The organism is Brevibacillus sp. FW306-2-1A-C05A, assembly GCF_058781555.1.
The window spans coordinates 56160-113830 of sequence record NZ_JBYSWV010000006.1; the positions used below are offsets into that span (position 1 = coordinate 56160).

At 57.3% G+C, this 57671-nt stretch carries 49 protein-coding genes and 3 pseudogenes (1 of these 52 only partly in view); 39 read left to right on the forward strand and 13 right to left on the reverse strand.

What is annotated here, in order from left to right:
• The 17 genes from AC3WJN_RS06945 to AC3WJN_RS07025 all read left to right on the forward strand — a co-directional run.
• Window positions 1–809, forward strand: partial view of a nucleotide sugar dehydrogenase gene (locus tag AC3WJN_RS06945; protein ID WP_005828416.1) — the 3' portion only. 472 nt of this gene lie to the left of the window's left edge; only the last 809 of its 1281 coding nucleotides appear in the window; its start codon lies beyond the left edge, outside the window; its stop codon occupies window positions 807–809.
• Window positions 810–853: 44 nt separating this feature from the next.
• Window positions 854–2752 (forward strand): polysaccharide biosynthesis protein, encoded by a 1899-nt coding sequence (locus AC3WJN_RS06950; RefSeq protein ID WP_007783081.1) that lies wholly within the window; start codon window positions 854–856, stop codon window positions 2750–2752.
• Window positions 2753–2757: 5 nt separating this feature from the next.
• A complete protein-coding gene (locus tag AC3WJN_RS06955; RefSeq protein ID WP_005828420.1) occupies window positions 2758–3828 on the forward strand; it encodes an LCP family glycopolymer transferase in 1071 nt (356 codons plus the stop codon).
• Complete coding sequence (locus AC3WJN_RS06960) at window positions 3821–4573, forward strand: YveK family protein (protein WP_005828422.1); 753 nt, start codon at window positions 3821–3823, stop codon at window positions 4571–4573. Before AC3WJN_RS06955 ends, AC3WJN_RS06960 begins: the two co-directional genes overlap by 8 nt.
• Window positions 4554–5243, forward strand: coding sequence for a CpsD/CapB family tyrosine-protein kinase (locus AC3WJN_RS06965; RefSeq protein WP_005828424.1), 690 nt, complete (start codon window positions 4554–4556; stop codon window positions 5241–5243). Before AC3WJN_RS06960 ends, AC3WJN_RS06965 begins: the two co-directional genes overlap by 20 nt.
• 30 nt (window positions 5244–5273) lie before the next feature.
• Window positions 5274–6695 (forward strand): flippase, encoded by a 1422-nt coding sequence (locus AC3WJN_RS06970; RefSeq protein WP_005828426.1) that lies wholly within the window; start codon window positions 5274–5276, stop codon window positions 6693–6695.
• On the forward strand, window positions 6692–7468 hold the full coding sequence (locus AC3WJN_RS06975; protein WP_007783085.1) for a CDP-alcohol phosphatidyltransferase family protein: 777 nt from the start codon (window positions 6692–6694) through the stop codon (window positions 7466–7468). Before AC3WJN_RS06970 ends, AC3WJN_RS06975 begins: the two co-directional genes overlap by 4 nt.
• Window positions 7465–8181, forward strand: a complete 717-nt coding sequence (locus AC3WJN_RS06980; protein ID WP_007783087.1) for a phosphocholine cytidylyltransferase family protein — start codon at window positions 7465–7467, stop codon at window positions 8179–8181. Before AC3WJN_RS06975 ends, AC3WJN_RS06980 begins: the two co-directional genes overlap by 4 nt.
• 2 nt (window positions 8182–8183) lie before the next feature.
• Complete coding sequence (locus AC3WJN_RS06985) at window positions 8184–9383, forward strand: O-antigen ligase family protein (protein WP_492329233.1); 1200 nt, start codon at window positions 8184–8186, stop codon at window positions 9381–9383.
• Entirely contained in the window at window positions 9352–10578 is a 1227-nt protein-coding gene (locus AC3WJN_RS06990; protein WP_197186935.1) for a glycosyltransferase family 4 protein, read from the forward strand. Before AC3WJN_RS06985 ends, AC3WJN_RS06990 begins: the two co-directional genes overlap by 32 nt.
• Entirely contained in the window at window positions 10544–11557 is a 1014-nt protein-coding gene (locus AC3WJN_RS06995; RefSeq protein WP_197186934.1) for a polysaccharide deacetylase family protein, read from the forward strand. The genes AC3WJN_RS06990 and AC3WJN_RS06995 overlap by 35 nt, the downstream gene beginning before the upstream one ends.
• A complete protein-coding gene (locus AC3WJN_RS07000) occupies window positions 11541–12188 on the forward strand; it encodes a sugar transferase (RefSeq protein WP_005828437.1) in 648 nt (215 codons plus the stop codon). Before AC3WJN_RS06995 ends, AC3WJN_RS07000 begins: the two co-directional genes overlap by 17 nt.
• Window positions 12157–13185 (forward strand): GNAT family N-acetyltransferase, encoded by a 1029-nt coding sequence (locus tag AC3WJN_RS07005; RefSeq protein ID WP_007783095.1) that lies wholly within the window; start codon window positions 12157–12159, stop codon window positions 13183–13185. Before AC3WJN_RS07000 ends, AC3WJN_RS07005 begins: the two co-directional genes overlap by 32 nt.
• Before the next feature lie 2 nt (window positions 13186–13187).
• Entirely contained in the window at window positions 13188–14372 is a 1185-nt protein-coding gene (locus AC3WJN_RS07010) for a DegT/DnrJ/EryC1/StrS family aminotransferase (protein ID WP_197186933.1), read from the forward strand.
• Entirely contained in the window at window positions 14359–15639 is a 1281-nt protein-coding gene (locus AC3WJN_RS07015) for a type III PLP-dependent enzyme domain-containing protein (RefSeq protein WP_007783097.1), read from the forward strand. The genes AC3WJN_RS07010 and AC3WJN_RS07015 overlap by 14 nt, the downstream gene beginning before the upstream one ends.
• Window positions 15636–16619, forward strand: coding sequence for an ATP-grasp domain-containing protein (locus tag AC3WJN_RS07020; RefSeq protein WP_005828445.1), 984 nt, complete (start codon window positions 15636–15638; stop codon window positions 16617–16619). The genes AC3WJN_RS07015 and AC3WJN_RS07020 overlap by 4 nt, the downstream gene beginning before the upstream one ends.
• A 241-nt stretch (window positions 16620–16860) precedes the next feature.
• Window positions 16861–17751, forward strand: coding sequence for a putative RNA methyltransferase (locus AC3WJN_RS07025; protein ID WP_035317235.1), 891 nt, complete (start codon window positions 16861–16863; stop codon window positions 17749–17751).
• A 31-nt stretch (window positions 17752–17782) separates the two neighbouring features.
• Here AC3WJN_RS07025 and AC3WJN_RS07030 read toward each other — a convergent pair whose 3' ends face one another.
• Window positions 17783–18076: a hypothetical protein gene (locus AC3WJN_RS07030; RefSeq protein ID WP_162129877.1), complete on the reverse strand. Its 294-nt coding sequence runs from the start codon at window positions 18074–18076 to the stop codon at window positions 17783–17785.
• On the opposite strand from AC3WJN_RS07030, the gene AC3WJN_RS07035 reads away from it, so the two are divergent.
• From AC3WJN_RS07035 to AC3WJN_RS07095, 13 genes are all read left to right on the forward strand, one after another.
• Window positions 18014–18718 (forward strand): sigma 54-interacting transcriptional regulator, encoded by a 705-nt coding sequence (locus tag AC3WJN_RS07035; RefSeq protein ID WP_007783101.1) that lies wholly within the window; start codon window positions 18014–18016, stop codon window positions 18716–18718. The genes AC3WJN_RS07030 and AC3WJN_RS07035 overlap by 63 nt on opposite strands.
• A 146-nt stretch (window positions 18719–18864) precedes the next feature.
• A complete protein-coding gene (gene lepB / locus AC3WJN_RS07040) occupies window positions 18865–19428 on the forward strand; it encodes a signal peptidase I (RefSeq protein WP_007783103.1) in 564 nt (187 codons plus the stop codon).
• Between the two features lie 94 nt (window positions 19429–19522).
• A complete protein-coding gene (locus tag AC3WJN_RS07045) occupies window positions 19523–21019 on the forward strand; it encodes a helix-turn-helix domain-containing protein (protein WP_007783105.1) in 1497 nt (498 codons plus the stop codon).
• A 164-nt stretch (window positions 21020–21183) separates the two neighbouring features.
• A complete protein-coding gene (gene hutU / locus AC3WJN_RS07050) occupies window positions 21184–22854 on the forward strand; it encodes a urocanate hydratase (protein ID WP_007783107.1) in 1671 nt (556 codons plus the stop codon).
• Between the two features lie 6 nt (window positions 22855–22860).
• Window positions 22861–24135: an imidazolonepropionase gene (gene hutI, locus AC3WJN_RS07055; protein ID WP_007783109.1), complete on the forward strand. Its 1275-nt coding sequence runs from the start codon at window positions 22861–22863 to the stop codon at window positions 24133–24135.
• Window positions 24132–25133: an agmatinase family protein gene (locus AC3WJN_RS07060; protein WP_007783111.1), complete on the forward strand. Its 1002-nt coding sequence runs from the start codon at window positions 24132–24134 to the stop codon at window positions 25131–25133. Before hutI ends, AC3WJN_RS07060 begins: the two co-directional genes overlap by 4 nt.
• Window positions 25134–25404: 271 nt before the next feature.
• Window positions 25405–30375, forward strand: coding sequence for an Ig-like domain-containing protein (locus AC3WJN_RS07065; RefSeq protein ID WP_007783115.1), 4971 nt, complete (start codon window positions 25405–25407; stop codon window positions 30373–30375).
• Between the two features lie 139 nt (window positions 30376–30514).
• Window positions 30515–31027 carry a phage tail protein gene (locus AC3WJN_RS07070; protein WP_005828462.1) on the forward strand — a complete coding sequence of 171 codons (513 nt, stop codon included), beginning with the start codon at window positions 30515–30517 and terminating at the stop codon, window positions 31025–31027.
• A gap of 32 nt (window positions 31028–31059) precedes the next feature.
• Entirely contained in the window at window positions 31060–31557 is a 498-nt protein-coding gene (locus AC3WJN_RS07075) for a phage tail protein (protein WP_005828464.1), read from the forward strand.
• A gap of 21 nt (window positions 31558–31578) precedes the next feature.
• Window positions 31579–32109, forward strand: a complete 531-nt coding sequence (locus AC3WJN_RS07080) for a phage tail protein (protein WP_005828466.1) — start codon at window positions 31579–31581, stop codon at window positions 32107–32109.
• Window positions 32110–32223: 114 nt separating this feature from the next.
• Entirely contained in the window at window positions 32224–33162 is a 939-nt protein-coding gene (locus AC3WJN_RS07085) for a GntR family transcriptional regulator (protein ID WP_492329231.1), read from the forward strand.
• A 91-nt stretch (window positions 33163–33253) separates the two neighbouring features.
• Complete coding sequence (locus AC3WJN_RS07090) at window positions 33254–33892, forward strand: pyridoxamine 5'-phosphate oxidase family protein (protein WP_005828469.1); 639 nt, start codon at window positions 33254–33256, stop codon at window positions 33890–33892.
• A 140-nt stretch (window positions 33893–34032) separates the two neighbouring features.
• Window positions 34033–34857 (forward strand): aldo/keto reductase, encoded by an 825-nt coding sequence (locus AC3WJN_RS07095; RefSeq protein ID WP_005828471.1) that lies wholly within the window; start codon window positions 34033–34035, stop codon window positions 34855–34857.
• A gap of 151 nt (window positions 34858–35008) precedes the next feature.
• Here AC3WJN_RS07095 and AC3WJN_RS07100 read toward each other — a convergent pair.
• Window positions 35009–35733 (reverse strand): annotated as a pseudogene (locus AC3WJN_RS07100) (YheC/YheD family protein).
• A gap of 223 nt (window positions 35734–35956) precedes the next feature.
• Between AC3WJN_RS07100 and AC3WJN_RS07105 the strand changes: the two are divergent.
• On the forward strand, window positions 35957–36700 hold the full coding sequence (locus AC3WJN_RS07105) for an IclR family transcriptional regulator (protein ID WP_005828478.1): 744 nt from the start codon (window positions 35957–35959) through the stop codon (window positions 36698–36700).
• A gap of 45 nt (window positions 36701–36745) precedes the next feature.
• On the opposite strand, the gene AC3WJN_RS07110 is transcribed toward AC3WJN_RS07105, so the two are convergent.
• Window positions 36746–37873 (reverse strand): glycosyltransferase family protein, encoded by a 1128-nt coding sequence (locus AC3WJN_RS07110; protein ID WP_005828480.1) that lies wholly within the window; start codon window positions 37871–37873, stop codon window positions 36746–36748.
• Between the two features lie 178 nt (window positions 37874–38051).
• Here AC3WJN_RS07110 and AC3WJN_RS07115 point away from each other — a divergent pair, with 178 nt between their 5' ends.
• Together AC3WJN_RS07115 and AC3WJN_RS07120 are read left to right on the forward strand one after the other, a co-directional pair.
• The gene (locus tag AC3WJN_RS07115) at window positions 38052–38684 is read left to right on the forward strand and encodes a TetR/AcrR family transcriptional regulator (RefSeq protein ID WP_007783130.1); all 633 of its coding nucleotides are present in this window, start codon (window positions 38052–38054) and stop codon (window positions 38682–38684) included.
• Between the two features lie 9 nt (window positions 38685–38693).
• Entirely contained in the window at window positions 38694–39167 is a 474-nt protein-coding gene (locus AC3WJN_RS07120; RefSeq protein WP_005828484.1) for a DUF4188 domain-containing protein, read from the forward strand.
• Between the two features lie 12 nt (window positions 39168–39179).
• On the opposite strand, the gene AC3WJN_RS07125 is transcribed toward AC3WJN_RS07120, so the two are convergent.
• From AC3WJN_RS07125 to AC3WJN_RS07140, 4 genes and pseudogenes are all read right to left on the reverse strand, one after another.
• On the reverse strand, window positions 39180–40781 hold the full coding sequence (locus AC3WJN_RS07125) for an alkaline phosphatase family protein (protein WP_005828486.1): 1602 nt from the start codon (window positions 40779–40781) through the stop codon (window positions 39180–39182).
• Window positions 40782–40917: 136 nt separating this feature from the next.
• A pseudogene (locus AC3WJN_RS07130) lies at window positions 40918–41076 on the reverse strand (alanine racemase C-terminal domain-containing protein); the annotation flags it as partial.
• 9 nt (window positions 41077–41085) lie between these two features.
• A pseudogene (locus tag AC3WJN_RS07135) lies at window positions 41086–41172 on the reverse strand (alanine racemase C-terminal domain-containing protein); the annotation flags it as partial.
• Between the two features lie 211 nt (window positions 41173–41383).
• Window positions 41384–41713: a DUF3892 domain-containing protein gene (locus AC3WJN_RS07140; RefSeq protein ID WP_007783134.1), complete on the reverse strand. Its 330-nt coding sequence runs from the start codon at window positions 41711–41713 to the stop codon at window positions 41384–41386.
• A 154-nt stretch (window positions 41714–41867) separates the two neighbouring features.
• Between AC3WJN_RS07140 and AC3WJN_RS07145 the strand changes: the two genes are divergently transcribed.
• From AC3WJN_RS07145 to AC3WJN_RS07155, 3 genes are all read left to right on the forward strand, one after another.
• A complete protein-coding gene (locus AC3WJN_RS07145; RefSeq protein ID WP_005828492.1) occupies window positions 41868–42515 on the forward strand; it encodes a TetR/AcrR family transcriptional regulator in 648 nt (215 codons plus the stop codon).
• A gap of 43 nt (window positions 42516–42558) precedes the next feature.
• Window positions 42559–44289 carry an ABC transporter ATP-binding protein gene (locus AC3WJN_RS07150; RefSeq protein ID WP_429781900.1) on the forward strand — a complete coding sequence of 577 codons (1731 nt, stop codon included), beginning with the start codon at window positions 42559–42561 and terminating at the stop codon, window positions 44287–44289.
• A gap of 68 nt (window positions 44290–44357) precedes the next feature.
• Window positions 44358–46193 carry an ABC transporter ATP-binding protein gene (locus AC3WJN_RS07155; RefSeq protein ID WP_492329234.1) on the forward strand — a complete coding sequence of 612 codons (1836 nt, stop codon included), beginning with the start codon at window positions 44358–44360 and terminating at the stop codon, window positions 46191–46193.
• A gap of 454 nt (window positions 46194–46647) precedes the next feature.
• Here the strand turns inward: AC3WJN_RS07155 and acnA are convergent, their stop codons facing one another.
• Window positions 46648–49377, reverse strand: a complete 2730-nt coding sequence (acnA, locus tag AC3WJN_RS07160; RefSeq protein ID WP_007783142.1) for an aconitate hydratase AcnA — start codon at window positions 49375–49377, stop codon at window positions 46648–46650.
• 490 nt (window positions 49378–49867) lie between these two features.
• Here acnA and AC3WJN_RS07165 point away from each other — a divergent pair, with 490 nt between their 5' ends.
• Genes AC3WJN_RS07165 through AC3WJN_RS07175 form a run of 3 tightly spaced genes read left to right on the forward strand, consistent with a single transcriptional unit; the run spans window position 49868 to window position 53399 of the window.
• Window positions 49868–51640 carry an ABC transporter ATP-binding protein gene (locus tag AC3WJN_RS07165; protein ID WP_327945071.1) on the forward strand — a complete coding sequence of 591 codons (1773 nt, stop codon included), beginning with the start codon at window positions 49868–49870 and terminating at the stop codon, window positions 51638–51640.
• Window positions 51637–52311 (forward strand): response regulator transcription factor, encoded by a 675-nt coding sequence (locus AC3WJN_RS07170; RefSeq protein WP_429775468.1) that lies wholly within the window; start codon window positions 51637–51639, stop codon window positions 52309–52311. The genes AC3WJN_RS07165 and AC3WJN_RS07170 overlap by 4 nt, the downstream gene beginning before the upstream one ends.
• Window positions 52308–53399 (forward strand): sensor histidine kinase, encoded by a 1092-nt coding sequence (locus AC3WJN_RS07175; RefSeq protein ID WP_005828503.1) that lies wholly within the window; start codon window positions 52308–52310, stop codon window positions 53397–53399. The genes AC3WJN_RS07170 and AC3WJN_RS07175 overlap by 4 nt, the downstream gene beginning before the upstream one ends.
• Before the next feature lie 301 nt (window positions 53400–53700).
• Here AC3WJN_RS07175 and AC3WJN_RS07180 read toward each other — a convergent pair whose 3' ends face one another.
• From AC3WJN_RS07180 to AC3WJN_RS07200, 5 genes are all read right to left on the reverse strand, one after another.
• Entirely contained in the window at window positions 53701–54726 is a 1026-nt protein-coding gene (locus tag AC3WJN_RS07180; protein WP_005828505.1) for a ThiF family adenylyltransferase, read from the reverse strand.
• Between the two features lie 5 nt (window positions 54727–54731).
• A complete protein-coding gene (locus tag AC3WJN_RS07185; RefSeq protein ID WP_005828506.1) occupies window positions 54732–55439 on the reverse strand; it encodes a molybdenum cofactor biosynthesis protein in 708 nt (235 codons plus the stop codon).
• Window positions 55440–55534: 95 nt separating this feature from the next.
• The gene (locus tag AC3WJN_RS07190; RefSeq protein WP_005828508.1) at window positions 55535–56353 is read right to left on the reverse strand and encodes an SPL family radical SAM protein; all 819 of its coding nucleotides are present in this window, start codon (window positions 56351–56353) and stop codon (window positions 55535–55537) included.
• 12 nt (window positions 56354–56365) lie between these two features.
• On the reverse strand, window positions 56366–57079 hold the full coding sequence (locus AC3WJN_RS07195) for a 2OG-Fe(II) oxygenase (protein WP_005828509.1): 714 nt from the start codon (window positions 57077–57079) through the stop codon (window positions 56366–56368).
• Complete coding sequence (locus tag AC3WJN_RS07200) at window positions 57072–57608, reverse strand: methylated-DNA--[protein]-cysteine S-methyltransferase (RefSeq protein WP_026557875.1); 537 nt, start codon at window positions 57606–57608, stop codon at window positions 57072–57074. Before AC3WJN_RS07200 ends, AC3WJN_RS07195 begins: the two co-directional genes overlap by 8 nt.
• Window positions 57609–57671: the final 63 nt, after the last annotated feature.

Genomic DNA, 57671 nt, shown 5'->3' on the forward strand with positions numbered 1-57671 from the left:
GCAGGCTCGCCCGGATCGTCAAGGTCGTCTCCGGCCAGGACCGGGCGACTTGCGACGAGATTGCCGACATGTACGCGCTGGTAGTAGAGGCAGGCATTCATAAAGCGTCCTCCATCCAGGTCGCAGAAGCTGCCAAAGTCATCGAAAACACGCAACGCGATCTGAATATCGCCCTGATTAACGAGCTGGCAATCATTTTTGACCGATTGGGCATCGCGACAGCGGACGTGCTGGAAGCGGCCGGAACGAAGTGGAACTTCCTCCGGTTTACGCCAGGGCTGGTCGGCGGCCATTGCATCGGAGTCGATCCGTACTATTTGACCTATAAGGCCGAGAGCGTCGGCTATCATCCGCAGGTCATCCTGGCGGGACGCCGCATTAACGATGGCATGGGAAAATTCGTCGCCACGTCCCTGGTCAAGCAGATGATCTGGCGCCATATCCCGATTCAAGGCTCGCGGGTGACGATTTTGGGGATGACCTTCAAGGAAAATGTCCCGGATATTCGCAACAGCCGGGTCATTGATATCGTCCACGAGCTGCGGGAGTTCGGGGTCGAGGTGCAGGTGACGGACGATCTGGCGGACTCGGCGAAGACGTGGGCGGAGTACGGCATCAGGCTTCGGGATTGGGACGATTTGCAGCCCGCCGACGCACTGGTTCTGGCCGTTCCGCACGCGAAGTACGCGCATCTTGGCTGGGAGGAACTGTCGTCTTTGCTGCACGGAAGGTGCGGCGTGATCGCGGATGTGAAAAGCGTGCTGAATCAAAAAACATGCCCGTCTGACATCGTTGTCTGGCGTTTGTAGAGCCAGCCACGATGAACGAATGCAGACAGCCTGGAGCGATGAATATGAGCTACCGGAAGAGAAGATTCTGGTTAAGCTTATCGGACGCAGGAATTATCAGTATAGCTGTATGGCTGGCCTGCCTGGTTCGATTTGATTTTTCACTTGCGGAAATAAGCGATTATCAGCCGATGTATCTGATAATCGGACATGTACTGTTCGTTTTGGCGGGGATGCACGTGGCCGAGTTGTACCGTCCCGTCTACCGCTACGTCAGCGCAAACGAGCTTGTTTCGATTGTCAAGGCGACGAGCCTGTCTATCCTTGCGCTCAGCTTCGTTTTGAACAACGTGGGACATTGGCTGTTTTTGTCCGTCCGTTTTCCGCTCTCGCTGTTTTTGCTTACGTGGACGTTCGTGCTGGCGGGAATTACGGGCTCGCGCTTCGTCTGGAAGTGGTGGAACGAGGAGCGGGAAAAAAGAAGCCAGGACCGAAGGCGGACACTGATCGTCGGAGCGGGCAGCGCAGGCGTGCTGGTCGCTCGCGAGATGAGGCGGTCGCCTCTGTCCGAGCAGCGGCCGATCGCGTTCGTTGATGACGAGCCGAGCAAGCAAAACTTGCGCGTGTACGGCTTGCCCGTCGTCGGAAAAAGAGAGGACATCCCCCGCATCGTGCAGCGGCAGGCCATTTCGGATATCGTCATCGCCATGCCGTCCGCTTCCCGGCAGACGATCCGCGAAATTTTTGACATTTGCAAAACGACGAAAGCGAGCGTCAAAATTTTGCCGCACGTCTCCGATATTCTCAGCGGCAAAATCAGCATGAACATGATTCGCAACGTCAGGCTGGAGGATTTGCTGGGACGCGAGCCAGTGGAGATCAACCTGGAGGAAATCACCGGCTATTTGCGGCAGCAGGTCGTGCTCGTCACAGGGGCCGGGGGCTCGATCGGCTCGGAGCTATGCCGCCAGATCGCCCGCTTCGACCCGGCGAAGCTGCTTTTGCTCGGGAATGAGGAAAACGGCATTTTTGAAATCAGCCTGGAACTGGGGCGGCTGTTTCCCGAGCTGCCTACGATCAGCCTGATTGCGGATATTCGCGACCGGCAGCGAATAGCTGCGATCATGAGCGAGTACCGCCCGTCCGTCATTTTTCATGCGGCCGCCCACAAGCACGTGCCGCTGATGGAGCAAAACCCGAGCGAGGCGTTGAAAAACAATGTGTTGGGAACGAAAAATGTCGCGGAGTGCGCGCTGGAAGCGGGAGCGAAGCATTTTATCCTGATCTCGACCGACAAGGCGGTGAATCCGACTTCTATGATGGGCGCCACCAAGCGCATCGCCGAGATGCTGATCCAGGGCTACAACCGTTTCGGGCATACCCGCTTTGCTGCCGTTCGCTTCGGCAACGTGCTCGGGAGCAGAGGCAGCGTCGTCCCGATTTTCCTCGATCAGATTCAGGCGGGCGGTCCGGTGACGATCACCCATCCGGACATGGAACGGTTTTTCATGACGATTCCCGAAGCGGCCCAGCTAGTGATTCAGGCCGGAGCGCTGGCGCACGGCGGAGAGATTTTCGTGCTCGACATGGGCAAGCCCGTCAAGATTGTCGATATGGCGATGGACCTGATCCGCCTGGCAGGTTTGGAGCCGGAAAAAGATATCCCGGTTGTGTACACGGGAATCCGTTCAGGCGAAAAGCTGTATGAAGAACTGTTGACCGCAGAAGAAGGGCTGACCTCTACTTGCCACGACCGAATTTTCATCGGCAAGCCGCTCGACTTTTCCTGGAGCGAGCTGTTGACGGCCATTTCCCGCCTGGAGCAGCTTGCGAAAAAAGGCGGGATGATCGAGGACGCTTCCACGATCATCGAAATATTGCAAGGAATCATTCCTAATTATCAATCTTCCTCCCAGCCGAAAGAAGAGGCAAAGCCCGTGCCGTATTCGGTAGCGACAGGATGATGGAGATGACGAGGACGAAGAGGGCAGCACGGAAAAAGAAGTGGAGACGTCTGCTGCTGCTCGGAGGAATCGCTTGCCTGCTCGCCGTGGGAGGGTACGGGGCATATGTGTACGTGTCGCTGCAAGAGACGGCGAAGAGCATGTACGTCCCGATCCGGACGCAAAAGTCGCTGGCGTCTTCCGCGCCCCCGGCATCGTCTGGGCAGCAGCCGTTGCACAGGCAGGCGCAGTCCTCGCTTCCGCAGCAGGAGTCAGTGCCAGCGGAAGCGCAGGAGCCGTTCACGGTGCTGCTGCTCGGGATCGACGAGCGGGAAAACGACAAGGGGCGCTCGGATGTCATTCTCGTGCTGACGGTCAATCCGCAGGCAAAGTCGGCGCTTTTGGTCAGCATCCCGCGCGATACGCGCACGCAGATGGCCCAGACGAAGACGATGGATAAAATCAACCACGCCTACGCTTTTGGCGGGCTGCAGCAGGCAGTGGACACGGTGGAGCAATTCATCGCGACTCCCGTTGATTATGTCGTGGCAGCGAATATGGAAGGCTTTGCCGGGATTATTGATACATTGGGCGGCGTCGAGGTAGACAACCAGCTCGCCTTCACCTACGCAGACTACCACTTCCCGCTCGGCCCCATCCAGTTGGACGGCAAGCAGGCGCTCGTCTATGCGCGCATGCGCTACGAGGACCCGCGCGGCGATCTCGGCAGAAACGAGCGGCAGCAGTTGATTTTGAAAGCGCTGATGCAAAAGAAGGCGGCTTTGGCGTCTCCCGCCACGTTGAACGGAGTGCTGGAAACGATGGCCAAATACGTGAAGACGAACATGACGTTTGCCGACATGAAAAGGCTCGTCCAGAACTACAGCACAGCCGTATCGAGCGTGGAGACGATCCGCATGGAAGGAAAGGGCCAGCTCATCAACGGGATCTACTACTATATCGTCAGCCCGGAAGAGCGAAAAAAGCTGATCGAGCGACTGTCCGCTTTTCGCAAGCTGGCGGAGCCGGCCCACAGTCAACTGCCGAACCAAGTTAGTGACAGCCTGGAGGGGCGAAGGGGGGAGCAAAATGAATGAAACCGTGAATCTGCGGGAAATATTGCTGGTCTTGTCCAAACGCTGGGTCGTGATCTTGCTGGTTACTTCTATTTTTACGATCGGGACGGCACTCGTCAGCGTCTTTCTGTTGACGCCGATCTATCAGGCCAAGACAGAAATTTTGGTGAATCGCTCCTTGAACTCGAATCCGGAAGGGGTATTGTCCGTAGCCGAGATTGATTCCAACCTGAAGCTGATCGAGACGTACCGGGTCATCATCGAAAGCCCGCGGGTGATGGAGCGGGTCGTGGAATCGCTCGGACAAGGGGCGAGCATGGAGGCGCTCTTGCTGCACACGAAAGTAGAGCCTGTCAAAGATTCGCAGGTGATTTCCATTACGGTGGAAGACCCCGATCAGGCGCGAGCCGTGCTGATCGCCAATACGATTGCCACGACCTTTCAGGTAGAAGTCGTCAAAATGCTGAGCATGAACAACGTGCACATTCTCGCAGAGGCGCGCCATAACCCGGCGGCCAAACCCGTCAGTCCCAAGCCGCTGCTCAACTCGATCATCGGCTTCGTGCTCGGGCTGGCGTCTTCCATCGGCGTTGTGTTTTTCATGGAGCATCTCGATACCCGGCTGCGCTCGGAAAAGGAAGTGGAGGAGTATTTGGGACTGCCTGTGCTCGCCACGATTGCCGTCATTGACAAGAAGTCGAAAAAGCATTTTCGGAAAAAAAGGGTGGAGGAGGTGAGAGGCGAGTATGAGAAGGCAGAAGCCTGACGATCGCTATCAAAAGCTGATCGCTCACTGGGAGCCGCTCTCCCCGCTGGTGGAAGGCTACCGGACCTTGAAGCTCAACATTTTGTTTTCCACGCAAGGGCAGAAGCTGCAGACGATTTTGGTCAGCAGTCCGGGCGCATCAGAAGGCAAGACGGTCACGGCGGCCAACCTGTCGCTGATGATGGCAAAAGATCGGCGCAAGACGGTCCTGATCGATTTCGACCTGCGCAATCCCCGTATCCACTTCACGTTTGAGATGCCGAATCTGTACGGGGTCAGCTCCTATATGAGCGGCATGTGCCAGTTTTCCGACATCGTCCAGGACTCCGGCGTGCCCCACCTGTCCATCATCACCGCGGGGCCGATTCCGCACAGTCCGGCGGAGCTTCTGGGAACGCCGCGCCTGCTGGAGTTGCTGGAGAGGCTGCGCAGCAATTTTGACGTGGTGATCGTGGACAGTCCTCCGCTGATCGTGAGTGACGCGATGGTGCTGGCCCGGGAAACAGACGGGTGCGTGCTCGTGGTCGATGCCAGCAAGACGAAGCGGGACCCGGCGGTTCGCGCGGTCGAGCAGTTGAAAACGGCTGGCGCCAACCTGCTCGGAGTCGTGCTGAACAACAAAAAACTGGGGAAGCGGGAAGGCTACTACGGTTATGGCTACATGGAATAGTCGAGTCAGAAACGGGAGCGATTAGCGCCGATGAATGCCCTCAAGTTAGTCTGGCACAAGCAACTGGCCAAAGTGCGCGGCAACCGGGATGTACACGAAGTGCTGCACGGTTCTGCGATTACGTTTTTGTTTCGGCTGTTCGGGTTCGTCCTGCTCTATACGCTGCAGTTGTTTATCGCAAGAGAGTACGGGGCGGGCAATCTGGGCGTCTATTCGCTTGCGATCACCCTGCTTAATATCGGGATGGTGCTGGCGCTGTTTGGCACCGACACGGCGATTATCCGCCTGCTGGCCGAGTACCGCGCGCAAGGAGCGCTGGCAAAGATTCGGCAGCTTTTTGGCAAGGTGGCGCTTTGGACGTTTCTGCCTTCGCTGTTGTTGTCCGGGCTGTTCTACTTGTTTGCGGAGCACATCTCCCGCTACGTGTTTGCAGGCGAGCTGCCCGCCGGGACACTGCGGGTCATCGCCTGGATGCTGCCGTTCGTCTCGCTCGGCAGACTGTACGCCTCGGCTTTTCGCGCGCTGCACCGCGTGACCGCGTCCGTGATCGTCGACACCGTCGGCATGCGCTTTTTGCACCTTCTGTTTCTGCTTATCGCCCTGCCTTTGTTCGCTCCGACCTCGCAGCTTCTGATCGGCTTGCTCGCAGCAGCCGTCATGTTGAACACGCTGTACGGCATGGCGAAGTGGCATGTTTTGTCCCGGGACTTTCGGGCGGGCGTACAGCCGCTGGAGCAGGAGGCAGGTCCGGCAATCAGCTTCCGCGCGCTTTGCACGATGGCGCTTCCGATGTATTTGAGCGCCTCCATGGAGCTGGTGATGAGCTGGACAGACACGATCATGCTCGGAATTTTTACGGACGCGGAGACAGTCGGGGTGTACAGTGTCGTCATTCGGCTCTCGATGGTGACGAGCTTCGCGCTCATTTCGATCAACACGATGCTTTCGCCGAAATTTTCGGAGATTTACGCCCGCGGCGATCTGGACGGGCTGAGGAAAATGATTGCGTTTGCCAATCGGCTGATTTTCTTCGCGTCTGCGCCGATCAATTTGCTCGTCGCCATTTTCGCCGCGCCGCTGCTCGGGCTGTTTGGCGAAGAGTTCGCAGCAAGCAGTCTCGTCCTGGTCATCCTCTGTCTGGGACAGTTCATCAACTTTTCCTCGGGCAGCGTGATCCCGCTCTTGACCATGACAGGCCATCAGAAGACGGCGCGCAATATTCTCGTTTTTTCCGCCTTGCTGAATATTTGCGGAAACGGCCTGCTGATCCCCTGGCTCGGCATTACGGGAGCAGCCATCGCTACTGCGATCAGTTTAAGCTGCCGGGACATTTGCGCTTCGTATTGGGCTTATCGGTATTTCGGGTTTCGCACGTGGTATATTCCGTTCTTCTCTGAAAAAAATTCCGTCTTGCTACGAAGACGAGGTCATGAAGAAGGTGGCTTACGGTGAAAGAAGACTTGTATCCGAGCATGTTTTGGGACAGCGAGAAGATTCGGAAATACCGGATTCAGGTGCAAAAGCCATGGGTTCGCGAGGAATTTTGGTCGTACTACTTTTCCAGGCGCATTTCCATCTACGTGAGCCTGTTTTTGGCGAAAAAGCAGCGCGTCTCGCCGAATGCCATCACGCTTGCGGGAATCGCTGCCGGCCTGATCGCTGCTGCGGCCTTCATGTACGGATCGGCGGCTGCCTTTTTAATCGGTTGTTTTTTTTATCAGATGTGCTATCTCGCTGACTGTGTGGACGGGGAAGTCGCCCGCATGAACAACCAAAGCAGCAGGGGCGGCGTCTGGCTGGATATCGGGCTGAACTACTCGCTGTATCTCGTTTCGTTCGCGGTGATCTACGGGGTCGCCAAAAGCCAGCCGACGCTCGGGCCTTATTTGATCTACTTGATCCTGTTTACGATTTTTACGGAAATTTTGGCGACGAATGGCTCGGATCTCGCCTTTGGCCAGGGGAAAATCTCGCACGAAACCGTCTCCATGCGCAAGCGCAGCAAGTGGGTCGATGCCGGAGTCTTTTTGTTTCTCACCCAGACAGGCTTCCAGAGCGGGGTGCTGATCGCAGCCGTGATGTGGGCAATTAGCGGCCAGCATCAGTTTCTCGATTTGTGGACGGCCTACCATCTGCTGATCGGACTTCTCCGCGCGCTTTACAAGCTGAAGCTGAACGTCAAATACGTCACGGCATCGAGGCAAGAGGGAGGGGGAAGCAAATGAAGGCTCTGCTCATGGCGGCGGGACTCGGCTCGCGAATCAGCGGGCAAATTGACGGAAGTCCCAAGTGCACGGTTGATATCGGGAACAAGGCGTTGATCGAGAATACGATCTCGGAGCTGAAGCGAAAAGGAATCGACGAGATCGCCATCGTGGTCGGGTATCGCGCCCATGTCATCACCAGTCTGCTCGGGAGCGAGAACATTCGCTTTTTCCACAATCCGTTTTACGACCGCACGAACAGTATCGCCTCGCTCTGGTTCGCCCGCGAGTTTCTCACGGGCAGCGACTGTCTGTTGCTCAACGCGGATGTTTATTTCGAAGAAAAAGTGCTGGACGTCGTGTTGCAGGAGACGAGAAGTCCGGTCATGTTCGCGGACCCTTCGCGCAGGGCAGAGGGCGATTACAAATTCGGCTATGCACACGGCCTGCTGCACAAGCACGGAAAAGAGCTGCCTCTGGAAGAAACGACAGGCGAATACATCGGCATCGCCCGGCTGCATCAGGAGTTTTTGCCGCTGTTCCTGGAGCGTCTGCAACGTTTGATTCTGGAGCGGCAGCACGATTTATGGTGGGAGAACGTGCTTTACTCCTTTTTGGGCGAAAGAGACGTGCATGTGGCGCAAATTCCGCCGGGGCTGTTTTGGGCAGAGGTTGATACATGGGGGGATTACAAGCGCATTCTTCATTTTACGAATCATCTGGCCCATATGTGAGGATGGGCAACGTGAAGCTCTCGCTGGACAAGGTTCTTCTGTTCCTCTACGTACTGCTGAAGCCCTTCTACCTCTTCCCGAGCGGCAACCCGCAAATAGCGGATTTTATCATGCTGGTGCTCATTGCCTACACCTTTTTGTTTCGCGTCAACCAGTTGCAGCGCAAGTATTTGTTTTTCGTCCTGCTGACGCTCGCGTTTTTGTACGATATTTTGCTGGTCAACGGCCTGTGGGCGATTGCGCTGGGCGGCGCCATGGAAGTGTTCGAGTCCACGAAATGGTACTGGTACAACGGGGCCGTCCTGCTGACCGTCGTCGTCTTGGGCCAGCTCGAGCCGCGCGCATATGCGCAGTGGCTGTTCTGGTCCGTCGCTTGCTCGCTCGCGGTCCAGACGCTTGCGCTCTTGCTCGGGCTGGCGCCTGGGGAGCATGACTTCCGCCAGTCGCTGTTTTTCAACAATCCGAACCAGCTCGGGTACTTCGGCCTGCTCTGCCTGGGGATTTGCCTGTTTTGTGCGCGGTTCTTTCCCGTCCGAGCCATCTATTTGTTTATGGTCATCGGCTGCTCGTTGAGCGTGATCGCCGCTTCCTTGTCCAAGGCGGCGATTGTAAGTGCGGTCTTGATGTACGCGGCCTTTCTGTTCGTCTCGTCGAAGGAGCGGACGGGGCTGTTCTGGAAAAACGTCGTCTGCGTGCTCGCCTGCTTTTTTCTGCTTTTTTGCGTCTCTTTGTACACGAATGAAAACGTGCTGCACGATGCGACGATGTACACGCAAGTCAAGGAGCGGCTGGAAACGTTGGGAGAGGACTCCGACGACAACTTGGCGTCAAGAGGCTACGACCGGATCGCGAACCATCCCGCGTACATGTTTTTCGGGGCAGGCGAAGGGCAGTACGAGCGGTTTGAAAGCAGCATCGCCCTCGAATTGCACTCCACGGTCGCCAATCTGTTTTTCTCGTATGGCCTCGTGGGCACGCTGCTGTTTTTCCTGCTCTTGTACGCCGGGGTGCGCGGTCATCGGCTCTACGCCTGGTATCCGCTGTTTTTTCAAATCGTGTACGGTTTGACGCACAACGGAATCCGGGAGACGCTGTTCTGGATATTGCTGGCGCTCTATTGTGTGACAGCCGGGATAAGCTCTGGCTCCATCAGAAAGGGCGGTGACCTGCATGGGGAAAATTTTGCAAATATGCGCAATTGACCAAACGGTGGAAAGTCTGCTCTTGCCGCTCATCCAGAAGCTGGCGGAGGAAGGCCATGAAGTGCATACGGCTTGCACAGACACCGGGCGTTTTCAGGCGTTGCGGGCCAAGGGGCTCATGCTCTGGCCGATCGCGATCAAGCGAAAAATCGAGCCGCTCTCCAACCTGCGTTCCATTTTGGCGCTGTATCGGCTGATGAAACGGGAGCGCTACGACGCGGTGCACGTCCACACTCCGGTTGCGGCCGTGCTGGGCCGGGTGGCAGCGAGGCTCGCGGGAGTCAGCCCGGTCGTCTACACGGCTCACGGCTACTATTTTCACGACGGCATGAGCCGAGGGGAATACCGGCTGTACTACGCCGTGGAAAAGTGGTTCGCGAAGCATTTGACAGACTATTTGCTATTGCAGAGCAGGGAGGACTACGAGCTGAGCGTGCAGGACGGCTTTTCGCCGCCGGAGCGAATCATGCATCTCGGCAACGGGGTAGATGTCGAGCGGCGGTTTCATCCGCAGGCGGTGTCGCCGGAGGAAGCAGTGGAGGTGCGTTCGGCGCTTGGAATCGGCGCGGACGATCTCGTCATCGCCTACGTAGGGCGGATGGTTGGCGAAAAAGGGATTTTCGAGCTGCTGGACGCGTTTTCCAGGCTTGCGCGAGAGTCGGGCCGCGTGCGGCTGTTGCTCGTCGGGGACGTGTCGGACAGCGAACGGGACCAGCGCGGCAAGGCGCTACGGGAGCATTGCCGCGAGCATCCGCAAATCGTCCTGACTGGTTTTCGCCAGGACATCCCGCAACTGCTCGCCGCAAGCGACATCTTCGTCCTGCCTTCGCATCGCGAAGGGTTGCCCCGCTCGATTATCGAAGCGATGGCGATGGGCAAGCCGATTGTCGCCACGAACATTCGCGGCTGCCGCGAAGAGGTGACGGACGGCGTGAACGGGATTTTGGTGGAGCCGAAGCAGTCCGAGCATTTGTACAAGGCGCTGAAAAAGCTCGCCTGCGACGCGCGGCTGAGGGAAGCGTACGGACAAAACAGCCGCTATTTGGCGGAGGAGCATTTTAACGAGCAACACGTACTCGCGAGGCAGGCCGAGCTGTTTGCAGCGCTGCTCGCTGCCAAGACAGAGCCGCCGCGCACGGAAAAGGAGGTTGACGAACGGCTTGGGCAAAACAGGAGCATTGGTCATATCCCTTGATTTTGAGCTGTATTGGGGCGTTCGCGACAAGCGGACGCTAGCTGACAGCGAGAAGAACTTGCAGGGGACTCGTCAGGTGATCCCGGCGATTCTGGAGCTGTTTAACAAGTACGAGATTCACGCCACCTGGGCGACGGTAGGCTTCTTGTTCTGCGAGACGCGCGAGGAGCTGATCGGCACGCTGCCAAAAGAGCTGCCGGACTACGCCGATCCGAACCTGTCGCCTTATCGCTACGTGCAGTCGGGAGCGCTTGGCGCGCGCGAGCAGGTGGACCCGTATCATTACGCCCCATCCCTCATCCGGCTGATTTCCTCCTGCCCGCATCAGTACATCGGCAGCCATACCCACTCCCACTACTATTGCCTGGAGCCGGGACAGACCGCCCAAACGTTTGCCGAAGATTTGGCCGCCTTCAAAAGAGTGGCGCGCAAGAAAGGGTACGCCCCGACCAGCATCGTCTTTCCGCGCAATCAGTTCGCGTCCTCCTATCTGGCTGTCTGCAAGCAGCACGGGTTCGCCGCGTATCGCGGGAACGAGCGGTCGTGGATGTACGAGGCGGGCCCGGGAGCGCAAGACACTTTGCTCAAACGGGCTTTGCGCCTTGCCGACGCCTACGTCAATCTGAGCGGGCATCACGCGTACGAGCCGCTTTCCGCAAGCCAGGAAGGGTTAGTCGATGTCCCGGCGAGCCGATTTTTGCGGCCGTATTCGCCGCGGCTGCGCTGGCTGGAAAACGTCCGGCTGGGCAGGCTCCGGCGCGATCTGCTTTTTGCGGCCAAAAATCGCCGACTGTACCATCTGTGGTGGCATCCGGAGAACTTTGGCAGCCACCTCACGGAAAACCTTCGGATGTTGGAGCGGCTGCTGCAGTATTATGCGAAGCTGCGCAGCGAGTACGGGATGCAAAGTTTGAGCATGGAGGAGGCGGCTGCGAGTTGGAGCAGGCAAAGGGAGGGGCGGCATGAAGTGTCTGTTTGATCGTTTGGTAGCTTTGACGCTGTTGCTCGTCTTTTCACCTCTGCTGCTCCTGCTGTCGATTTTGATTCGCTTCAAGCTCGGCGCTCCTGTCTTGTTTGTCCAGGAGCGGCCGGGCCGATACGGAAAGCCTTTTTCCATTTATAAATTTCGCACCATGACCAATCAGTGCGACGCGTCCGGACAATTGCTGCCGGATGCCCAAAGACTGACGCCTTTTGGCATGATGTTGCGAAAGTACAGCCTGGATGAGCTGCCGCAGTTGTGGAATGTGCTGCGGGGCGAACTGAGCTTGGTCGGCCCGAGGCCGCTACTCATGGAATACCTGCCACTCTACACGCCCCGCCAGATGAAGCGGCACGAGGTTTTGCCAGGCATTACGGGTTGGGCGCAGGTCAACGGGAGAAACGCGATCACGTGGGAACAAAAATTCGAGCTGGACGTCTGGTACGTGGAAAATCGCAGCTTTTGGCTCGACTTGAAAATTTTGCTGTTAACGGTCAAACGGGTTTTGCAAAAAACGGGGATCAGTCACGAAGGTTGCGTCACGATGGAAAAATTCACCGGGAGCAAACAGGCGGAGCTGGCTAGGAGGGAAATGCGTGAGTTTGATCGTGCTTACGAATCAGGATGACTGGACAGCTTATTTGCGTCCATGCAAGCATGTGGACATTTCCTATGCAAAAGAATACGTGAGCCTCTACGCCGAAAGGGAAGGGGGCGTGCCGGAGGCGGTGTTTTTTTCCGAAGGGGGCTGCCAGATTTTTTACCCTTACCTGGTCCGCTCCCTCGACGCTCTGCTTCCGGGGTATGCGGATATCGTCTCCATCGGCTACGGCGGTCCGCATGTTTGGCCGAAGACAGCGGGGGCAGAGTCGTTTTCCGCACAGTTTTCCGCCTATTGCCGCAGCCAAAACTACGTGACGGAAACGGTGCGCTTTCATCCGCTGGAGAAAAACGCCGAGCGGTTTCGCGAGCAGATGCGGCTCGATCTGGTGCGGACGACTGTCGCCGTCGATGTCCGGCCGCCGCTCGCGCAAATTCGCGCGCAGTACAGCGAAAACGTCAGGCGCAACATGAAAAAAGCGGTCGCCAACGAGGTGAGCATCGTGGAAGCGAGCGGCGAGGCCGGCTTGCGGGCGTTTATGCAACTGTACCGGGAGACGATGGAGCGCAATTTTGCCGGCCCATCCTATTACTATGAAAATGAATTTTTTGCAGGACTGCTCCAGGAAACCGCGCTCTGCAAGCCGCGCCTCCTGCTCGCCATGCACGAGGACATGGCTGTCGCAGGCGCGATCATGCTCTGTGGAAACCGCTATGCCCACTATCAGCTCGGGGCTTCGCACAAGGCGGACATGCCGCTCGGGATCAACCATTTGTTGTTCGATGCGATGATTCAGCGGGCCAAGGAAGCCGGTCTGGAGTATTTGCTGCTCGGCGGGGGCAACCGCGACGGGGACGGCTTGTTCCGCTTCAAGGCATCGTTTTCCAAAACGAACCATTTTCCGTACTGGATGGGCAAAAGAGTGCACGATGAAGCAGCTTACCGGGTGTTGTGCGAAAAAAGACAGGCAGACCGCGCGGAGGCCGGAGCTTTTTTTCCAGCCTACCGGGCATGGGGAGGGTAACGATGGGGGAACACTCACGCATTTTTTTGTCGCCGCCGCACATGGGGACAGAGGAACTGGAGCTGCTCGCCAGTGCGTTTGCGTCCAACTGGATTGCGCCGCTCGGAGAACACGTCGACGCGTTTGAGCAGGAGCTGGCCCGCTATGTCGGCGTGAAGGGGGCGCTTGCCGTCTCTTCCGGCACGGCGGCGCTCCATCTCGGGCTGAGGCTTGCGGGAGTAGGGCCGGGTGATACCGTTTTTTGCTCCAGCCTGACGTTTGTGGCGAGCGCCAACCCGATTTTGTACCTGGGGGCGACTCCGGTCTTCATCGATTCCGAGGAAGCGACCTGGAACATGTCGCCAGTCGCGTTGGAGCGGGCGTTGCGGGAAGCCGCCCGACAGGAGAAGCTGCCCAAAGCGGTCGTGATCGTCCATTTGTACGGGCAAAGCGCCGACATGGGCCCGCTGCTTGCGCTGTGCGAAGAGTACAAGGTGACGGTCGTGGAGGATGCGGCGGAATCGCTCGGGGCCGATTACAAAGGGCGAATGAGCGGCTCGCTCGGGCATTTTGCTGCGTTTTCGTTCAACGGGAACAAAATCATTACGACCTCCGGCGGGGGGATGCTCGTCTCGGATGATCGTGAAGCGTTGGAGCGGGCGCGTTTTTGGGCGACGCAGGCCCGCGAACGGGTGCGTCACTACGAGCATGAGCAGATGGGCTACAACTATCGCTTGAGCAATTTGCTCGCGGCGGTCGGCAGAGGGCAACTGCGGGTGCTGGAGGAGCGCATTGCGGCACGGCGGCGCGTCTGCCAGCGCTATGAAGCAAAGCTACGGCAGCTTCCCGGCATCTCGTTCATGCCGGAGGCTCCGACAGGGCGGGCGACGCGCTGGCTGACGGCGCTGACGGTAGATCCGCAGCAGGCAGAGGTTACGGCGGGGCAACTGATCGACGCGTTGGAGCGGGCAAACATCGAGGCGCGCCCGGTCTGGAAGCCGATGCACCGCCAGCCGTTGTTTGCCGGGTGCCGCTATTACCCGCATCTGCCAGAGCAGAGCGTCTCCGATGAGCTGTATGCGCGGGGCGTCTGCCTTCCTTCCGGCTCGAGCCTGAGCGAACAGCAGCAGGAGCGGGTCATCGCGGCTATCAGACAGTGCCTGTCAGGACGAGGACGTGCAAAGGAGCTGGGCCATGTACAGTTATGAGCAGCTTGCGGCGTGGAGAGAGCGTTGTCAGTCGTCGTTCTTTTTGCTCGATACAAACAGACTTCGCGACAATTACGAGCGGTTTTCCCGCGCCTTTTCCAGCCGGTATGAACAGGTGAGCGTCGGCTACTCGTACAAGACGAACTACTTGCCGTATGCGTGCCAATGCCTGCATCGGCTGGGGGCACTGGCGGAGGTCGTCTCCAGGCTGGAGTACGATCTCGCGCTGAAGCTGGGCGTCGAGCCGACCGCGATCATTTTCAACGGGCCGCTGAAGACGGCGGAAGACATCTGGCTCGCCTTGGAGCTGGGCAGCCTGGTCAATCTCGACTCGTTTTCGGAGATTGCCCCTGTGCTCACCTACGCGAGACAGCATCCCGAACAGACGGTTCGCGTCGGCTTGCGCGTCAATTTCGATTTGACGCGCGGCGGCGTCAGTCCGCTGCAAAACGGCTACGGTGTGAGCCGCTTCGGCTTTTGCGTGGAAAACGGCCGCTTCGCCCAAGCGCTCACGCTGCTGGCTGCCGTGCCGAATGTGCGGGTCGCGGGTTTGCACGGGCATTTTTCCACGAACCGTAGCGTAGGGGTGTATCGGCAGATTGCCCGCGAGCTGTGCCGACTGGGCAAAGCGCATCTCGGCGAGCAGCTTGAATATATCGACATCGGAGGCGGGTTTTACGGCGAACTGCCTGCCACGTTCGGGATGGTCGGCGTTCCGAGCTTTGACGACTACGCTCTCGCCATCACCGCTGTCCTCAAAGACGAACTGGCAGAAACGACTCGCCTGCCGCAGCTCATCCTGGAGCCGGGCATCTCGCTTGTGGCCGACGCGGTCGAGTTCGTCTGCCAGGTCGTGGATGTCAAGGAGAACCGCGGCGAGCGCTTTGTGCTTGTAGACGGCAGTGTCCACAATATCAAGCCGACCATGCACGCGTACCAGCTTCCCGTAAGCGTCGTGACACAAAGCAGCGAGGCAAGAGAAGGGACGTACCACGTAGTAGGCTATACGTGCATGGAAAAAGACTACTTGCTGCAAGGCTTTCGCGGCAAAGTGCCGGAGCCGGGAGATTTTCTCGTGTTCGGGCACACAGGGGCGTACACGCTCGTGTTCAATCCGCCGTTTATTCGCGAGCGGCCGCCTGTATTGGCCAAGGCAGGCCGCGATGTCGTCGTCGCGAGGCGCAAAGAGACGCTGGCGGAGTTTTTCCCGGAGTCGCTCTATGAATTTCAATTCCAGGCTGGCAAGCAGGAGGATACGAGTAGATGAACGTGCTGCTGACGAGCGTAGGCCGCAGGGTCAAGCTGATCGAGTATTTCGTCCGGGAGTGGGGCAGCGCGGGCAAAATAATCGCGGCGGACTGCGACCCGACCGCTCCTGCACTGTTCGCCGCCCATCACAGGCAGATCGTCCCGCGCATCGACGACCCGGCGTATGTGCAGACGCTGGAGGAAATTTGCCTGCGCTATGACATCAAGGCGGTGCTCTCCCTGATCGATCCCGAGCTTGGCGTGCTCGCCGCCCATGCCGAGCGGTTTTCGCGGCTGGGCGTGCAGGCCGTCGTCTCCGGGCTGGATGCGGTGAACCTGTGTCTCGACAAAAAGGGGACCTGCGATTTTTTGCGCGCCCACGGGCTTCCATGCGTGCCTACTTATACGCTGGAAGAGGCGCGAGCAGCGCTTGCCTGCGGAGAACTGACCTATCCGTTATTGGCGAAGCCGCGCAAGGGCAGCGCCAGCCTCGGCCTTGTCCGTATGGAAAAAGAGGCGGAGCTTGCCGCGTTCGCCCATAAGAAGGATGAGCTGATTGTCCAGCCGTTTTTGCAGGCGGAGGAATACGGCGTGGACGGCTACGCCGATCTCGTCACGGGCGAGCTGACGACGCTGTTTACGCGCAAAAAAATGCGCATGCGGGCAGGCGAGACAGACCGCTCGCTGGCGATCCGGGACGAGCGGCTGACGTCGTTGGTGACGTCGCTCGTCTCCGTCTTGCCGCTTCGCGGGCCGTTCGACATCGACTGCTTTTTGCTCGGGGACCAGTACGCGATCTCCGAGATCAATCCGCGCTTTGGCGGCGGCTATCCCCATGCGCATGAAAGCGGCGTAAACGCCGTCGCCGCCCTGTTCCGCAATTTGCGAAAAGAGGCGAGCAAGCCGAACATCGGCGACTACGAAGCAGGGACGATCATGCTGAAATACGATCAGGTCATGCTCGTCCACAGCAGTCGGCTGACGGGGGAGGGGATGTAAAAAAGCGCGCCAGCCTTGGGCGATCTGTTGTATAATGAAAGATACGGGGGTGACATGCCCCCGTGAAGATTTTGACAGGAGTGTCGTCCACTATGAGTATGAGCCCCCAATTCATGCGTTATCGGTAAGAAAAGGTACAGTCTAGCCTGATCCCGCTCGTTTTTTCCAAAGGAGAGCCGGGGTTTATTTGACTGTGCCTTTTTTCATTCACCGATTACGAATGAATGGGGTGCTTTTTTTTATGCTTCCAACCAGAAAAGAGCGGCAGGCCGAACTGCTGGCCCGGCATAGCGGGATGCTTAGATGCCCGGTTTGCCACGGGGCGCTGACGCTCATCCATACAGCTAATACAGCCAGCCTTGCATGCGCCAATCGCCATTGCTTCGACGTGTCGAGACACGGCTATGTGCACCTGGCGAATGCGGGCTACCGATCGAAGTACGAGCAAGAAATGTTTTTGGCGAGAAGAACCATTTCCGAGAAAGGCTTTTTTTCACCGCTGCACGCCGCCGTCAGTGAAAAGCTCGCCGAGTACGCAGCGACGAGCGGCGAGCCGTTGTCTGTGCTGGATGCCGGGTGCGGCGAAGGCTCGCATCTGGCTCGCATTCGCGAAGAGGTGAAAGCGCGGCAGCCAGTCGCGTTCGTCGGCGCTGGTGTCGATCTGTCCAAAGCGGGAATCGCCCTCGCGGCCAAGGCGCATCCCGAGCTGATCTGGTGCGTCGGCGATCTGGCCAATGCTCCGTTTGCCGACAATCGCTTTGCGGCCATCCTCAACGTGCTGTCGCCGCCCAATACGCGGGAGTTTGCGCGAATGCTGAAAAAAGACGGGCTCGTCATCAAGGTCGTGCCGGGCGAGCGATATTTGCGGGAGCTGCGCGAGTGTCTTTATGTGCAGCCGGGCAACCGGACGTATTCCAATGCAGCGACGATCCAGCGCTTCGCCGCCAGCTTTTCGCTGATCGACTGCGAGCGGGTGGCGTATTCGTTTCGGCTGGATCAGCCGAGCCTGGCGGCGCTGATCCAGATGACGCCGCTGACGTGGGGGGCCGAGCCAGAGCAACTGGCAAAGGCGCATGAGCTGGAGGGCGGAGAGATTTCTGTCGAGTTTACGGTTCTTGTTGGGAGAAAGTGAACGAGACGGCGTTTTTTTATAGGACGAATTGTCAAGACAAGTGCGACAGAGCTTCCATGAATGATTCGTAAGCGGTCTTCCTGGCGGTGGGCGGCGTACTCAAGTCGTTTTTGTTCGCCATTCGCCCGATCCAACTGGACGACACGATCAAGGAATGGGTCATCACGCTGGACGATGTGCAGGAGGTCGTCGAGATGGCGAGACGGGTGACGGCTGCTGAAACGGGCGATGCGTTTGCGGCGATTTCCGGCAGCAGCCCGGCGTGTTCGAAGCGGCAGGCAAAGGAACGCTGTTTTTGGACGAGATCGGGGACTTGCCTTTGCATTTGCAGGGCAAGCTGTTGCGGGTGCTGCAGGAAAAAGAGCTGCAGCGGCTCGGGAGCAGCGGCAAAACGGTTCCGGTCGAAGCGCGAATTATCGCGGCGACCCATCTCGATTTGCAGGAGCGGGTCGCGGCCGGGCTGTTTCGCCTCGATTTGTACTACCGTCTGCACGTCATCCCGATCCGCTTGCCCTCCTTGCGCGAGCGCCGGGAGGATATTTTGCCGTTGGCAAACGACTTTTTGGCGACGTACGCGAAAAAGCTGGGCAAAGCGATCTGCGGTTTTTCCCAGGACACACGGTCTTTGCTCTTTTGCCACGACTGGCCGGGCAATGTCCGCGAATTGGCCAACGTGATCGGGTACGCCGTCAATATGGAGGCGACGGCCTGGGTGCAGGTCGGAAGCTTGCCCGCTCAGATGATGCAGTTGCAGGCGGCTGCGGCCACTGAGAAGGCGTGGACGGAAAACGGTGGTGGGGCCGGGCAAAAGCAAATCGTCACGCTCAAAGAGCTGGAGCGCTCCGCGATCGCCCGAGCGATGCAGGAGGTGCGGCAGCGAAACGGCCGCAAAGAGGAGGCGGCGGCGCTGCTTGGCATCAGTCGGGCTACGCTGTTTCGAAAAGTGCGGGAGTACGGGCTGTCCTGATTCGCCCGGCGCTCTTGCTGTCGTCTCGTTTTGCGGCACAGCCGGCCCAGGAGGGGACCGGCTTTTTGGATTGGCCGCATTTTATGGTATGATGGTGGGTAGAGAGCAGGGGGAACGAAGAAGCAAGAGAGGAGTGGCATTGCACAATGAAAGAGATCATGGGATGGATTCGTTCGATTGCTTTTGCAGTCGTTTTCGCCCTGGTCCTTGGAATCTTCGTGTTTCAGCCTTACAAGGTTGACGGTCATTCCATGGACCCGACCTTGCAGGATCAGCAGCGCATATACGTGTCCAAGCTGCCGCATACGTTTTCGTACTTGCCGGACTACGGCGAAATCGTGGTCATCGACAGCCGCGTGGAGCGCGAGCGGACCTTTTTGGACGATGTCCTCAGCCATCCGTTGGTGGCGCTGTTGACGGGCACGGCAGAAGACCATTCGATGTACGTCAAACGCGTCATCGGCAGACCGGGCGACGTGCTGGAGTTCAAAAACAACCAGGTGTACCGCAACGGCGAAGCGCTCGAGGAGCCGTATATCAAGGAGACGATGCAGTACGTGGCTGACGGCAAATGGAAGGTGCCCGCAGACCACATTTTCGTCATGGGAGACAACCGCAACCACAGCACGGATTCCCGGGACATCGGCTTTATTCCGCTCGACCACATCATGGGCACGATGATCGAAAACCCGTTTAAGACACAAGAATAGAGCAAGGAGCAAAGGTTGTCCGCGAGAGGGCAACCTTTGTTTGCCAAAAGAGCTGTCGCATTTTTTGGACAAAGCGGGGAAAGGAGTGCTGCAAATGCCCAGTTTGCTGATTGCGGACAGGGACCCGACAGAGCGGGCAGGGCTCAGTTGGCTCGTCTCAAGCTGCGCCATCCCGTACGACAAGGTGCACAGCGCAGGGACGACGGCAGAGCTGTTTCAGGCGATGGAATCGCATACTCCCGAGGTCGTCTGCATCGAGCTGGACATGATCGACAAGGCGCACTGGGAGCGCCTGAAGCTGCTGGTTGCCCAGTATCGGCCGACGGTGCTCGTCACCACCTCGGAAGCGACGTTCGAGCGGGCGATGCAAGGCATCGAGCTGTCTGCGCGCGACCTGTGGCTGAAGCCGCAAACCCCGGAGTACATCCGCCGCGTGCTGACGCGCTCTTGTCAGGAGCGGGCAGGGGACGCGCGCATCGACCAGGGGGCCGGGAGCATCCAGGGACGGCGCGGGGAGATTTCGTACCGCGACTTGTTTTTGCCGGGGCAGTCGCCGCTCGGCGGACATACGGTCATGCTCGCGCAGTTGGAAGACGCGAAAAGACACCCGGAGCTGTTGCGTTTTTTCGCGGACTATCCGTTTCGCGACGAGCCAGTGCTGCTGCCGACAGGTGACGCGATTGTCGCCGTCTTTCCCGCGGAGACGGCGCTTGCCTGGCCGCAGTGGCACCAGTTTGGCAAGCGGTTGCTGATGGACTGGGAGGCGACGAGCGACGCCCCGCTGTTTCTCGTCATTTACAAGGCGGAAGACGCCGGACAGAGCTTGCAGCAAAAATACGAGCAGGCGAGCCAGGCGTTGCAACTGCGCTTTTTCAAAGGCTATCGGCAGGTGAGCATGGTCGACGGAAAGGTCAACTGGACGATGCTTGATCCGTTCCTGACGCCAGCCGAGCAGCGGGCGTGGATCGACATGCTGCACAGCGGCAATCGCGAGCAGCTCAAGCAGTGGCTGTACGCGCATTTTTTTTACAAGGACGAGCCGTATCCCGAGCCGGGACTGTTGCGCATTCGGTTGACGAGCATTTTGGCCCAGGTGAGGCGCTACATGAAGTCGCACGGGCTGGACAGCGCCTTTCTGGAAGAGGGGTACCACCGCGTATTCGAGACGATTTTGTACGCGCCGATTTTGTATCGCATCGTAACCGAGCTGCTTTTGTTTATCAACCAACTGCTCGATACCGCAAACGACCGCAGCGACGAGGGCAGGGCAGACGTGATCGAGCAGGCTATGCGCTACATGGAAGGGCGCTATACCGACCCGGCTCTGCGGCTGGAGGATGTCGCCCGGCACGTCGACCGCAGTCCGGCTTACTTCAGCACGCTGTTTGCGCAAAAGCAGGGCAGCTCCTTCCGGCAAGTTTTGACGGCGATGCGCGTGAAGGAAGCGCAGCGGCTGCTGCTGGAAACGGCTCTGTCCGTGCAGGAGGTGGCGGAGCGCAGCGGGTTCGTCAACGCCAATTACTTTAGTAAAATTTTTAAGGAAAAGACGGGTACAACCCCACGTTTGTTACGAAATCAAAAGAAAAGATAGAAATCGAAAGAAAAGGGAGATTTTTCGAAAATTCCATCTGTTTTGCCTGAAGCAATCGAAAGAAGAGGCACCAAATCGAAAGCATGGTGCCTTTTTTGCGTTTCCCGGCGCTTTTACAATAAAGCCAAGAGATACACATTCTACGGAAAGCAGGTGGATTTTCGATGACAACGACACAATCCATTGAACAGATGATAAAGGCATACTCGGGGACCGAGCTGCATACAAAAGGCTGGGTGCAGGAAGCGGCGCTGCGCATGCTGTTGAACAACCTGAACCCTGACGTGGCCGAGCGCACAGAAGATTTGGTCGTGTACGGCGGAATCGGGAAAGCGGCGCGCAACTGGGAATGTTTCGATGCGATTGTCAAAACATTGCAAACATTGGAGAGCGACGAGACGCTGCTGATCCAGTCGGGCAAACCGGTGGCGGTGTTCAAGTCGCACACCGATGCGCCGCGCGTGCTGCTCGCGAACTCCAACCTGGTGCCAGCCTGGGCCAACTGGGAGCACTTCCACGAGCTGGACAAAAAAGGCTTGATGATGTACGGGCAAATGACAGCCGGAAGCTGGATTTACATCGGCAGCCAGGGGATTGTGCAAGGCACGTATGAGACGTTTGCGGAGCTTGCCCGCCAACATTTTGCAGGCACGCTCGCGGGAACGATCACCGTCACGGCCGGGCTCGGCGGCATGGGCGGCGCGCAGCCTTTGGCCGTATCGCTCAACGGCGGCGTGAGCATCAACATCGAGGTCGACCGCACCCGCATCCAGCGCAGACTGGATACGCGCTATCTCGATGTGATGACAGAGAGCCTCGACGAAGCGATCCAGATGGCGGAGACGGCCAAGCGGGAGAAAAAAGGCATTTCGATCGGGCTGCTCGGCAATGCCCCGGAAGTGCTGAACGCGATGCTTGCCAAGGGCTTCATCCCGGGCGTGTTGACCGACCAGACATCTGCGCACGATCCGCTCAACGGCTACATCCCGGAAGGCATGAGTCTCGAAGCGGCGGCAGAGCTGCGCACGCGCGATCCGAAGGAGTATGAGAGACGCGCCAAGGCGAGCATCGCCAATCACGTTCGCGCCATGCTGGCTATGCAGGAAAAAGGAGCCGTCACTTTTGACTACGGCAACAACATCAGACAGGTGGCGAAAAACGAAGGCGTCGAGGAGGCGTTCCGCTTCCCTGGCTTCGTGCCCGCCTATATCCGTCCGCAGTTTTGCGAGGGCAAAGGGCCGTTCCGCTGGGTCGCGCTGTCCGGCGATCCCGAGGACATTTACAAGACCGACGAAGTGATTCTCCGCGAGTTTTCCTACAATACGCATCTGTGCAACTGGATTCGCATGGCGCAGGAACGCATTCAGTTCCAGGGGCTGCCGTCCCGCATTTGCTGGCTGGGCTACGGCGAGCGCGCGCGGTTTGGCCAGATCATCAACGACATGGTAGCGCGCGGCGAGCTGAAAGCGCCGATCGTCATCGGCCGCGACCACCTCGACTCCGGCTCCGTCGCCTCGCCCAACCGCGAGACGGAAGCGATGAAGGACGGCAGCGACGCGGTGTCCGACTGGCCGATCCTGAATGCGATGATTAATGCGGTAGGCGGAGCGAGCTGGGTATCTGTCCATCACGGCGGCGGTGTCGGCATGGGTTACTCCTTGCATGCGGGAATGGTCATCGTGGCAGACGGCACGCCGGAAGCCGCCCGCCGACTGGAGCGCGTCCTGACCACCGATCCGGGGATGGGCATCGTGCGTCATGCGGATGCCGGCTACGAGCTGGCGATTCGCACCGCGAAGGAAAAAGGCGTCAAGATCCCGATGTTGGAGGAGTAAACAGCGATGAAAAAACCAGTATGGATTCGCCATGCCAGCCAGCTCGCCACGTTGGCTGGCGGGTCTTCTGCTCCGGTGACAGGGGCCAGAATGAACGAGCTGGCGATTATTGAGGACGGCAGCGTATGGCTGGAAAACGGCGTGATCGAGCGGGTCGGCACCGACGACGAGTTGGCGAGTGTCTACCGCGAGCGGGCGCACGAAGCGTTCGTCATCGACGCCACGGGCAAGCTGGTCACGCCAGGCTTGATCGACCCGCATACGCACCTCGTGCATGCGGGCACCCGGCAAAACGAGTTCAACATGCGCCTGAACGGCGCGACGTACATGGACATCATGAACAACGGCGGCGGCATCCACGCGACGACTGCGGCGACGAGACAGGCGACACACGAAGAGCTGTATGCCGAGAGCAAGCGGCGGCTCGACCAGTTTTTGCTGCACGGGGTGACGACCGTCGAGGCCAAGAGCGGCTACGGCCTCACCCTGGAGGACGAACTCAAGCAGCTTGAAGTAGCGAAAAAGCTGCATGAAGAGCATCCGGTCGATCTCGTCAGCACGTTCATGGGCGCACATGCGGTTCCGCGCGCGTACAAGGAAACGCCGGATGCGTTTGTCGATTTGGTCATCGAGCAAATGATTCCCGAGGTCGCACGGCGCAAGTTGGCCGTTTTCAACGACGTGTTTTGCGAGCGCGGCGTCTTTACCCCCGAGCAGTCGCGGCGCATTCTCGAAGCCGGGATGCGCCACGGCCTGCTGCCGAAAATCCACGCGGATGAAATCGAGCCGTACGAAGGCGCGGAGCTGGCGGCTTCGCTCGGCGCCGTCTCTGCCGATCATTTGCTGCGCGCCTCCGATCGCGGGATCGAGCTGATGGCAAAGGCAGGGGTGATCGCGGTGCTGTTGCCAGGCACGGCCTTGTTTCTGATGGCTGAATCTGCGAACGGGCGCAAAATGATTGACCGCGGCGTGGCGGTCGCGCTCTCGACCGACTGCAACCCTGGCTCCTCGCCGACTGTCTCGCTGCCGCTGATGATGAATCTCGGCTGCCTGAAAATGGGGATGACTCCGGCAGAAGTGTTGACGGCCGCGACGATCAACGCCGCACACGCCATCCGCTGCGCGCACGAGGTCGGCAGCATCGAGGTCGGGAAAAAAGCGGACATCGCCATTTTTGACGTGCCAGACTTCATGACTTTGCAATATCGTTACGGCGTCAACCACGTAGACACGGTCATCAAAAAAGGCACGGTCGTCGTCGCGGGAGGGAGACGCGTATGACAGCAGGGTACCCGTATCCGCTCCTGAAGCCGCCCAGCTTTTCCTGGGACCGGAGCGCAGCGCCTGCCGAGCCAAAAGTAAGCGAGTGGATTGCAACGCTCGATCCGGCGACGGCGGGCAGCACCGACTGGAGCGACTACGATGTGGTGCTCTTAGGGGTGCCGCTGTCGCGCTCGTCCATTTCGGCCTCGGCAGCGAGCGAGAATCCGGACGCGATGCGGCGGGCGTGGAAGTATTTTACGACCTATAATCTCGATCACGACGTGGACTTGCAGCCGCTGCGCGTCGTCGACCTCGGCGACGTCAGGCAGCATGTGACAGACATCGCCCAGTGCCACCGCAACATCCGGGAAGCGATGGCGCAAATGCGCACGCACCATCCGCAGCTTTTGCCTGTGATGCTGGGCGGCGATCATTCGATCACGGCGATGCTCATCAAAGGCTACAAGGACATCCATCCCGACGAGCGGGTAGGCATCCTGCAACTGGACACGCATTTTGACCTGCGCGATTTGGCGGACAACGGCCCCTCGAACGGCACGCCGATCCGCAATCTGATCGAGAGCGGCACGATTTGCGCGCGGGATGTGCACAACATCGGGCTGCACGGCTTTTTCAACGCCCGCTCGCTCAAAGCATACGCCGACGAAACAGGCGTGCGCTATACGACGCTTCGCCAGGCGCGGCAAAAAGGGGTGGCCCGCACCGTGCAGGAAGCGCTGGAACAGCTCGCGGGCCAGGTGGACACGATCTATTTGACCGTGGACATGGACGTGCTCGATTGCAGCTACGGCCCCGGGGTTCCTGCTTCCACACCCGGAGGCATGCACAGCGACGAGCTGTTCGAGGCTGTCTACGCGGCAGGGCTGCATCCGAAGGTCAAGGCGATGGACCTCGTCTGTCTCGACCCGTACAAGGACCGGGCAGAAGCGACGGTCAAGACGGCTGTGCACGTGCTGCTGTCGTTTTTGACCGGGTTTCGCCAGCGCGAACAATAAAAAAGCAAAGCCAAACCGCTGGTGCTCAGGCTCATGCATGCCGGGCGAAACAGCGGTTTTTTCGTGGCGCTCGACACTCGTGCCGTACGGCGAGTGCTTCGCCAAAATAGCAACAAAAGAACTAACTTTAGTAAGGTTCACGCTGGAGCATCTTTTGCTAAAATTGGTTTGCCATTTCCTAGATGCCTGTCCCAAAGTATGCCAGGCGAACAGGCTGAAAAGAAACGAGTAAAAGCGCATCAACGGCGAAGGGAGGAATGAAGAGGACGATATGAAACGATTGCTTGCACGGCTGTTGTCGTTGCTGCTGATTTTTTCGCTGGCACAGCCAATGGTGCCGCCTGCCGGAGCGAATCAGACTTCGGCCAAGGTCCCGGTGGGCGAAGATTTTTTTGTGGATACAGATGCCTATGAGCACGGAACACCCGACGGCGTAGGAAACTTGAATGCGATATTTGTCGGATATGCCGACTCTTTTGGGGCTGCCAATGCAGCTCTCAAGTTTCAGTTGGGGAGCGGTCAGGTTGATTTCAACCGGAAAATCCAGTCGGCCTATTTGCGTCTTTTTCTGACTCAGGTGGATGCCTTCCAAGGAAAACCGTTTCTCGATCTTTACGCCGCCCAGAATGATTCCTGGACAGAGCGGGATGCTGTTCTTCCGCAAACCGCAGAGCTGATCGAGCGGATTACGGAATCCGGTCTGAGGCAGAATGACTGGGTATCGTTTGACGTGACCGATTTTCTGCGGGAGCAGTCGGCGGATAAAGTAGCGAGCTTTGTGCTAAAAGGGCATCAGTTGCCGCCAGCGGGTGGCGCACCACGGATACAGGTCGCTTTTCTCGACAAGTCATCCGGTCAAACGGAAAAGATTCCGTACCTGGAGATCACCTATGCTCCGAACTCCCCGCCGACCGCTATTTCACTGAGCAACGACAGCGTCCCGGAAAATCTTCCGGCGGACACGCCGGTCGGCACGTTCAACGCGACAGACCCGGACAGCGAAGATCAGGGCAAATTGACGTTTGAGTTGACAGGCAACGAGCAAGGCGCCTTCAAGCTTGTCGGCAACGAGCTGTTCACCACGGCATCGTTTGACTATGAGACGAAAAGCAGCTATTCCATCGACGTCAAGGTGAGCGACTCCGCCGGAAACACGCTCACCAAAGCATTTACGATCCGGGTCGAGGATGTGCAGGAGCCGCCGACTTTTGCCGAGCTGACGATTAACGAGGGCATGTTCTACACCAGCTTCAATCAGGTCAGTCTGAAAACGACAGTCACCGATCCTGATCTCGGCAAGCCGTTACAGGTGCGGTTCTCGAATGCCGCCGATCAATGGACGGATGATTGGAAAGCTTACAGCCCGTCGTCTTCCTATCCCTGGACGTTAGCGGCGGGAGACGGAGTAAAGACGGTCTACATGCAGGCGCAGGATGAAGCCGGCCATCAGATTTCCGCCAGCGCCACAATCACGCTGGACACGACCCCGCCACTCGTGACGGGAGTGGTCGACAGAGGCGATTACAAGGAGCCTGTGACGATCACCTTTAACGAAGGGACAGCGGTTCTGAACGGGGCCGCGATTGTCAGCGGCTACAAGGTGACGGCGGATGGCAACTATACGCTGAGAGTGACAGATATGGCTGGAAACACGACGACGCTTTCGTTTTTTCTCGATACAACCGCTCCGACGGGATCCCTGCAGATCGAAAGCGGCCAATCGTTTACGACAAAGCGAAATGTTGTGTTGACGATCACGGGGACGGACGGGGAAGGCATCGGCCAGCTTCAGATGAACTTCTCCAACGATGGGGCCACCTGGTCCGGATGGGAGTGGCTTGCCGCCACGAAAGCATGGGAACTGAGCCCCGGAGACGGAAGCAAAACCGTGAAAATGAAGCTGAAAGACGGGCTGGGGCATGAGCGGGAATACGAGGACAGCATTACGCTGGATACGACTCCGCCAGAAGCCGCCCTGTCGATCAAAGGAACGAACGCTGCGAATACGGCGACTTCGTCTGCGACTGTCAAGCTGCTGATCGAAGCGACAGATGCGCAAGGCCCTGTAGAGATGACGCTCTCCAATACGGACGGCGTGTTTGCAGGCGGATGGCAGCCTGTCCAGCCTGAGCTGCAGTGGAAATTGAGCAGCGGCGACGGAAACAAAACGGTCTACGCCAAATTCCGCGACGCGGCGGGGCATGAAGTCACGCGCTCTGCCAGCATTTTGCTGGATACGGTTCCGCCGGAAGTGACAGGCGTTGCGGCTGGCAACTATTACAACCAGGAGGTCACCGTTCATTTTTCGGAAGGGACGGCTGTACTGAACGGCGAGCCGTTTGCGGATGGCGAGCAGATCAGCGAGGACGGCACGTACACGCTGGTTGTCACGGACGTGGCAGGCAATACCACGACCGTTTCCTTCACGGTTGACCGGACAAAGCCTGCGGGAACCTTCACGATCAACAATGGCGAGGACTGGACGAACACCCCGCAGGTCGTGCTGCAGTTGAATGTGACGGATATGTCCCCGATGACGGCCGCCTTCGCCAATGACGCGGAAGGGTGGCAGCCATCCGAACCGTTTGCGGCTACGAAGTCGTGGACACTCAGTTCCGGCGATGGGCAAAAGCGCGTGGCGGTCAAGCTGAGAGATGCGGCCGGGAACGAGGCGACATGGGAGGCGCACATTACGCTGGATCAAACCGCCCCGACCGGAAGCTTTACGATCAATGACGACCAGAGCGTGACGAACGAGCGGCAGGTTGAACTGAAGCTGCAATACGCGGATGCGGACGATCAACTGCAAATGCGTTTCTCCCCTACAGGGACGAATGACTGGTCGGACTGGGAGCCGGCGCAGCAGACGAAAGCGTGGGAGCTATCCACCGGAGACGGTACGAAAACAGTCTTTTTGCAACTGCGCGATCGCGCGGGCAACGTGCGCGACTTGCAAAAGTCTATCATGCTCGATACGACACCGCCTGTAGTCAGCGGGGTGACCCATGAGGGCGTGTACAACTCCGACCAGCAGATTTCCTTTTCGGACGGGACGGCTACGTTGAACGACGCTCCTTTCCTTAGCGGAACAACCGTTACTGAGCACGGGCAGTACACGCTCGTCGTAACGGATGCGGCCGGAAACAAAACAACCATCTTTTTTACGATCGACAAGACGCCTTTGACAGGGACGCTCGCGATTAATCAGGGCGCGGCGTTCACAACCTCGCGCAATGTGACGCTGGATCTTTACGCAAACAAAGGCGCACCGGACACGCGCATGTCCTTTTCCAACGATGGAAGCACATGGAGCCCAGCCGAGCCGTTTGCCCTGACAAAAGAGTGGACGCTGTCCGAAGCAGATGGCGGCAAAACCGTCTACGTGCGCCTGGAGGACAAAGCGGGGTACACGACGGACGTAAGCGATACGATTGTTCTGGATACGACCATGCCGGCGGGAAGCTTGCTCATTAACGGGGGCAACCTCGTGACAGAGACGCGGACGGTCAACTTGACGGTTACGGCAGCAGATGCCAATGGCCCTGTGCAGGCTCGCTTCGCCAACGAGGATGAAGAGTGGAACGCCTGGAGCGACGTCGTTTCGGCGCTGCCGTGGGAGCTGTCGGCAAACGATGGGAGCAAAATCGTTCGCATGCAACTGCGCGATCAGGCCGGAAATGTCTCGTCCTTTACAAGCAGCATCGAGCTTGATATGAACGCGCCGGTCGTGCATGGTGTCGAGAATGGCAAAAGCTACCGGGAAGACGTGCAGATCACGTTCAACGAGGGCACGGCTACACTCGACGGTCAGTCATTTACAAGCGGCACGACGGTAAGCGATGAGGGCGAGCACGAACTGGTCGTCACCGACGCCGCAAGCAACTTCACGCAGATTGCCTTTACCATCGACAAAACGCCTCCGCAGGGCACGTTTGCCATTAACAACGACGCTGCGACGGCAAGCTCGGTCAATGTGACGCTGAACGTTACCGCCACCGACTCGCTGGGAGAGGTAGAAATGCGCTTCGCCAATGAAAACGAGGGCTGGAGCGACTGGGAACAGGCGGCTCCAACGGTTCCGTGGCGGCTTCCTTCCGGCAACGGGATGAAAAAAGTGCTGCTGCAACTGCGCGACGAGGCGCACAACACGATTGAACTGGAGGCGCAAATCAGGCTGTCCGTTTACGTTCCGACTCCGCCAACAACGGTCAAGGTGACAGGCGTACAGCTCGATGCGAGCAGCCTGCAGTTGCAAGCAGGCGATACGCGCACAGTGACCGCTGTGATTCAGCCGGAAAATGCGAGCGACAAACGGGTCAGATGGGCGAGCAGCCATTCCGCTGTGGCGGAGGTAGACAGTCAGGGGAACATCGTGGCACGGGCAGCAGGGACTGCGCGCATTACCGTCACTACTGTCGATGGCGGCTACACGGATACGGTAGAAGTAACGGTCAAGGAAGAGGCCGATTCTTCCTCCCTGCAAGCCTCGAAAAAAGCGTTCCGCCTGAAGCCAAAAGAGCGGGCGCACGTCCAGATTTTCAAGGTCGAAGGGGACGAGAAGACAGAGATCACCACAGACAAAAAGGTAGAGTACCGCACGAAGCGCGGCCTCGTCACGGTAGCAGCGGGCCAGATTACGGCTGGCAGCGACGAAGGCGAGGACGTCATCACGGTAACGTACGAAGGGCAAGAGCTGCAAATCCCGGTTACGATCACAACCCGCACAAGCGATAAAGTCAGCCTGCTTTCCCGGACCGAGGGCGTGCTTGCGGTAGACGAGGAAAGGCAGTTGGAGCTGGTGGCGCTGTACGGCGACGACACGACAGAAGATGTGACGGATCAAGTAGAATGGACTTCCTCCAATCCGGATGTCGTGGAGGTTGACGAGGATGGCAGGATGGTTGCCAAGGCGACAGGTACAGCCGTCATTTCCGGGAGCATAGACAAACGGAAATTCAGGGTCCGCCTGCTGGTTGTCGAGGAAAAACAGCCGAGACGCATCGAGGTCGCACCTGCCTACGTCCGCTTGAAGGAAGGGCAGGAAAAAGCGCTCGTCCTGACGGGCACGTATGAAAAAGGGTACCAGGACCTGATTGCAGAGGACGCCGAGTGGACGGTAGAGGATCCGGAGATCGCCGAGGTGATCGACGGGAACATCGTTGCCCGCAAGGCGGGTAAAACGATCGTCACCATCAACTACGAAGGCAAGACCGCCAGCGTGCGGGTGGAGGTCAGAAAGTAGCGCCGTGTTTTTTGAGAGAAGAAGGTGCCAGCTATACGGCTGGCACTTTCTGACTTGCGAAGGACAAGACCGGCAAGCAGAGACCGGAGACTGCTTTTCGGGCAAATACGCAGAAGCAAACAAGGAGGGAGCAACAACGATGGAACCATATGTGGGAGAAATCAGGATGTTTGCGGGAACTTATGCGCCGCGGGGCTGGGCGTTTTGCGAGGGGCAATTGCTTTCGATAGCGGAAAATGAACTGCTGTTCAGTGTGATTGGAACGACCTATGGCGGTGACGGGATGACCACGTTTGGCTTGCCCGATCTGCGCGGCCGAGTGCCTGTACACATGGGCACCAACCCGTCCACGCAAACTGCTTACCCGCTGGGAGCGATGGGCGGAACCGAGACGGTCGTCCTTCAGTCTGGCCAATTGCCGACGCACACCCATACGGTCAACGTATCGTCAACGGACGGGACTGATGTGGAACCAGGCGGGCATGTTTGGGCGAAGCGGATTTCGCAATTTTCGCAAAATCAGGCGGCGATCCAGATGAGCCCTCTCGCCGTGGAAAGCATCGGCGGCAACCAGCCGCACAATAACATGATGCCCTATACCGTTATCAGTTTCATCATTGCGACAATAGGCTATTATCCAGTCCAATCGTAGGCAACACATTTATCCAGGGGAGGTAGATTGCGATGTCAGAACCATTTCTCGGAGAAATTCGCGCCTTTGCTTTTCCGTTCCCGATGAGGGGCTGGGCGCTGTGTGATGGATCCATTTTGCAAATTGCCCAGCACCAGGCGCTGTATTCGATCCTCGGAGCGACTTATGGGGGGAACGGCGTCACGACCTTTGCCTTGCCTGACCTGCGGGGGCGAGTGCCTGTCCACACCGGAAACGGAATCACGCTCGGACAGGCTGGCGGCGAGGAAGCGCATGTGCTGAGCATTGGGGAAATGCCGCCGCACACGCACGTCGCCAAGCCGCTGTCGACCTCGGGATCAATCGGAAAGGCCGAAGCAAACGTATGGGCCATGACGAATGTACAAGCGTTTGCGGCCGCCCCGAATGCGACGATGCGCGGCGATGCCCTGGGCGCAGCCGGAGGGAGCCAGCCGCACAACAACATGCAGCCTTACCAGGTGCTCAATTACTGCATTGCTATACAAGGGATATACCCTTCCCGTAACTAACTGATCGAGGAGGAATGAAAAATGGACGGCTTTGTCGGGGAGATTCGGATTTTTACAGGCCAGTTCGCACCGAAAAACTGGGCTTTTTGCGACGGAAGTTTGCTTTCGATCGGGCAGTTTACGCCGCTGTTTGCCATTTTGGGGACGAGATTTGGCGGGGATGGCAAAATGACGTTTGCTTTGCCCAATTTGCAAGGGACGGCGCCGATGCACCACGGAACAGGCAATGGCTTGACGCCGAAAGCGTTCGGAGATCAGGGAGGCAGCAGCACGGTGACGCTAAATACCTCACAGATGCCTGGGCATACGCACGTTCCAAACGCTGCGGAGAGGCCGACGACAAACAACCCGGACGGGATGATCTGGTCGAACACGGAGGGCAGAGGCGGGCTTTTGGCTTACGGACCAGCCGATGCGTCGGCACAGACAACGCTTAGCCAGTTCGCCGTTTCGCCCGCAGGAGAAGGGATGCCGCACAACAACAGACAACCCTATTTAGGCGTAAACTATATCATTTGCGTGCTTGGCGAATTTCCGCCGCGTGGAGATTGAGAAAAGAATGTGCCGGATGCGAATTGGCTCTCGTATCTGGCACTTGCTTTGTCCAATTATCCTATTGTAATATGACAGAATATTACTGCGATACCTTTTTCACGGGGTGATTTGATGCAGAAGTCTGTCAATGGTCCATCCTCCATTCCCGTCTCTAGTCAATTGAAGGAACAGTTGAAAAACTTGATGGAGCAACGAATTTATCAGCCGCAGGACAAACTGCCGACGATCCGCGAGCTGTCCGGCTTTTTGCGGCTGAAGCAACAAACGGTCGAAGCCGCGTATGCAGCGCTGGAAGCGGAAGGCTACGTGACGCTGGACGATGCCGGAGCGGCGTTTGTCGCGGACAAGCTCCCGAAAAAGAGCGCCCAGGTCGACCAGGGAATCGCAGCAAAGCAGCGGGAAGAGACGATCTTGTCCCGCGTTCTGGAAAAGGCGAAGCAGCCGGCCTTCCAGAAGGCACAGGGCCGGACGAAGCCAGCCATCCTGTTTGCCGAGTGTAATGTCGTACAGGTGCAGGAATACGCGGTCGAGCTGGAAAAGGCGACCGGCTACACCGTCAAGCCGTGCCTGATTAAAGACCTGGAGCAGTTTGCAAGCAGCATTCTCAACGGCTACTACGATCTCGTCGTCACGACGTTTTTACACATAGAAGAGGTGCAAAAATGGCTGGACAGCTTGGGGGACAGCGACGTTCCGAAGGTCATCGGCTGCTTGCTGGAATCGAATCTCCAGTCGATCCGGGAGTTGCAGCAGCTCCCTCCTGGCAGCCTCGTGGGAATCGGCGGCACGACATGGGAGGGCGCCTACAATTTCCGCCAATCCATCCTCAACGCGGGGATGACGCACCTGGAGCTGCAAATCGGCTCGATGGAATACCCGTCGTCCTTGGATGAGTTTTTGTCCGCGAAGCCGAGCCTGATTGTGTGCACCAGCATCGTCGGCGACTATTTGAAGCGGCAGTCGCGCTTTTTGCCGCTATTGATCGAGGACCGTTATCTGAACGCCCAGTCCGTGCAGTACATTCAGCAGTGCGTCGAAGGCAGCCGCTGAGCGCGGGAAGGCAAATCGGTGCCGTGAACAGCCGCTGGTTATGGTATGATGGAGGTAATGCTTTTCCATAACAGGAAAAAGAGGTGCAGTCATGTCAGGATTCGGAATATTTCGCGAAGTAGTCACGTCCGAGGAGCAACTGCGAGAAACGTTCGGAGTACCGAGCCCCCTGGTGCAAAACAAGTCGATCTCCCAGCTCGATGAGCATTGCCGGAATTATATCGCTCAATCGCCTTTTCTGATTATTTCTACCGCAGATGAAAAAGGAAACTGCGATGCCTCGCCGCGCGGAGATGCGCCGGGCTTCGTGCACATCATCGACGACCGCCATCTGGTCATCCCGGAGCGGCCGGGGAACAAGCGGATGGATTCCATCACCAACATCCTGGTCAATCCGCACATCGGCCTGATTTTTTTGATTCCGACGCTGGAAGAAACATTGCGGATCAACGGACGGGCATGTGTGATCCAGGACCAGGATATTTTGGAGAAAATGGCTGTAAAGGGCAAGGTTCCCGCGCTCGGAATCGGCGTGCAGGTGGAAGAGTGCTACGTGCATTGCGCCAAGGCGTTTATGCGCTCCGGGCTGTGGAAGCCGGACAAGTGGCCGGAGGCTGGCACGACGCCTAATATTGCCAAAATGCTGGCAGACCACGTGAAGCTCCCTGGCATCTCTGCAAAAGAGGTGGCAGAGGGCTTGCAAGACAGCTACACCAATCGTCTGTACTAGAGCAAGAGAAGCGAGCCTCCCTGATGTTTGAGGGGGATTGTTTTTTTCCAAAAGATAGCAGTCGAGTTTTCCGATCGCTCAACCTGTGATATACTTTCTTAATGTAAGTACATAAACAGCGCGAGTCGGGAGGAGATCGGATGGCAACACAAATCACAGATCGTTCCGTTTTGAACAACGGAGTGGAAATGCCTTGGCTGGGTCTGGGCGTCTGGAAAGCAAAAGATGGCAATGAAACAGTGGCAGTCCGCTCGGCTATTGAGGCGGGCTACCGCAGTGTGGACACCGCTGCTGCCTATGGCAACGAGGAAGGCGTGGGCGAAGGAATCCGCCAGGCGGGAATCGACCGCGACCAGTTGTTCATCACGACAAAGGTGTGGAACGCCGACCAAGGCTACGAGTCGACGCTCAAAGCTTTCGACGCGAGCATGAAAAAGCTGGGGCTGGATACGCTCGACCTGTACCTGATCCACTGGCCGGTAAAAGACAAGTTTGTGGAGACGTGGAAAGCGCTGGAGAAGCTGTACCGCGATGGATACGTGCGAGCGATCGGCGTGAGCAATTTTCACATTCACCATCTGGAAGAACTGAAAAAGCACAGCGAGATCACGCCTGTCGTCAACCAGGTCGAGTACCATCCGCTGCTCACGCAAAAAGAGCTGCACGCGTATTGCAAAGAGCGCAGCATCCAGTTGGAGGCGTGGAGCCCGCTGATGCAGGGGAATCTCGATCATCCGCTGTTGGTGGAACTGGGACAAAAATACGGCAAGTCGCCTGCGCAAATCGTCATTCGCTGGGATTTGCAAAACGAGGTTGTCACCATTCCGAAATCCATTACGCCTGAGCGCATCGTGCAAAACGCACAAGTGTTTGACTTCGCGCTGAGTGCCGAAGACGTGGAAAAAATCAGTGCGCTGAACGAGAACAAGCGCTTTGGACCCGATCCGGACAACTTCGATTTTTAATAAACAAGGCCAAATAAACAGGGGGCTGTCCCGCATGTCTGACGCAGACGACGGGATGCGCCCCTTTCCCATTGCAGGCGGACCAGCCCCGAAAAAGAAAGCAGGGTATCCCCGCGAGGCAGCCTTGCCTGCCAGGGGGACACCCGCTTGTTCATCCGTGGCGGCGATAGGCCAGGATGGTGCGGTACATGCTTTTGTCGGCGAGCTTCTGGAACAAGGAAATGTCTGGCCGCAAGTTTGCTTCGATGATCCAGACGCGCCCGTTTGCATTGATGCCCATATCGAAGCCGAAGACGCGCTGGCGGGTGTAGTAGCGGGCCAGCCGTTTCGCTGCGAGCAGTGCGACCTGCTGCAAACGGGAGACGATCGCCGAGGACGAGGCCCCGCGAATGTTCGAGCGCCAAATCGCGGTGGAGAGCGGGAGCACTTTGCCACCGCTGCGCTTAATGTTGGTGATGATGTAGCCTTTGCCCGCCACTACCCAAGGCTGTCCGCTTTTTCGCTGCACCATGACTCTGACGTCAAACAGCGAGCTGTTGACGCGAGCAAGCGATATGCCCTGCTGCACGAGATAGCGCGTTTTGATTTTGCGGCCAAATGCTTGTACGCCGCTTTTTTGCCGTGCTTCGTCTTGCGCTTGGCCCCGCGCTGGCCCCGATAGCGGCCGCCGCCGAGCCCGGTCACGAGGATGACTCCCGCGCCTCCGCTGCCTGAGGCTGGCTTGGCGATCACTTTGCGGTAACGGTCGAGAAACTTGTACAGAGCGCGCCTGGAAAACTTGCGCGTCTTTGGCAGCGCGCCGGACAGAGCGGAGCTTGCCCGCAGCACGTAGTACTTGGTCAGTTTTGACTCGCTTTTATTGCCCAAAGAGGTCATTCCCCCAATCGTGATGTGAAACGCATGATTCTTTCCTAATGTATGTCCGGCTTGTTTCAGCGCTTGTGGGAATGTCCTTGCCGCAAAAAAATAGGTAGGATTTGGCTCGGCGGGGGAAGATTCGCTCTTTACTATGCTATTAATTTTTGTATACTGAAAAGTAGCATATTTGTTTCATCAGATGAAACGAACGGAACCAAGTAGGAAGCAGGTGTAAGAACAAATGGATGAACAAAAAGCAAACGTTCGTTCCGTCGAGCGTGCTTTGGATATCCTGCTCTGTTTTACGGACGCCACAGACCTTGGGCTAAGTGAGATATCGAGTCGGCTTTCCTTGCATAAAAGCACGGTGCATCGTTTGCTGGCGACGTTGGAAAACAAGGGCTTTCTCATCCGTGATGTCCAGACGGAAAAATATCGGTTAGGCTTTCGCATCTGGGAGCTTTCCGCCAACCTGACGCATAACGACGATCCCGCCACACTGCTTTTGCCCGAGATGGAGAGGCTGCGGGATTTGGTAGAGGAAACGATCAGCCTGTACGTGCGCGATGGAAACGAGCGAATACGCATTCAGGCTGTGCAGAGTCGGCAGCCGATTCGCAGGGTCGCGCCGATCGGGGCGCGCATGCCGCTGGCCGTCGGGGCGTCCAGCAAGGTGTTGGTCGCCTATGACGAGCCGCATGTGCTGGAACAAGTTCTGAACGATCCGGACTGGCCGGAATACGTCAATCGGGAGGCGTATGTCGAGCAGCTCGACCAGATCAAAAGACTTGGCTTTGCAACCAGCGTGGAGGAGCGCGAGCTGGGGACAGCGGCCGTAGCGGTGCCGATCTTCAACCGCAACGGACAACTGGTGGCGTCAATCGCTGCATCTGGCCCATCCAACCGGCTCACCCCGGAAAAAATGAGCGAGTACGCTCCCTACATCATGGAAGCAGCTTATCGCATGGGAAAAATGATGAAATAACCAAAAAGCCAACACGCTTGCTTGCGGGCGTGTTGGCTTTTTTTGCTATTTGCGCTGCCTGTACTCGCTTTGCAGCACGCGCCAAAACGGCTGGACGGCGTTGTCGGCGAGAAAGCGCTCCCCGCGCGCCCGGACGTACTGGCTCATGTCCTGGTAGTAGGCGGGATCGCGCAGCTTTTCGTAATGGAAGGCGATGTCGTGGGCATCCTGCACAAACAGCGGGTAATGTTCGCCCAGCAACGCGAGATTGCCGATCGTTTTGGTCGTCAGGACAGGGACGCCGAGCGCCATGCATTCGATGATCCGGGACAAGTACGAGTGAGACGGGTTCTGGTCCGGGGTATCGTCGTAGAGCAGCGCAATGCCGATGCCGCTTTGCACGATCATCTTTTGGGTCGTCCACATCGACTTTTGCCCGTGGTCGGCGACGCCAGACGTGCGCAGCAGAATCCGCGCCTTTTTTTGATAGCTGCCGACGATGGACGGATAGAGGACGCGCAGCTTCGCTTTCGGATATCTTTTGCGAATCAGGCGAATCGCTTTGGTGGCGACAGCAAGTCCATAGCGCGGTCGGATGACGCCTGCCCAGATCAGATGCAAAGGCTCGCCAGGCAGACGGGTGAGCGGCTCGCCGTCGTGGGGTTCGACGAACTGGGGCAGCACCTGGATTTTGCGCTGTAGCTCCTGCGCCGAGTATTTCGCTTTGCTGAGCTGGTAGCGGCGATATCTGTCGGCATTCGGCTCCGTCTGGAAAAAGACGACGCGGGAATGCTGGAAAATGTGATCCAGTCTGCCCATGATGTACGGGTCCCGCAAATTATACTGGACGGCCAAATAGAGCAGCTTTTTGCCGAGCGCAGGCTTTTTTTCCACCAGGTGAAAAGCCTCGTTGCGGCCACGGATAAACAAAAAGTCGTATTTGTGCTTTTGGTCGCGGGCGATGATGTCATTCACGAGATCGTCCGACTTGTGAAACCGGACGTGTTCAAACGTAAAGCCGCCCGTTCCGTTGCGGAACTGAAAAGGCAAGACGCAATCGAGCACGTACCGCTTGCGCTCGCTCGCGCCAAGCTTCGTCACGATACGGTCGACGGAACGCAGCAAAATAAAAAATTGCAGGACGTTTCCCTTTGGCTTGAATTCGATGAGATTACAGGAAAAGCAAATTCTCACGGGATTCTCTCCTTCGCAGGGCTCTTTACCTATGGTATGGCTTTTGGGGCCATTGGCTACTGGAAGAGGAGAAAACGCCGTTGTACAATTCATTTACTTAAATAAAAAACTTTACTCGAGTTAATATAAATGCTATTGTATTTCTTGGATGTAACTGGAAAACGAAAGAGAGGGAACTATGACGGAAACGATTTCGCTGCGAGAAAAGAAAAAAGCAAAAACGAAGCTCGCCTTACTGGAGGCAGCACTGGCCCTGATCGACGAAGGAACATTTCGCAGCGTGCTCGTCGACGATATTTGCGAGCGTGCAGAAGTATCCAAGGTGACGTTTTTCAAGTTTTTTCCGCAAAAAGAGGAGCTGCTCATCTATTTCATGAGCATCTGGCAGGCGCGCTGCTTCTGCGAGCTGTCAGCCAACGGGAAGCGGGGCTTTGCTGCTGTGCGCCACATCTTTTCCATGGTGGCGGAGGAAAGCGAGAAGTATCCGGGGATTATGCTCAGCCTGATTAGCTTTCTCGCCGAGCAAAAAATGCATCCGTGCGTCCCGACGCTGTCAGCGGCGGAGCTGGCCTTGCTGTTCCCCGATGTCAGCGACAGGGCGCCCTTCAGCGATGCGGACTTGCACCAGATTTTTGTGCGCTGTGTGCGGGAAGCGCGCGAAGACGGGGAACTCGCCGACGATGTCAGCGAGGAGGAGGCTGTCGTGCTGCTGTTCTCCATGTTTTACGGGGCGTATTTGACGGCGCATTTGTTCCGGTCGGACGATTTTATGGCTTGCTATGAGCTTCATCTCAAATCTTTGACAAGGTAGGAGAGCGCAATGGCGAAAATTGTGCCTGGACGGTACACGGCAAAAATGGAAGGGTCATACGTAGTGTTCATCATCGGCATGCGGATCAACCAACTGCTGGCGGTTCACAAATGGCTTCCGGTTGCGCGGGCGATGGGCGGAATGGTGGAGGAGCTGTATCAAAATCCCGAGCTTGGCTTTTTGGGCAGTCGCTCCAGCATGAGCCTGTGCACGATCACCCAGATTCAATATTGGCGTTCGTTTGAGCATTTGGAAAAATATGCGCGGCACGCCCCACTGCACCTGAAGGCGTGGAAAAAGTTCAATCAGGCAGTGGGCGCAGACGGCTCGGTCGGAATTTACCATGAGACGTACTTGGTAGAAGCGGGCCATTACGAATGTGTGTATGTCAATATGCCTGTTTTCGGCCTGGGAGAAGTGGGCGAGCTCGTTCCCGCCACAGGCAAACGCGAATCGGCCAGACAGCGGATCAACAAAGGCTAGAGCAGCATCCGCCTAGTCGGTTTCGTTGACCAGGCGCAGCAGCCATTCCTTGAGGTCGACGATGCGCAACGATTTCGGACGCGAATCGGTTCCGGTGACGAGCAGCGGGACGAGCGAGTCGGCTGCATGCAGCGAGCCGTGGGCAGCGCCGCCGATATGGGTCGGGGAGCTTTCCGTAATCAGCTCGTAGCCGGGCTGCACGGTGGCGATGACGTATCTTCCGGGGTGGGAGTTCATGGCTCCGTGCAGCCGGGCCAACGCATCGGGATACTTCCCGTACGTGAGCCGCTTTTTGCTCACGGTCATGTCCAATACGCTTGTGTCTCCGCTGATCGTCCACGTCTGCCCGTACTCGTCCTTGACGGGACCGCCCGGCTTGTACGTCATCTGCTTGCTGCTGCCTCCTGCCGTGACGACGATTGACTGTCCTTCTTTTCGCGCGATCACGTCCATCCGCGGTTCGCGCTGCAACTGTGCCGCGACGGCAGAGAGCGAAAGCTGCGGATCGAGCGCGTAGACGTACGCCATCCGCTCGTTGGCGGCGATCACGATCTGGTCGGTTGCTTGCGGCGGCCGGCTGATCGAGGAAATCCGGTACGAGGCGAGCAAGCTGCGCAAATCAATCGTCGCCGCTTGCCGATCATCCTGCACCGCGCTTTGGGCACTGTCTCCCATGACGATCCAGCGCACCTCCTCGACGGCCTTGTCCCACGAGCCAAAGGCGTCGAGCACGGTTTGCAGCGCCTTGTCGGCATTTTCAATCCCTTCCAGCGTCAGCGGGCCTTTGCGGTGGACCTCCATGTCATTTTCCGGCAAGTACGTGATCGTGAGCGGCGGCAGCCTGTCATGCGCGATCAAAAAAGCAGTTTCCTGGGCGGAAAACTCGTCGTTCATGCCGTATTTGCGCCAGATGCGCGTATGGCGCTTCTGGTTCGGATCGAGCTGGGCAAAGGCGGCGTAAGACAGCAGCTTCGGCCCGGTTACGTTCAGCTCTTCCGGCAGTTGCGCGGCAATCTCGATCAGATGCGGGATTTTTAAGGCATGTTCGGTCTTGCCCCGCCACACAATCGCATTGATGGAAGCCGAATCTTTGCCTTGGTCGGCCAGCACATCGTGGATCGTGTTTGTCTGCGGATTCAACTGACTCTGGTTCAACTGCCAAATCGCGTCCAGCAGCACCTGCGGCTGGTCAATCTTCATCGCTTCCTTTGGGCCGTAACCGTAGTAAACCATCCGCTTTTCTTGTTCGTTGTACCAGGACAGACCCGGCACGTGATGCTGATCGGCGTAGGTCCCGGTCAGCAACGTGCTGTCGATCGTCACGGACATCGTCGGAAACGAGCTGACGACATGGGGGAAGTAGTGCCCTTTTTCCCGCAAAAAGGCCAAGGCAGGAGCGCGCCCCTGGCGAATCGCCTCCTGCAGCGGCTTGTCCATCAACGAATCAATGAGGATGAGCACAACGGGTTTTGGCCCTTGCGTTTGTTCTTGTTCGGAAGACAGCGGAGCGGGGATCTTCTCCTGGATTTGCAATCTTTCGCCAGCCTTGCAGCCAATGAGTGGCAAGCTGAGCACAAGCAACCAAAGGATGGCGGATGTCCATCTCGACTTCATGCTTCCATTCCTTTCCATGAGTATCGTGGTTTTATTTTTTGCCGTCGCCGCTAAATTATTCCACATACAGCCGCATAAAAAATCTCCCCCTCGCGAGCCGGCAGACGCTGTGCATGAGGGGGAGATTTTAATGCGGTTATCCTTCCGGCAGCAAATGGCTCACCTCCACGACCTCGCCTTTCTCCAAAAACAGGCGCGGAATGCGGTTGCTCAAAGTAGCGACGACTTCATAGTTGATCGTCCCGAGCATTTCCGCCACTTCATCGACCGTAATCTCCGCGTTCCCCTGCTTGCCTTACAGCTTCGGAATATGGCGGCGAATCGCGCGGATGTTTCTTTTGACGGCATCGAGATTGACCTCGATCCACGTTTCGCGAAACGGTTTTTTCATTACGGGTACCTTTCCAAAACAAGATGGAAAGCCTTGTTTTCCCTTTGGAAAAGAATGTCATGCATACTTTTTTCTCATAAGTATTCGTCTTCCGGGCTACTTAGGCGTGGCCGATTCCAAAGCACCAATAAAAAAAGCAGGCCGCTTAGCCAACAGCCTGCACCTGCAACGCCAAGCGGCGCTCACCAGCCTGAGCGCTTTTTTCCTGTGGTCAAAAAATGGGCAACTGGTCCAGATTGTTTTCTTTGATGCCGTCCGGCTCGCTGCGCAAAATATCCCGTCCGTATTTGTGAAACACGTCTACGTGCGCAAGTTGTCCCGCTTTTGCTTCCTGCAAGGCGGTGACGTAGTCCAGCTCACGTCCGTTGCTTGTTTTGAATGCGATCAAGTCTCCGTCATCGTTTTTGCGCACGGCGACGATCCGCTCTTTGTCTGAATCAGGCGATAGGACTCTTTTCGCTCCTGCGCTTTCCTGCAACGCTTGCTGCTCGCCTGCCGCTTTGTAGTCGGCGTAAATTTGCTCAAAGCTTTTCTCGCTCATCACGGAATCCCTCCTTATGCATAAGGTGGCTCAAGGCGGGAGAGAACATGCATTCGTTTTAAACCAAGGCCCGACATTCGCCTCTTGACACTTGCTGGCAGGAGGATTATATTTTGACTGACACGAAAGTCAATGAAAAAGGAGGGAGCAGCTCGTGCCTCGCTCAAAGGAGCAGAATGAAGAAATTCGCGCCCAGCGCAAAGAAGCGATCATGCAGGGCGCTCTTGCTGTTTACGTGGAAAAAGGATACGCAGCCGCAGATATCAAGGATGTGGCGGAGCGTGCCGGCGTGGCCAGGGGATTGGTGTATTACTACTACAAAGACAAGCGCTCGTTGTTTCGCGATTTGTTTGTGCATATGTTCCAGCTCTCCAACAAGCACACCCGCCATCATTTTTCCCAGGAGGGGACGGCCACAGAGCTGTGCCGGCAATTCGCGCACGTCATGTTCCACAATTTGTTTGAAAGCTCCGTGCACGTCATGTTCTTTTTCCGCATGCGCCACGACCTGCGCGAGCTGTTCACAGGGGACGAGTTGAAGACGCTGTTGTGGCGCGACAACAATTTGCAGGTACTGGTGGAGACGTTGCGCCGCGGAATGGAGACAGGCGATATTCGCCGGATGGAGCCGGAGCTGCTCGCAGAACAATATTGGGGAGCCATGATGCACGCCATGGGTTTTTTGCAGCGGAAAAAGAGAAGCTTGCTCGCAGAAGGACACGACATGGAGCAGGTCAAGCAGTTGCTCTCGCCGGACATCGAAGCGGCGACGGAATCGTGCGTCGCGATGGTGCGGGCGTGAGGGCATCCGCCGCCGCAGCCTATCAAGCAAGAGGAGGATTTGTTTGCTGAAATTATTGCGTTTTTTGCGGCCATACCGTTATATGGTCGCCATGACGATGTTTTTTATGTTGCTGCAATCGCTGGCGAATTTATATTTGCCAAACCTGATGTCCCATATCGTCAACGAAGGGATCGTCAAGGAAGACACGGCCTATATCTGGAGAACCGGAGGCTGGATGCTGCTAGTATCCGCCGTCGCGGCTGCTTTGTCCGTCGCGGCGAGCTATTTGGCTTCCCGCTCTGCTTCCGGCTTTGGCATGCGGCTGCGCAGCAGCGTGTTTAGCCACGTCGAACGTTTTTCGTTGCAGGAGTTCGACAAGCACGGGACGGCCTCGCTGATTACCCGGACGACCAATGACATTACGCAAGTCCAGCAAGTGCTGAACATGATGCTGCGGATGCTGGTGATGGCACCAATGATGTGTTTTGGCGGAATCATCATGGCGCTGTCGAAGGACGCGGAGCTGTCTCTCGTCATCATCGTGGCGATTCCGATTTTGGCATTGGCGATTTTTTTGATCGGTTCAAAAGGGATTCCGTACTTCAAAGCAATGCAGGGCAAAATCGACAGGCTGAATCTCGTGCTGCGCGAGTCGTTGACCGGAATCCGCGTCGTGCGGGCGTTCAACCGGACGGAGCACGAGCGGGAGCGGTTCGACCGTGCCAATGAAGATTTGACGGCGACGGCGATCAAAGCCAACCAGATCATGGCGGGGATGATGCCTGTCATGATGCTGATGATGAACGTCACGTCGATTGCCATCATCTGGTTCGGCGGCTTGCGGATCAGCGCCGGGCACATGCAGGTAGGCGACCTGATGGCGTTTTTGCAGTATGCGATGCAAATTTTGTTTTCGCTGATGATGGCGTCGATGATGTTTAGCATGGTGCCGAGAGCTTCGGCTTCGGCGGTGCGCATTCACGAGGTGCTCGCGACAGAGCCGATCATTGTCGACAGGGAAAAGCCAGACCCATCTGGCGCGGGAAAAGGCGGGCAAGTCGCTTTCGAGCAGGTGACGTTCCGCTATCCTGGCGCAGAGAAGCCTGCACTGTCTGAGCTTTCTTTTACCGCCAGGCCCGGCCAGGTGACGGCGATCATCGGGGGAACAGGCGCAGGAAAAACAACGCTGGTCAGCCTGATCCCGCGCTTCTATGACGTCGAGAGCGGCAGCGTCCGCGTCGGTGGCGTCGATGTGCGCGAGTGGTCGCAAAGCGAGCTGCGCTCCCGCATTGGCTTTATCCCGCAAAAAGCGCTGCTGTTTACGGGGACGATCGCGGACAACATCCGCTACGGAAAAGAGGAGGCGACAGACGAGGAAGTCCGCCATGCCGTAAGCGTGGCGCAGGCAGCCGAGTTTATCGCGAGCATGCCGGACGGGCTGGATACCGTCCTCGCCCAAGGCGGGCAGAACCTGTCAGGCGGGCAAAAGCAGCGCCTCTCCATCGCCCGTGCGCTCGTCCGCAAGCCGGAGGTGTACATTTTTGACGACAGCTTTTCCGCCCTCGACTTCAAGACAGATGCGAAGCTGCGGGCTGCCTTGAAGCAGGAGACAGGGGATGCGACGGTCATCATCGTCGCGCAGCGGGTCAATACCGTGATAGACGCCGACCAGATTATCGTGCTGGAGGAAGGCAAAGTGGCGGGAATCGGTACACACCGCGAGTTGCTCGCCACCTGTAGCGTGTACCAGGAGATCGTCAAATCCCAGCTAACGGAGGAGGAAATCGCATGAGTGATGGACAACCACGTCCTCTCCAGGGACGACCGGGAGCCGGACCAGGGCCGGGAGGGCAGCGTCCGATGGGCTTTGGCGGGCCGGGGATGCTGACGATGCCCGGGCAAAAGGCCAAAGATTTCAAAGGCACGCTGCGCCGCCTGCTCGGCTATTTGAAGCCGCACCGCTTCCGGCTGTTCATCGTCTTTTTGACGGCAGCGGCAAGCACCGTCTTCGCCATTCTCAGTCCAAAGCTTTTAGGGGATGCGACGACGACGATTTTTGCCGGGTTCATGGGCAAGCTGAAGGGAGTGCCGGGCGCAACGTTTGACTTTGCCGCTATTTGGCAAATCATTTTGACTTTGATCGGGCTGTATTTGTTTTCCGCGCTGTTTGCCTATATCCAGCAGTATTTGATGGCGAAAGTCGCGCAAAAGACCGTCTATGCGCTGCGCAAGGAAGTCAACGAAAAGCTGGCGAGACTGCCGCTGAAATACTTCGACGAGCGCACGCACGGCGAAATCATGAGCCGGGTCGTCAATGACGTCGATACGATCAGCGGCACGCTGCAGCAAAGCTTGACGCAGATGATTACCTCGATCATTACACTTTTGGGTGTCATTGTGATGATGCTTTCGATCAGTCCGCTGATGACGGTCATTTTGCTTTTGACCTTGCCGCTCAGCGCAGTGGCAATCAAACAGGTGGCTTCTCGTTCCATGCCGCACTTCAAAGGACAGCAGCAGGCGCTCGGCGAGCTGAACGGACACGTCGAAGAGATGTACACGGGCCACAAGCTCGTCAAGGCATTCGGCCGGGAAAAGAGCGCGATCGAAAAGTTCGACGCGATCAACGAAAAGCTGTACCAGTCTGGCTGGAAGGCGCAGTTTATCGCCGGAATCATGATGCCGCTGATGATGCTCGTCGGCAATATCGGCTTTGTGCTCGTCTGTGTGGTGGGGGGCGTGCTCGTTACGCGCGGCAGCATCGCCATCGGGGACGTGCAGGCGTTCATCCAGTACGCCCAGCAGTTTTCCCAGCCGATCACGCAGACGGCGAACATTGCCAACATCATCCAGTCTACGCTCGTCTCGGCGGAGCGCATTTTTGAAGTGCTCGATGCGCCGGAGGAAGAAACCGATGCCGTTTCCGCTGCTGGCCCGGCCCGCATGCAAGGGCATGTGAGGTTTGAACACGTCTCGTTCGGCTACAAGGAAAACGAGCCGCTCATCACCGACATGAACATCGACGTGAAGCCGGGCATGACGGTCGCCATCGTCGGTCCGACTGGCGCTGGCAAGACGACCTTGGTCAATCTGCTGATGCGCTTTTACGAGATCGGCGGCGGCCGGATTACGGTAGACGGCCGCGATATTCGCGACCTGCCGCGCGGCGAGCTGCGCAGCCAGTTCGGAATGGTGCTGCAGGATACGTGGCTGTTCAACGGCACGATCAAGGAAAACATCGCCTACGGCAGAGCAGGGGCGACTGAAGCGGAAATCGTGCAGGCGGCGAAGGCAGCGCACGCGGACCATTTTGTGCGGACGTTGCCGGAAGGGTATGAGACGGTGCTGAATGAAGAGGCTTCGAACATTTCCCAGGGGCAAAAGCAGTTGCTGACGATCGCGCGCGCGTTCCTCGCCGATCCGGCGATTTTGATTCTCGATGAGGCGACGAGCAGCGTCGACACCCGGACAGAGCTGTTGATTCAACAAGCGATGGCGGGGCTGATGAAGGGGCGCACGAGCTTTGTCATTGCGCATCGCCTCTCGACGATTCGCGACGCCGACCTGATTCTCGTCATGAACAACGGAACGGTGATCGAGCAGGGCACGCACGAGGAGCTGCTGGCGCAGGACGGCTTCTACGCGGATTTGTACAACAGCCAGTTTGCGCAAGGCAGTGAGACGCAGGTTAGCTAGCGAGGGTAAAAATGTACGGGCGGCCCAAGGAAAGCAAGAAGCCGGAGAGGGGGCGTCCGGACGGTTAGCGTCGCGTACGCAGAAATAGCGAAGCGAAGGAAACGCTCTCTCGTACATGGTTTTGCCATCTACGCTAACCCCACGGAAAATACGCTACTCTGTGGTGGGTGTCTTTTTGCAATAATGCCATGGAAAAGCGCCACGGGCTTGTTTGTTCTGTGGTGCTTTTCTTTTTCCGATAACGCCACGGGCACGTAGTCTGTGATGCTTTTTCTTTTCATGATAGCGCCACGGACATGTAGTTCTGTGGTGCTTTTTCTTTTCCCGACAGCACCACGGACATTCAATGTGCGCACAGGGGACGGCATGCAAAAAAGAGCAGACTGCCGAGACGCTCTCGGAGTCTGCCCTTTGTGGGTGGGTGCTGTTACGAACTTATTTTGTGTCGCGCAGTTTACGCGTTTACTGGTTGGCCTTCATCCAGCAGTTGGCGAAGAACGGTTTGCAGAATACCACCGTTGCGGTAGTAGTCTACGTCTACCATGGAGTCGAGACGAACGATGACGTCGAACTCGAACTTGCTGCCGTCTTGGCGAGTTGCTTCTACTTTTACGCGTTGGCCTGGTTGAACATCATTGGAGAGACCCACAATGTTGAAGGACTCAGTTCCGTCGATACCCAGCGACTTCCAGCTTTGGCCGTCAGCGAATTGCAGAGGCAGCACGCCCATACCAACGAGGTTGGCACGGTGGATACGCTCGAAGCTTTCTGCGATAACCGCTTTGATGCCGAGCAGGAAAGTACCTTTTGCTGCCCAGTCGCGGGAAGAACCAGTACCGTACTCTTTACCAGCCAGGACAACGAGTGGAGTGCCGTCTGCTTGATACTTCATGGAAGCATCGTAAATGGACATGATTTCGCCGGTTGGCAAGTATTTGGTTACGCCGCCCTCTGTGCCAGGAGCCACTTGGTTGCGGATGCGGATGTTGGCAAATGTACCGCGCATCATAACGTCATGGCTACCACGGCGAGCACCGTAAGAGTTGAAGTCTTTGCGCTCTACGCCGTTTGCTTGCAGATACAGACCTGCAGGGCTTGTAGGCGAGATGTTACCCGCTGGGGAGATATGGTCGGTTGTGACGGAGTCACCGAACAGCGCAATTGCTTTTGCCGCTTTGATGTCAGCGATCTCTGCGATTTCACCAGCAAGGTCTTTAAAGAATGGCGGTTCTTGGATGTAGGTGGATTTTTCATCCCACTCGTACAGGTCGCCAGTTGGAACGTCGATTTTGTTCCAGGCTTCGTTTTGCGTGAACACTTGACCGTACTCGGCGCGGAACAGGTCTGGGTTCATGGCTTTGTTCATTGCTTCCGAGATTTCTTGCGGAGTTGGCCAGATGTCTTTCAGGTAGACAGGCTCTCCGTCTTTGCCCGTACCGATTGGCTCGGTAGTCAGGTCAATATCGACAGTACCAGCCAGTGCGTAGGCGATAACCAATGGAGGAGAAGCGAGGTAGTTCGCTTTTACCTGTGCATGGATACGGCCTTCGAAGTTGCGGTTACCGGACAGTACGGCTGCTACAGTCAGGTCTTCATCTGCGATTGCCTTGCTGGTTTCCTCTGGCAATGGACCGGAGTTACCGATGCAAGTGGTGCAACCGTAGCCGACTACGTTGAATCCGATCGCATTCAGGGAATCAATCAGACCAGCGTCAGTCAGGTATTGCGTAACGACGCGGGAACCTGGAGCCAGGGAGCTTTTCACGAATGGAGGCTTTTTCAAACCTTTTTCCACTGCTTTTTTCGCCAGGATACCTGCACCCAGCATTACGCTAGGATTTGATGTATTGGTACAGGAAGTAATCGCTGCGATGACGACAGAGCCTGTTTTCAGTGTAGCGGTTTCCCCGTTTGCATAAGTAACAGGTGCGCTTGCTGCGATTTTCTCTTCGGACAGGCCAAAGCCGCCTTTGTCGATCGGTGTGCGCAGGCTGTTGTTGAAGGATTCCTTCATGGCAGTCAGTTCTACGCGGTCTTGCGGACGTTTTGGACCAGCCAGGCTCGGTACGACTGTGGACAGATCCAGTTCCAATGTTTCGGAGAAGATTGGGTCTGGAGTGTCGTCGGTACGGAACAGACCTTGTGCTTTGGTGTAAGCTTCTACCAGAGCGATCAAGTCTTCGCTGCGGCCAGTTTGGCGCAGGTAGTTGAGTGTTTCAGCGTCTACCGGGAAGAAGCCCATTGTAGCACCGTACTCAGGAGCCATGTTCGCTACAGTAGCGCGGTCAGCCAGCGAGATGTTGGACAGGCCAGGGCCGTAGAACTCCACGAATTTCCCTACTACGCCTTTTTTGCGCAGCATTTGGGTAACAGTCAGCGCGAGGTCGGTTGCAGTTGCGCCGGCATTCAGGGTACCAGTCAGTTTGAAACCAACAACTTCTGGTGTTACGAAATACAGCGGTTGGCCGAGCATTCCTGCTTCTGCCTCGATACCGCCAACACCCCAGCCGAGAACGCCAAGACCGTTAATCATGGTAGTGTGGGAGTCAGTACCTACGAGAGAGTCAGGGAAAGCAACGAGTTCGCCGTCTACTTCGCGAGTAGCGATCACAGTTGCCAGGTACTCCAGGTTTACTTGGTGAACGATACCAGTTGCCGGAGGAACCGCACGGAAGTTGTCAAACGCTGTTTGCGCCCAGCGCAGGAAGCGGTAGCGCTCTTGGTTGCGTTCGAATTCGAGCTTCATGTTGTTTTCCAGAGCAGCAGGGTTGCCGAAGTCGTCAACCATTACGGAGTGGTCGATTACGAGGTCAACCGGTACGAGCGGGTTGATTCGCTTTGGATCTCCACCAGCGCGCTTCATGGCGATACGCATCGCTGCCAGGTCAACTACAGCCGGTACGCCGGTGAAGTCTTGCAGAACGATACGAGCTGGCATGAGCGGTACTTCTTGGTTTTCGTCGCGGCCTTTTGTCCAGGTCGCCAGTTGTTGTACGTGTTCTTTGGTGATCGCACGGCCATCGAACTGACGTACAGCAGCCTCGAGCAGAACTTTAATCGAGAACGGCAGCTTGGAAACGTCGCCGAGTCCTTGTTCTTCCAATCCTTGCAGGCGATAGTACGCGAAAGACTTGTCGCCTACTTGCAGGGAAGATTTCACATTGTAAGCATCTTGTTTAGCCAATTTATACAACCTCCCTATTGTAACTTGGGGTTTCGTCTGGTGAAACGTAGTTTCGTTTCTCTCATTACGAACTTATTATACTCGATTTGTTTCCCGGCTTCTACCCCAAATTCATCATTTATATACAAAAATCATGGGAGAAAAAACAGACGCGCTTGTTTCGCGTTGTATTTAATGAAGGAAAAATATCCAGACTTCATGTATTATCCCGTTTATATTTCGTTTACATTCATCCGTTATTGTTTCTCTTGCGGGCAAAAAGGGCGCAGGGGACGCCGACGTCAACCTCTGCGGCCGTTTGCAGAAAGGAGAGGCTGCCTGTGACACCTTTTACCTCCCATCCGCTCTTCAGGAGCAGCTTGGAATCACCCCTGGGAGATGCGCTTCGCCAAAGCACCGGAAAGCGAAGGAGGCAAGCGCAACGAAGGGAAGCGTCAGACGTAAACAATAAGAAATACGCACACATAAAAATGGGCAAGGAGTTAAGCAAATGAGAGAACAAACCAACGACAATCGTACCAAACTGGGAAACTGGCGCCCGTTTTTTCAATTAATCATGCAGACGAAGCCGTCCAAGCTGAAAATCGGTGTCGCGCTGTTCATGAGTGTGGCGACGACACTGGTCAGCCTGGTCATTCCGCTGTTTACCAAAGACCTGGTGGACAGCTTTACGCTCTCGTCCATCAGCCGAGGCCAAATCGTGCTGTTAATGGTCGCCTTCATCGCGCAGGCCATCGCCAGCGGGCTGTCCATCTATTTGCTCAACCACGTCGGCCAGAGCATCGTCGCGGCTCTGCGCGACCGACTGTGGAAAAAGCTGCTCGTCCTGCCCGTCTCCTATTACGACAACCACCGGACAGGGGAGACGATCAGCCGGATGACGAATGACACAGGAGTCGTCAAAGGACTTATCAGCGAGCACCTCGCCAGCTTTTTCACCGGAATCATCGCGATTATTGGCTCCGTGGCCACGCTTTTGTACCTGGACTGGCAAATGACGCTGACCATGCTGATCGCCGTTCCGCTGTCTGTGGCGATTCTCGTGCCGCTGGGCAGACAGATGTACAAAATTTCCAAAGGGCTGCAGGACGAGACGGCGAGCTTCACGACGATCATGAATCAAGTGTTGTCAGAGGTGCGGCTTGTCAAGGCGTCGAATGCCGAGCCACATGAGTACGAGGCAGGGAAAAAGGGAATTGCCAACCTGTTTCGCTTCGGCCTGAAGGAAGGCCAGGTACAGGCGATGATCGCGCCGTTGATTTCGTTTGTGCTGATGGTTTTGCTCGTCGTCATTATGGGCTACGGCGGAATGCGCGTCGCTTCGGGAGCGCTCTCCGCCGGCGAACTGGTCGCGTTTATTTTGTACCTGGTACAAATCATCATGCCGATGGGGCAGTTCACGCAATTTTTCACCCAGTTGCAAAAGGCGATGGGCGCGACGGAGCGAATCATTGCTACACTGGAGGAGCCGGAAGAGGATCACCAGAGCGGACGGACCGTGGAAAATGCCGCCTTGCCGATTGTAGTGGAGAACGTGAGCTTTTCCTATGAAAACGGGGAAAACATTCTCGATAACGTCAGCTTCACGATTCCGGCCGGGAAGGTGAGTGCGATTGTCGGGCCGAGCGGCAGCGGCAAGACGACCTTGTTTTCCTTGGTCGAGCGCTTTTACAAGCCGGATAGCGGCGTAATCAGGCTGGGCAGCGATCCGATCGACGCGTTTTCCCTGGCGTCCTGGCGCAGCAAAATCGGCTACGTCTCGCAAGAAAGCCCGCTGATCGCCGGCACGATCCGGGAAAACATCTGCTACGGCATCTCCCGCGAGGTGACGGAAGCAGAGCTGAAACAGGCCGCCGCCATGGCCTACGCGGACCAGTTCATCGACGAGCTGCCGGACGGCTACGAGACGCAAGTAGGCGAGCGGGGCGTCAAACTCTCCGGCGGACAGCGCCAGCGCATCGGCATCGCCCGCGCCCTGCTGCGCGATCCGCAAATTTTGATGCTCGACGAGGCGACGTCCAGCCTCGACAGCAAATCGGAAATCATCGTGCAAAAAGCGCTGCAAAATCTGATGAAGGGACGCACCACGCTCGTGATCGCGCATCGGCTGTCGACGGTGGTGGACGCGGACCAGATCATCTTTTTGGAAAAAGGAAAAATTACGGGCATGGGGACGCACGAGCAACTGTTTGATTCGCACGACATGTACCGGGAGCTGGCCAGCCAGCAATTGCTGATGAAAGAAAGGATGCTGACGACATGACCAGAATCATGGTAGTGGACGACGACCCGCACATTCGCGAACTGGTGCGCATCTTTTTGCGCAACGACGGGTTCGAGATCGTGGAGGCGGAAAACGGCGTCGAGGCGCTGGAAAAAATGGAGTCGCCCGGCGCGGACCTGATCGTGCTCGACATCATGATGCCGCAGATGGACGGCTGGGAGCTGTGCCGGCAGTTGCGCGAGCACTACGACATTCCGCTGCTCATGCTGACGGCAAAAGGCGAGACGGCGCAAAAAATCAAAGGCTTCGAGCTGGGGACGGACGACTACCTCGTCAAGCCGTTTGAGCCGGCGGAGCTTTTGGTGCGGGTAAAAGCGTTGCTCAAACGATACAAGATCGCCGCGTCGCACAAGGTGCAGGCAGGGCTGTTGCAGCTCGACCGCAAAACGTTTGAAATCGTGCAGGACAGCCGCTCGTGGACGATTCCGTTAAAAGAATTCGAGCTGTTGTTCAAGCTCGCGAGCTATCCAGGGCAAACGATTCCGCGCGAGCAGTTGATCGAGCAAATCTGGGGCTACGACTTTGAAGGCAACGAGCGGACGGTAGACGTGCATATCAATCGGTTGCGGGAACGTTTTCCGGAAGGGGAGTACGGCTTTCGGATTCGCACCGTGCGCGGCCTTGGCTATCGGCTGGAGGCAGACAAATGAGCAGAGAGCCAAGTGAAAAGCCAAGGCACAAATCCGGGCGAACGATGCCTTTGCACAAACACATCGGGCTGAAGCTGCTTGCGACTGTTGGAATCTTTGCCTTGCTGATGCTCTGCGGGGCAGTAGCTTACTGGAGCACGGGCCTCTTTTACCGCTATACAGGGCTTGCCCCGAGCGACTTTGTGCAAGCGGTGGTCCACGCAGTCGTCAGCTTTTGCTTTTTTATCCTCGCAGGGTTCACGATTTCCCACTTCATCCGCCCCCGGCATGTCGAGCTGTTTCAACTGCTGATCGACGCCTTGAGACGAATTGCCAAAGGAGACTTCAACGTCAATCTCGACGTCAAAATGGAGCGCCAATGGGGGCAGTTGGTGGAGGGCATCAACCATATGGCCGAGCAATTGCAGGCGATGGAGCAGATGCGCCAGGAGTTCATTTCCAACGTTTCCCACGAAATCCAGTCGCCGCTGACCTCGATCAGCGGATTTGCCCGCGCGCTGCAAAACGAGAGCCTGAGCCTGGCGGAGCGTCGGCATTACCTGGAGATCATCGAAACGGAGAGCAAGCGTTTGTCCAAAATTAGCGACAACCTGCTCAAGCTCACGTCGCTGGAGGGCAAGCACCATCCGGTCGAGCGCAAGCGCTATCGGCTGGACCAGCAGTTGCGCAGCATCATTTTGGCCTGTGAGCCGCTCTGGCTGGAAAAGGAGATCGAGCTGGAGATTGAGCTGGAAAAGGCGGAAATCGTCGCGGACGAAGACATGATGAGCCAGGTGTGGAACAACCTGCTCAGCAACAGCATCAAGTTCACCGAGCCTGGCGGCAAAATCAGCGTCAAGCTGCAATCGCTTCCCGGAGGCGCACAGGTGCAAATTTCCGATACGGGCATCGGGATCGCCAAAGAAAATTTGGAACGGATTTTCGAACGCTTTTTCAAGGAAGACAAGTCGCGCAACCGCGCCAAGGGCGGCAGCGGTTTGGGGCTGTCGATCGTGAAAAAAATTCTCGATCTGCACCAGGCGACGATCTCCGTGCAAAGCGAGCAGGGGCGCGGGACGACGTTTACGGTGACGTGGCAGGGGGAGTAGGGTCCTGTCCTCAAAGTGAGCAGAGCGCATTTAAAAGGCTGGGGACCTTTCTTGGCAAGCGATCTGGGATGAGACTTGCACGGCCGGGTGAGCAAGCGGCCGATTTTGGCTAGGCACTTCCTGCAAGGCGAACCGGGAGGCGATTGGATCATGAGCGGGTAGAGGAATTCATATAGCACCCCGCCACCGATGCAAACAGCGATCACCCTCTGCCTCTATATAATGAAACAAGACCTTGAGGACCGACACCTCTCAAGGTCTTGTTCGCATAGGCAAGAAGTCAGTTTTCGCCGTTTTCCGTTTACGCCCCAATGTACTTCGCATGCAGCGAACGGGCCACGCTGATCTCATCCGTTCCCTGGACGAGCACGCGTCCGTCCGGGAAGGCGACGAGCGTGTACGAGTCGACGTGGAAGCGGAGCAAAAATTTGTTTTGCTCAATTTTCCCGAGCGGAGCAAGCCGCTTGGCGAGGGCGTCGAGGTCGAGGGAGGCAGAAGCTCCGGGCGAGATTTGCACCGTATCCCGTCCGCAGAGCGAAACCGCTTGTCCATCCTGCGTCTCCGGCTGCAAAAATGCATACTCGTGCTTGCCGCACGTCGGGCAGTCGCTGCGGCGAGCATTGGCCACCTTGATTTGCGTGTGGCGATTTTGCCAGATTTCAAAATGCTCCAGGTTCAAATTGAGCGCATCCGTGGCTCCGACCAGCAGCTTGAACGCTTCGGTCGCCTGGTAGGAGGCGACGATGTGGATGATCGGACCGATGACCCCGGCGGTATCGCAAGTCGGCATTTCCCCCGGATTCGGAGCTTCCGGGAACAGACAGCGTAAACACGGCGTAATGCCGGGGCGGATGGTCGTAAACGTGCCCGTCGCGCTCACCGCACCGCCGTACACCCAAGGAATCCCGTGCTTCACGCAAACGTCGTTGACCAGATAGCGCACTTGAAAATTGTCTGTCGCATCGAGCACGAGATCGACGTCACGCAAAAGCTCCTCGGCGTTGTAAGCAGACAGGTCGGCGACGATCGGCTCAATCGTGACTTCCGAGTTGATTTTCGTCAGCTTGGCATGGGCCGCCATCGCTTTTGGCAAATGCTCGGCGGCGTCTGACTCGTCGTAGAGCATTTGTCGCTGCAGGTTGCTCGGTTCGACGAAATCGCGGTCAATGAGGCGCACAAAGCCGACTCCGGCGCGGACCATATGATTGGACAGCACCGTTCCGAGCGCGCCCATCCCGACGATGGCGACGCGGCTTTGCAACAGTTTTTCCTGGCCGCTGCGCCCGATCGGGTGAAACAGGAGCTGGCGGGAATAACGTGTATCCAAAGCGGTTACTCCTCCTTTCCTTCCGACATCGCCAGCGGATTCCACGGGCCTTGCTGATGGCCCTTCCATTCGCTGCCGTCCTCCCACATTTCTTTTTTCCAGATAGGGACGATTTGCTTCAGTCTTTCGATGGCGTAGCGCCCGGCTTCAAAAGACTCGTTGCGGTGCGGCGTTGCCACCGCGACGACGACGGCGATTTCTTCCACGGCCAAATCGCCGATGCGGTGGTGCATGGCGACTTGTGCTCCGGGCCAGCGTTCCTCGATCTCGGCTGCGACCTGCTTCATTTTTTCCACAGCCATTGGCTCGTACGCTTCATAGGACAGGTAGACCGTGCGCTGACCGTGCGTAAATTCGCGTACCGTTCCGACAAACGTCAAGATGGCGCCCGCGTGCGGGTTGCTCACCAGCCGCACGAGCTGGTCGGCAGACAGCGGCTCGCGGGTAATGGCAAAGCGCGGCACTTCCTCTCCGCCGCTGACAGGCGGCAAGAGCGCGATTTCGTCATCCGGGCTGATGACGCGATCAAAAGCAGCGTACTCGTGATTCATGGAAACAAAACAGCTACCGAGCAACGGCGCAAGCGCCGGATACTGCTCTCCGACTGCTTGCAGCAGGTCGCGCACGGTTGCCTGTTCTGGCAAAGTCAGTTCGATTTCGCGGACGTTGGCCCGCTCGGCCAGTCCGGCAAACAACAAGATGGTGATCGTCAAAGCAATTCCTCACTTCCGATTGGGATGACAGTTGTCTATGGGTTGACGATATCACAATCCGGCACGGATGCCAATGCGCGAAGGGGCTTGGGGACTTACGGAGCGAAGCCTTTTTGGCTTACGTACAGCTCGTCTTCCGCAAACACGCGCCGCAGCCGATCGTACACGAGTCGATAGGCGTCCGGCTCCGCCCATGCTTCCAGCCCCAACTCGGCAAAAAGCGAGGGAACCCCGTTTTTCTTCGTACGCTTGCCGCCGCTGCCGTCGCCCATGTAAAAATCGTCAATGCAAACCCGTCCGACCAGCGGCCGCAGCAGGTCGGGAAAAGCTTCGCTGCTCGGCAAGACGGGTGCGATCGTCGCCTGTGTCGGGACGCCAGCCGCAGCCAATTCCCGAAGCGCCCGCAGCCGTGCGGCAATCGGAGGCGCTTGCGGCGAGAAATGTTTGCGGATTTCCTCCAGGTCCGTTTCCACCGTCATGCTGACGCGTACTCGCTCGCCCAGGCGGAGCAGCAGGTCCAGATCGCGCGTGACGAGCGGGCTGCGGGTCTGGACGAGCAAAAAGTCGGGCGGATGCTCCACCATCACTTCGAGTAGCGAACGCGTTACCTGCTCCCGATATTCAACGGGCTGGTAAGGGTCAGTGCTCGACGACATGAAAATGGAGACGGGCCCCTTCGCTTTTGCCCGCTGTAGCTCTTTGGCGAGCAGCGCGGCGGCTCCCGTCTTGATATCGACCCACGTCCCCCATTCGTGCCCGCGAAACAGCGAGACGGGCATCTGCCGCACATAGCAGTAAGAGCAGGCGAAGGAGCAGCCCGTGTACGGATTGAGCGAGTGCGTGTAATCGGTCAAAAATCCGGTTCCTTTATTGAGCAGCGTTTTTGGTTGCTTGTAAAAGAAAGTGCTGTTCACTTTTGTCCCTTCTTATTTTGCGTCGTGAAAAATGATCCCAAGACTGTACCGCGTTCCCTGGGTGATCGTGCTGACGCCGTGGCGCAGCGTCGTTTTATAATAGCCGCGCGCTCCGGCTACAGGGCGATAGGCAGTCGGAAAAATCAAGCCTGCCCCCTGTTCCAAGGTTATCACATGTCCTCTGCTTTGCGCTCGCGGCCGTTGTTCGATCAGCAAAAATTGTCCGCCGCAAAAGTCGCTTTCCTGTTGGCTCAGGACGAAGACGACCTGAAAAGGAAAAAACACGTCGCCGTACATGTCCTGGTGCAGACAGTTGTAGCTGCCGGCCTCGTATTTCAGGAGCAAAGGCGTCGGGCGGGCCTGCCCGTGCTCGTGGCAACGGGCGAGAAAGGCGGACAGCGACGGAGGGTAGGCAGGCTGCTGTCCGAGCAGTGTGTTCCAGCGATTCGCCGTTTTGGCCAGCTCGGGATAAAAGCCCTCGCGCAACTGCTCCACTATGGGCGGCAGGGGAGCTTGATAATAACGGTACTCTCCGCTGCCGAAGCGGTATCGCGCCATGTTGATCGTCGCTCGGAAAAAGCGGTCTTCGCGATAGGTGGCGATCAGCTCCTGGCATTCTTCCGGTTGCAAGACAGGAGGGAGGACGGCAAAGCCTTGCTCGTCCAGACTGTGTTGCAACTGCTCCCAGGGGAGTAGGGCGATGCGTTTTGTCAGCGGCTCAGCCATGCTGCATCCCCCTTGCAAGACTTCCTTTTTCGAGCGCGATCAGCGCTGTTTTCATGTCCAGGCCGCCGCGATAGCCGGTGAGGCTGCCGTCTTTGCTGACGACCCGATGGCAAGGGACGGTCAAAAGCAGCGGATTGGCTCCGATCGCGGCTCCTACGGCCCTGACGGCGGCAGGCTTTTTGATGTGAACGGCAATCTCGGAGTAAGTCGTCGTCTGCCCGTATGGAATGCGGCACAAAGCGTCCCAGACAGATAGCTGAAACGGCGTGCCCTCCAGATCGAGCGCAAGCGAGAATTGCTGCCGCGCCCCTTGCAAATATTCGCTGATTTCCGCCACATAGGGGGCGAGCTGCTCGTGATCCTGGACCAAAACATGGCCGGGTCTGCGACGAGCGAACCAATTGCTCAGCTCTGCGAACGGGCCGTTTTGGGAGCCGACGAAGCATAGCCCTTTGGCTGTGGCCGCGAGATGCAGGCTCCACTCTTGCAAAATGACTTTTGACCAGTAAACATGTTGTTTTTCCTTCATTGTGACAAACGCCTCCAGACCTTATCGTTTCCAGCACGCCTGCTGGTTGTTGTACGCACAGTA

Excerpts from the sequence above, each read along its gene's own strand:
- AC3WJN_RS06950 (WP_007783081.1), top strand. The coding sequence starts at position 854 with ATGAGCTACCGGAAGAGAAGATTCTGGTTAAGCTTATCGGACGCAGGA.
- AC3WJN_RS06955 (WP_005828420.1), top strand. The coding sequence starts at position 2,758 with ATGACGAGGACGAAGAGGGCAGCACGGAAAAAGAAGTGGAGACGTCTG.
- AC3WJN_RS06960 (WP_005828422.1), top strand. The coding sequence starts at position 3,821 with ATGAATGAAACCGTGAATCTGCGGGAAATATTGCTGGTCTTGTCCAAA.
- AC3WJN_RS06965 (WP_005828424.1), top strand. The coding sequence starts at position 4,554 with ATGAGAAGGCAGAAGCCTGACGATCGCTATCAAAAGCTGATCGCTCAC.
- AC3WJN_RS06970 (WP_005828426.1), top strand. The coding sequence starts at position 5,274 with ATGAATGCCCTCAAGTTAGTCTGGCACAAGCAACTGGCCAAAGTGCGC.
- AC3WJN_RS06980 (WP_007783087.1), top strand. The coding sequence starts at position 7,465 with ATGAAGGCTCTGCTCATGGCGGCGGGACTCGGCTCGCGAATCAGCGGG.
- AC3WJN_RS06985 (WP_492329233.1), top strand. The coding sequence starts at position 8,184 with ATGGGCAACGTGAAGCTCTCGCTGGACAAGGTTCTTCTGTTCCTCTAC.
- AC3WJN_RS06990 (WP_197186935.1), top strand. The coding sequence starts at position 9,352 with ATGGGGAAAATTTTGCAAATATGCGCAATTGACCAAACGGTGGAAAGT.
- AC3WJN_RS07000 (WP_005828437.1), top strand. The coding sequence starts at position 11,541 with ATGAAGTGTCTGTTTGATCGTTTGGTAGCTTTGACGCTGTTGCTCGTC.
- AC3WJN_RS07010 (WP_197186933.1), top strand. The coding sequence starts at position 13,188 with ATGGGGGAACACTCACGCATTTTTTTGTCGCCGCCGCACATGGGGACA.
- AC3WJN_RS07015 (WP_007783097.1), top strand. The coding sequence starts at position 14,359 with ATGTACAGTTATGAGCAGCTTGCGGCGTGGAGAGAGCGTTGTCAGTCG.
- AC3WJN_RS07020 (WP_005828445.1), top strand. The coding sequence starts at position 15,636 with ATGAACGTGCTGCTGACGAGCGTAGGCCGCAGGGTCAAGCTGATCGAG.
- AC3WJN_RS07025 (WP_035317235.1), top strand. The coding sequence starts at position 16,861 with ATGCTTCCAACCAGAAAAGAGCGGCAGGCCGAACTGCTGGCCCGGCAT.
- AC3WJN_RS07030 (WP_162129877.1), bottom strand. The coding sequence starts at position 18,076 with ATGCAAAGGCAAGTCCCCGATCTCGTCCAAAAACAGCGTTCCTTTGCC.
- lepB (WP_007783103.1), top strand. The coding sequence starts at position 18,865 with ATGAAAGAGATCATGGGATGGATTCGTTCGATTGCTTTTGCAGTCGTT.
- AC3WJN_RS07045 (WP_007783105.1), top strand. The coding sequence starts at position 19,523 with ATGCCCAGTTTGCTGATTGCGGACAGGGACCCGACAGAGCGGGCAGGG.
- hutU (WP_007783107.1), top strand. The coding sequence starts at position 21,184 with ATGACAACGACACAATCCATTGAACAGATGATAAAGGCATACTCGGGG.
- hutI (WP_007783109.1), top strand. The coding sequence starts at position 22,861 with ATGAAAAAACCAGTATGGATTCGCCATGCCAGCCAGCTCGCCACGTTG.
- AC3WJN_RS07060 (WP_007783111.1), top strand. The coding sequence starts at position 24,132 with ATGACAGCAGGGTACCCGTATCCGCTCCTGAAGCCGCCCAGCTTTTCC.
- AC3WJN_RS07065 (WP_007783115.1), top strand. The coding sequence starts at position 25,405 with ATGAAACGATTGCTTGCACGGCTGTTGTCGTTGCTGCTGATTTTTTCG.
- AC3WJN_RS07070 (WP_005828462.1), top strand. The coding sequence starts at position 30,515 with ATGGAACCATATGTGGGAGAAATCAGGATGTTTGCGGGAACTTATGCG.
- AC3WJN_RS07075 (WP_005828464.1), top strand. The coding sequence starts at position 31,060 with ATGTCAGAACCATTTCTCGGAGAAATTCGCGCCTTTGCTTTTCCGTTC.
- AC3WJN_RS07080 (WP_005828466.1), top strand. The coding sequence starts at position 31,579 with ATGGACGGCTTTGTCGGGGAGATTCGGATTTTTACAGGCCAGTTCGCA.
- AC3WJN_RS07085 (WP_492329231.1), top strand. The coding sequence starts at position 32,224 with ATGCAGAAGTCTGTCAATGGTCCATCCTCCATTCCCGTCTCTAGTCAA.
- AC3WJN_RS07090 (WP_005828469.1), top strand. The coding sequence starts at position 33,254 with ATGTCAGGATTCGGAATATTTCGCGAAGTAGTCACGTCCGAGGAGCAA.
- AC3WJN_RS07095 (WP_005828471.1), top strand. The coding sequence starts at position 34,033 with ATGGCAACACAAATCACAGATCGTTCCGTTTTGAACAACGGAGTGGAA.
- AC3WJN_RS07105 (WP_005828478.1), top strand. The coding sequence starts at position 35,957 with ATGGATGAACAAAAAGCAAACGTTCGTTCCGTCGAGCGTGCTTTGGAT.
- AC3WJN_RS07115 (WP_007783130.1), top strand. The coding sequence starts at position 38,052 with ATGACGGAAACGATTTCGCTGCGAGAAAAGAAAAAAGCAAAAACGAAG.
- AC3WJN_RS07120 (WP_005828484.1), top strand. The coding sequence starts at position 38,694 with ATGGCGAAAATTGTGCCTGGACGGTACACGGCAAAAATGGAAGGGTCA.
- AC3WJN_RS07125 (WP_005828486.1), bottom strand. The coding sequence starts at position 40,781 with ATGAAGTCGAGATGGACATCCGCCATCCTTTGGTTGCTTGTGCTCAGC.
- AC3WJN_RS07140 (WP_007783134.1), bottom strand. The coding sequence starts at position 41,713 with ATGAGCGAGAAAAGCTTTGAGCAAATTTACGCCGACTACAAAGCGGCA.
- AC3WJN_RS07155 (WP_492329234.1), top strand. The coding sequence starts at position 44,358 with ATGGGCTTTGGCGGGCCGGGGATGCTGACGATGCCCGGGCAAAAGGCC.
- AC3WJN_RS07165 (WP_327945071.1), top strand. The coding sequence starts at position 49,868 with ATGAGAGAACAAACCAACGACAATCGTACCAAACTGGGAAACTGGCGC.
- AC3WJN_RS07170 (WP_429775468.1), top strand. The coding sequence starts at position 51,637 with ATGACCAGAATCATGGTAGTGGACGACGACCCGCACATTCGCGAACTG.
- AC3WJN_RS07175 (WP_005828503.1), top strand. The coding sequence starts at position 52,308 with ATGAGCAGAGAGCCAAGTGAAAAGCCAAGGCACAAATCCGGGCGAACG.
- AC3WJN_RS07195 (WP_005828509.1), bottom strand. The coding sequence starts at position 57,079 with ATGGCTGAGCCGCTGACAAAACGCATCGCCCTACTCCCCTGGGAGCAG.
- AC3WJN_RS07200 (WP_026557875.1), bottom strand. The coding sequence starts at position 57,608 with ATGAAGGAAAAACAACATGTTTACTGGTCAAAAGTCATTTTGCAAGAG.